Consider the following 57671-nt stretch of genomic DNA (forward strand, 5'->3'; position numbering starts at 1 on the left):
GGATGCAATGGAGATAGCGATCCAGCAAGGATGGCCGCTTAAGCAAGCACAAAACGTCGCTGAGCTCTATGAGCAGGCGTTTGGGATGAAGTTCGCACGGGCAATCCCCAATCAGGCAGCGCGCGTGGAGGTGTTGTCCCAGTGTTTTGTCCCAGACTTTTCGTTTGCCGCTATGCAAAACGGCAAGGTGGTGGGGTTAGCTGGGTTTCAAACCCAAACCGGCGCACTGACACAGGGCATGGGCGCGAAACAGTTGATCGATAGTTTGGGGACCATCGAAGGCATTTGGGCCTGCGCGATATTGGCGCTGTTTGAGCGTAAAGCGGCACACAATGAATTGGTGATGGATGGCATTGCTGTTGATAGCGCGATACGAGGTCAGGGGATTGGTTCCCAATTACTGGATGCCATTCTCGATTATGCCCAAGCGCATGGCTTTGAAAGCGTTCGATTAGATGTCATTGATAGCAACCCCAGAGCCCGCAAGCTTTATCAAGCCAAAGGATTTGTCGCTACCAAAGAAGAGCGCTTTCCGCACCTAAAATGGTTAGTCGGCTTTTCAGGCGCCACCACCATGGTCAAGGCGCTGAACTAAAACAACAAGAGAGACAAGGATGTTTATGATTGAAACACGTCGACTTGTGCTGCGTGACATGCAGCCGAGCGATGAAGAGGCGTTTGTTCACTTCACGCAACACCAGAAGTACCAGCGTTTTTATAGCGAAACGGACTGCCAGCCAGAGACATACCGAGACTTACACGCGCGCTTTATCGAACAAGCCAACACAAATCCACGCGTGGCTTATCAGTTAGCGGTTATCTGCAAGCAATCAGAAAAATGTATAGGCACCGTCGGTTTAAGGCTTGAGGACAACCATCAAGCTTCTATCGGGTGCGGCCTAGCTGTAGAGGTGCAAGGCGCGGGGCTAATGAGAGAGGCGGCTGTCGCGCTGGCCAACTTCGGTTTTGAATGTCTGGGTGTGCATCGGTTATACGCTGAGACCATTTACGATAATCTTGCTGCAACCAAGCTTTGTCGTTCACTTGGCATGCGACAAGAGGCCCATTTTCATCAGCATCGTTTCTTTAAAGAACGGTGGTGGGATACGGTGGTTTACGCCATATTACGACACGAATGGGAGCAAGGATGATAAGAAAAGCACTACTTGGCGCACTGATGGTGACACTGCAAGCGTGTACGAGTGCGCCCGTTGATAATGAAACGACCGACGCCGCAGAATGTGTCGGTAGCACGGCGTTGCCAAGCGCATGGGCAGATAAGTTTGTAGCCGTGGACGATCCAGCGTTACTGGCGTCGTCGTTGGGTCAGCCATTGGAAGGGAAGCTTTGCCAAGGCAAGGTATATCAGGCGACTGAAGGGGTGACAGTATATCGCGCGTGGAATAGCACCAACCCGCATAGTCAGTTTGGTCACTGGTGGGCGTTATCACAACCGTCTGGCTTGGTGGCAGATTATCGCCAAGATTATGAGATTTGTTATCAATGGTCGCCGCTCGATAAATTGGTACAGTGCACCTTGCAACCGGGCGCAAAGGTTGTGGTGGGTAACGGTCAAAGTGCGAAATGTTCCGAGTATTTAACCTATCCAACCTCAAGTGCCCAACAAGTTTATCTGCAAGAGGCGGAGCAAGCGGTTCAACATTGTCAAACGTTTGATGCGGTGTTGCGTTGGCAGTGATGCGCGGCAATCAACAACTCAATCACATCTAGGTGGCGAGCGCTAAGGCGGTGGGATGACAGGCGGTCAATAAGTGTTTATTTCTCAATATCAATGAGATAGCCTAGTTCTATGATAGGAATTGGAACAAGCACATGGAATTAGTCGTCCCCACACTCAATCACCAAGCAGCCTTTACGCGCTTTTATGATGATTTTGCTCAGTTTGATCCCGAGAATGCCGATTACTATCGGCCGGGAAAAGATGATTTCGCCACTTACGTGACTCGGTTAACGGATGAGTCATTGGGTAAAAACCTTCGTAAAGGTTATGTGCCGTGTAGTCATTTTTGGCTGCTTGATGCTGAGCAACAAATCATTGGCGCGATTCGGATCCGCCATCACATCAATACGCCATTTCTATCTCAAGAAGCCGGACACATTGGTTACGATATTGCGCCGTCATATCGTGGACGTGGATATGGCAAGCAAATGTTAGCCTTAGCGGTGCCCAAGGCGAGCGAGCTAGGGATCACTCGCGCCCTAATTACCGCGAATGAAGACAATATGGCATCGCGCAAAGTAATTGAAGCTAATGGCGGCACGTTGGAAAACATCATTAATGGCGAAGTGTTCAATGAATCATTGGCGCGGTACTGGGTGGACATTAATGGATGATTCCCCGCGCGTGGACCAACTGGACAGTGACCGTCTGTTGCTGGTGGCGCCTAATATGGCCCATCAGCCTTTCATTTTAGAAGCCGTGTTGGAAAGCCAGCACACCCTTGCTCCTTTTATGGATTGGCTGCCGCACGCGCTGACCGAATCGAGCTCGATTGAAAACACCCAACAAGCGATTGATAACTTTGATATGTTTATTAATGAGCTACGCTACTCGATTTTTGAAAAATCGACGGGGCAACTGGTGGGTGTGATCAGCTTAATGATCCGTAATATCGCGATTCCTTACTTTGAAATAGGCTATTGGCTGCGGAGCTCTAAAGAAGGCCTTGGCTATATGAGCGAAGCGGTGAGGACGCTAGAGCGGTATGCGTTTAATGACCTTAATGCCAAGCGTGTCGAAATCAAAACCGCCTACGAAAATACCCGCAGCCGCGCGGTAGCCGAGCGTTGTGGGTATCATCAAGAAGCGATGCTTACCAACGACCGTATCCTACCTAGCGGCACGATTTCTAGTACTGTGGTATACGCCAAAGTGGCGGAATGCAATAAGACTGAGTGAGTCAGTTAATCTCGCCTTTTTTTTCATCGTCACGTAAAGTAGCGCTTTTATTGGCTAGCGAGGCTAGTCGTGTACGTTGTGCGCCCAACCAAAACGTGAGAACGAGTATGCAAGAACAACCGAATAACCCACTTCACGGACTTAGCTTACAAACCATTTTAACGCGACTGGTAGAACACTATAGCTGGTCCGGTCTTTATCAGCGTATTCGTGTGAATTGCTTTCATAATGACCCATCTATTAAATCATCGCTTAAATTTTTGCGCAAAACGCAGTGGGCGCGAGATAAGGTCGAAGGCTTGTATATTGATACCTTTTGCTAAGGGTAAAATACACGGGTTTTGTAATTTATTGATTTTAAATAACTGTCGCTAAGGTGTCGGGGCGCTGTCGTGGTAATGTCGCCCCCATTTTGCATAGTGTCGATAGGGAAGAGCACAAAGGAGCAAGGATGAACGTGAAAGCACTCAGAGTTCAAAAAGGGTGGTCGCAAGACCAATTAGCACAATTCAGTGGGCTCAGTGTTCGAACGATTCAACGTATCGAGCGCGGCCACAAACCCGGATTGGAGTCGCTGAAATCGTTGGCTGCTGTGTTTGATATCGACATTACTGATTTGCAAAAGGAGACAGACATGCAGGCAGATACTTCAATGAGTCCAGAAGAAAAAGCAATCACCAATCGCGTGCGCGCCCTGGGTGGGTTCTATTCTCACCTGACTCGCTATGTGGTCGTGATGGCGATTTTGTTTATTATCAACTGGCAAGTCAGCCCTGGCTATTACTGGGCTTGGTGGGCCGCAATGGGATGGGGGATTGCAGTGGTCAGCCACGGTGTGAATGCACTGGGCATTGTCGATCTCTTTGGTGACAAGTGGGAAAAGCGTCAAATAGAGAAACGCATGAACGCGCGGTCAAAGCGCTAACCCTTCCCTGATAACGCCGAGCGAATGTGCCTCGGCGTTTTTGTTTTTCACCAGATAACAACCATGTTTTACTGAGAGGCCGCTTGTCGCTGCTGGAAGCGCGTTGCGTGCTCGACTAGGCCCTTAAACAGCGTACGCTGACAGCCAAGGTAAAGCAAAAATTCTGGATGCCACTGTACGCCCAGTGTATAAGGGCGGTTGGGCGACTCTATCGCTTGTACAATACCATCTAAATCACGTGCGCTTACCGTTAAATCCTCGCCTAACTCGTTAATCGCTTGGTTGTGTAGGCTGTTTATTTTGCGCCTACCTTGCCCCAACCGTTGCTGTATATGGCCGTTAACATCACGCAATATACACAAGGTTTTCATCGGGAATATTGTCCAGCGATGAGAGGTTTTCTTGCGCTGTTCGCGTAAGCTTTGGTGCAAGGTGCCGCCTAAGCAAATGTTGAGAAGTTGCGCACCACGGCAAATGCCCAACAGCGGCTTTTGACTGGCTAACGCGCTTTTGATTACTGCGCTCTCTAGTTCATCACGTTCGGGATCGTAGTTTGGTTTCACTTCGGGCTCAGCAGCATACAGCACAGGTTCAACATCGTGGCCGCCTGTGATCACCACACCGTGATAATCATCAGGCTTAAATATTGAACCTGGCCGCAACTGCAGGGGCTGCCCGCCATAAAGACGCACCGCGGTGGCAACGAAAAAACGCGGTAAGAAGGCACCTTTGTCGGGGCCGGTTATTGCGATAACGGGTCTACCCATAGCGTATTCACTTTCTCCGCCCAGTTATTGGTAATGCGTGATAATGGATCGTTTAAGTGAGCAAGATAAGCATCACAGCAAGCTGTCAGTCGTTCTGGATCTGCGGCAAGTTTCTCTACTTCTACCCAATCATTCCATGCCTCATGGATCCCCCATTGTGGACGACTTACTTTGCTATCCGGTAAACGATAGTGAAACGTGGGGCGCGCTTTTGTCAGGCCATCATTGAGCGCCTGATTCACTTGTTTCTCATCGAGGTGAGTGAAGAGTGGCAGCATATCTAGCGCACGATTACGCGTCGGATTATCAGCAAGGTAATCGGCAATCAAGGTGTCGCGATCGGGCCAATAATCGTGCGCGAGAACACGCGTGATATACGCTTTGGGAAACGGATCGACATAGCTTGTGAGACGACGGGATAAATCAATATCGGCACGTTTAATTAGCCAATCATACAAGCATAAAAATGCTTTCAGATGCGCATTAATGGTGTGAGCGGATAAGTCGGGCAGTTCGGGATTAAGCTGCATCCCAAATGCATAGACAGGGCTGTCCTCTGTGCCTTCTGCACCTTGTTGTCGCAGAAACTCAATCAGTCTATCGACGTCTTGAAGTCGATCCAGCGGAAGCGGTGGGCTAACTATTTCGACCGGTACGACCATTTTAGCTGCCCATGCTAAAACTTCTTCCGCGGATTGGTCAATTTGATTGGCGAGAGTCTTCTCACTTCGATCGTTCCGTCCAAGGCGTTTTAGCTTGGCGTAATCAAGCTCTATGATCCAATCACCCGCATTGTCACCGGTTAGTTTTCGGTCGTAACGGCCGCCATGCTCAACCGTCAGGGATAAATGTTTTGCAACGAGCTGTGCAATGGTGTCTAGCTCCATACCACTCAATTCAAGTTCAACACCGACGCAGCGCGTTTCTCCCTCTGCATTGGTGGTATGAGGGGGTGTTTTTAACGGTGAAGGGGACGCATTCATCAATGGAGCCTCACTTATCGGATAAACATATGAAATACATGGGGGTCACGATACGCTGATTAAAGGGAAATCGCCTCGATTTGTTCGGGAATTAGCCTAAACAAATCGCAAATATAATGCTCTTTGGCTTTCATCAGCTAATACGATCTGCCGCCCAGCTTGTTAAAGCCATTCGTTTTACATCGGCAATGGCTTCATCTGGCAGTGAGCTTTTTATCCCAACTTGAATGGTGTCGTCATGATAAAGATAAAGCCGAGAGAGAAACTGCTCAAAAGGTAGCGACGCTTCGCCGTATTGTTCGCCTTTTCCTTGGGTGGAAACAATCACTTCGTTCCCCCAATCTTGGCCACTGTCGTTATTCGGGTTATAAAAATAGACCCGCATCACGTTGTCTTGATCGAATGCGACACGAATCAAAGTGACAGCGTGCCATCCAATGAATCGCCCCTGACTGCTTGTCACTGCAATTCCAACGGGTTGAGGATGAATGACAGGAATGTTGCCATTGTATAAAGGATGATAGCTACGATAAAAACGCTCGATAAAGCAATCGAAATCTTTGAGTAGGCCTGTTTTAACGTCAACCGCAATCATAAATTCGCGCCCGACATACCAGCCGTGAAATTCGGGGTTTATCCATTTGTGGGGATCTTGCTCTCGACTGACGCAGCAACGGCCCATTTCAATATAAAGCTTGTCGAGATGAGGGACGAGGACCACGGACACGGGATCGGTGTCAAACGGCAATGCTGTGCTTAGGCCTTGTAGCAACGTGTGTGAGTCCAATGTTTTACCTTCAAAGTGCATGCGTAAGCTTGTATTACAGGCGACTTGAACGATGCAGTTGAGTAGATAATCGGGATCATTATAGGCCCACATTGAGATGGCTCGAGCAGATTGGCAAGTTGGATTGTTTCCTTGTGCCACACCAAGCGGTTGACCAAGCACTGACATCACGCCTGCAAGAAGATGTACCCGCGCCGGCAGTTGATCGCCAAACGCGAGGGTTAGGCTGGCGGCAACATCCGGATGTAAATTTAAATAAATTTGCCGCCATAGACTCGGTGCGACGGGCGCGTCAAACAATACCCCACGCTCAAGCAGCATCGCCAGCCCATAGACTGCTTGTGCGGTCTGCGGATAGACAGCTTCTTGAATCAATGTGTGGACCAATTGACGATAGGTCACGAGACAATCTACCCCTGTATTACTGAGCCCTAGCGCGGTGGGGAGTATGTCACTGCCTTGGTTGTCGAGTAGCCAGCGTAAGAAGGTGGCGTGATAGTCAGACGCCAAGCCGACATCGTGCATCGCGCGTGCAAAGCCCATCGCCTCCTGTTGGAGGGAGTTGTTATCCATGGCGTTTAGTCGTTGGCAATAGGCATCGAGCCCCGGATCGTCATAGCAACCTTGAGTCGGGCCATATAGCGCGCTTACCAGACGGTCAATCCCGAGTTTTGCTTCACCAAGGTTGACTTGCTCTTGAGAAACAAGAATGGATATCTGGGTGATCATCGCTTTTATCGGATTGACCTGAATAGGGCGTTGGGCGAGAACACGCCAGACTTCATCAACTAACTCGCTAAGAATGGTTTCGTAGCCTAAATGCGTGAGAAGAAACCGGTATAGTGAACTGATAGCGGGTGCCATCTCACCAAGGCGGATACGACTAGTTTCGTCGGTGATCCCCATGATGAGTGACAAATTAAGACTGAGTACTTTGGCAAGAAACTGATGAGCCTCTTGGGCTGAGAAAGTCGAAGGGGGGCTCTTACCCTCAACAATAGCTAGCATTCTTAATTGGCTGAGGCAATCTAGTAGAACGGTGGCTTTGTCCGCATGTGCGAGTGTTGCCGGCACTAAATTGGGTAATAGGTATTCTGGGTGATCCCAGTCTGTACCTTCAAAGAGACCAGCTGCATTGAGCGTATGGATACGCGTATATAGAGCGCTAATGCCGTCCTCTTGCGTCAGGACTTGCTCACAGATATCAATCACGTGAAACTGGCAGCTTGGTTTATCAATTGAACTTGCCTGATCAAGCTGCACCACAGCATGATCAAGGTTTTTTAGTAAGCTCGACATATCAATGATGTTCTTTCCTGCGCTGTATCAGTGGCGCTTGCCAGCCCATGGATAGGCATGTGTTAACTACCTTCACCTGGGTTGGTCGTCAGCCTACAACGTCCTTTTGTGCCTGATTATAGTCAAACTACTATTACACACTTCAGAGAAAATAGTAACCATAAGCCCCCTTGACCACTATCGCTACTGGCGCAAAGCTTGTAACTTAAGGGTGAAAATTCAACAGTTTTAACAACAAAACAAAAAATAACATCATTCAGGGAGTGAAGTATGACGAAGCAGGTCGTGGTGTTAGGGGCCGGAATGGTCGGTGTATCCGTGGCTTGGCATTTACTTAAACGAGGGTATGCCGTCACCTTGATCGATCGCGTGCCTCCAGGGCAAGAAACATCGTTTGGCAATGCAGGCATTATTCAACGTGAAGCCGTTCGGCCCTATGCCTTTCCGCGTGATCTCACCACTTTGCTGCGGGTGTTGCCGAACCGTGCGGTGGATATTCGCTATCGTCCTAGCAGTGTGATTCGAGCGGCTCGCGCGTTATTGCAATATTGGCATTACTCCAGTGATAAGCATTATCGAAAGCTTGTCCCTGAATACGCAGCCTTGATAATGCAATCACTCGATACGCATGATGAGATGATACGGTCTGCGGGGGCGGAAGCGTTAATTCGCAAAGCCGGTTACCTTAAACTGTTCCGTACCCAAAAAGCGCTTGATGAAGAACTGACAAAAACAGCGTCTGACAGCACGCTATTCGGTGTTGAGTTTGATGTGTTAAACCGTCAACAGCTTGCACAGCGAGAGCCGAGTTTGTCTCCGCCTATTGTGGGGGCGATTCATTGGAAGCAGCCTTGGACCGTCACAGATCCCGGCGCCCTGGTCGAAGCTTACGCCGCGGATGTAAAATGCAAAGGAGGAACCATTAAACATGCTTCGTTAACAGGCTTAACACGGCAAGGCTCGGGATGGCTCATTCAAACCACCAAAGAAAGCCTACACGCTGACCAGGTGGTGATGGCGATGGGGCCTTGGTCATCGTATTGGTTGGATCAACTGGGAATTCAGGTGCCTTTGTTTGCTAAACGTGGCTACCACATGCACTATGCATGTAATAAAAAAGCACCACTGAACCATTGGCTTATGGATGCGGAAATCGGGTACCTCTTGGCGCCGATGCGTGCTGGTGTTCGCCTGACGACAGGCGCGGAACTGACAACAGTGGATGCGCCAGTTAACGAGAGCCAACTTAATGCCGCTGAACAGGTTGCGCGTTCGCTTTATCCGCTTGGTCAGCGTCTTGATGCATGCCCTTGGAAAGGTGGGCGTCCTTGCCTACCCGATATGAAGCCCATGATCGGCCCGGCGCCAGACCAAAAGGGATTGTGGTTGGCATGCGGTCATGGTCATCAAGGTTTTACCTTGGGCCCCGTGACCGGAAAATTGTTGGGACAAATGATAGATGAGGAACACACGGATATTGATATGCATCCGTATCGTGTCGATCGCTTTTAGTGGTCGGCTGCTGAGTTTGTCATCATTCCCACGCTATGAGGGATCGAAAACGCTTAAGTCGACGTAAACCCGTTTGCTTTACAGGCTAATACTGTAAGACAATGAATAGCTTGGCGAATCCTTTTTTTAATGACAATGACGATAAATAGGGTTCAGCCATTGATGTGACGTGAACGTTTAGATAGGACCACTGATGCACCAGGCGTTTTTCTCCAAAACTAAGCCCGCCATTGTCGTGCGCGGCCCAGAAGATCAGTCATTTATCGCGCTACTCGAAGCTCGGCTGCGAGATCACGGCTGCGATGTGACTGTGATTGGCCCTGATGATCCAATGCCCGATTGGGATGCTGTGCAATTGATTAGCTGGGTGCCTGAGGGAGAGACGCAAATGACAACCTTGCGCTGGTTGAGCGAGCAGTGCCCGTTTATTGCTTTAATGGCAAGTCAAGCGGCGGCTGATCGCGTGGCCGCGCTGAATGCCGGGGCGGAAGATGTGCTATCTGCCCCTATTGATATTGATGAGTGTATGCTGCGCACCGCGATTGCGATGCATCGCCGCCATGCGATGGTGGTGATCAAAGAGTCATCAGGCCAGCTGCAAGTTGATAATCTCTGGATGCACCAAGACACACACCAAGTCAGAGTGGATGACCAAGCGGTCAAATTAACACCCATACAATTCGAACTCTTGTGGCTTCTTGCGCAGCATAAAGATACTACGTTGAGTAAGTCACTCCTTTATCGTCAGGTGCTTAAAAAAACGTTTACGCCTGATGATCGCAGTCTCGATATGCATTTAAGCCGTGTTCGGAAAAAACTCGCTGACGCTGGACTGCCGCCTGAGCGCTTGCAAACCGACCACGGCAAAGGCTATTGCTTTATTTAATGGCGTTTAAGCTGAGCGTGACAGCGCAAGTCGCCAGCGACCAGGATGGGGTAAGCGAGGCAACAGCAAGCCGGCAACAACAATCGCAATCCCTAAAACTTGGATTTGGCTGACCGCTTGTCCCATCAAGAACGCGGTGAGTACTGCAAACACCGGTACAAAGTTAAAGAATAGGGCAGCATTGGCTGAGCCAAGGTGGCGTACACCGTTAAGCCAGAGCAAATAGCCCGCGACGGTGCCTAGCACACCGATATAAAGTAACTCTGAAACCGTGATTGGGCTGGCGGTTATCACCTCACCAAAGGGATGTACATTAGGTGTCATCGCACACATCACGCCGATGACCGTGGCGCCACTGAGCATACCCAAAAAGGTATAGGGGATGACAGGCATCCAACGACCAATCCCTTGGCTGAAAAAGGTATAGGCACTCCACGCGAACATGCCGGTGAAAATCATCTGATCGCCTTGATTAAAGTTGAGGTTGCGTAAAACATCCCACTGTCCGTCGGTGATCACCAATAATACCCCCGATAAACTGACCACCAAACTGAAAACTTGCCCTTTGCGCGGAAGTGCGCGTATTGCTACGCAGGCAATGAAAGAGGTGACTAACGGGCTGAGCGCCATAATTAATGAGCCGTTGGTGGCTTGGGTATATTCAAGCCCGGTAAACAAGCAAAGATTTAACCCTCCAATGCCTACAGCACTGACGGTAGTTGCCCATAGCCATTGTTTGCCACTGAGATGGGGGATCTTGGCTCGGGTTGCTTTGAGATACAGAGCCAGACAAATGGCCGCGATCCCAAATCGCCAAAAAACAAGCGTGAGTGCACTGACCTCATTCAAAGCATCCTTACCGATGGGAAAGGTGCTGCCCCAAAAAAACGCACATAAAATGAGTAGGGCGATGGCTTTCCAAATCGACGTTGTATTCATATCAATACCTGACTTATTAAACGATGTGCGCTAGTGTATAAGTTTCAAAATTTGAATAAACCGGCAATATCAGAACGGTAAATGCCAATAATGAAACTTAACTATTCGCTAGACGATTTACGTTACTTTTGTACTGTTGCCCAGTTAGGCAGCTTTAAAGCCGCAGCGCAACAGCTGTCGATGCCTCAATCGACCTTAAGCCGGCGAATTCGTCAACTTGAGCAGGATCTGGCCTTGCGGTTACTCAACCGTGATGCCCATCGTATCTCGCTCACGCAAACGGGTCATCGCTATTTCGAACGCGCTGCGAGTCTTTTTGATGAACTGAACGCGGTCAGTGATGAACTCTTGAGCGAAAAGCAGCATCCTAAAGGTAAGATCCGTGTTAGCGCCCCTATTAATGCCGGTAAACAGTTTTTACGCGCTGTTTTGTTTGATTTTATGCGCGCCTACCCAGAGATTCAGCTTGATCTGAGTTTTTCTAACACACTGGTTGATATTGAAGGCGAAGGAATGGATGTGGTGTTTCGGGTCGGTAATCCGGTCGTGGAAGATTGGATCGCACGGCCATTAACCGATATTCACTTTATTGTCTGCGCGAGTCCAGGTAGTGATTATGGTCAGCTTCAATCACCAAAAGAGCTGGTGGGCAAACCTGTCGTGCTGTGTCACCCAATGACCGTTTGGCAGCTAGAGCACGACACAACCGGTGACGCTTATGACTATCAAGCCACGACGGGTATTCGGGCTGAAGTTGACGAAATTCAAATGCTGACCCATGCCGTGCAGGCAGGCTTTGGGATGGGCTACATTCCTGACTACTCCGCATTACCGTTGATTGAACAAGGAGCGCTACAACGGGTGTTGCCATCATGGCGGAGCCAAGCACGAACGCTGTTTTTGTTGTATCGCGATCGGGAGCACGTGCCGCTGCGGGTGCGGTTGCTGGTGGAGTTCGTGCTCGCGCGGTTTGTTGGATAATGAAATCAGGCCACAGTGTTTTGCGCTGTGGCCTGATGTGGGAAGGTTAGGCGTCGTGGTTTGTTTCCGTTGATACCATATGTTCAGTTGGCGTCGGCGTAATCGCTTTGGCTAAGAACAAGTACATCGCGGGTACCACGAACAGGGTGAACAAGGTGCCCAGTGTCATCCCACTGGCAATCACTAACCCCATGGCAAAACGCGCGCCTGCACCGGCTCCTGAGGCAATCAAGAGCGGGATCATGGCGAGAACCGTCGCGGCCGTTGTCATCAAGATAGGGCGTAAACGGATCGCTGTCGCTTCTTCAATCGCCTCGCGCTTCGTGCGCCCATCTTGCTGTAACTGATTGGCGAACTCGACGATTAAGATACCATGTTTTGCAATTAGCCCCACCAAGGTGAGCAAACCGACCTGGGTATAGATATTCAGCGTGGTAAAACCAAGGCTGATAAATATCAATGCCCCACACACACTCATGGGGACCGTGACCAAAATAATGATCGCGTTTTTAAACGACTCAAACTGCGCCGCCAAGATTAAGAAAATCACCACCAGGGCAAAGAAGAAGGTGACGACCAGTTGTTGGCCTTCGCTCATAAATTGCCGCGATTGCCCTGCATAATCGACACTGAACCCAGCTGGTAATTCGGTTGCGGCGATCTCTTGTAATACACCTAGCGCTTCGCCTAAGGGGACACCTGGACGTGGGACGCCCGAGATTTTAACCGCATTGAGTTGTTGAAAGCCTCGCAGCGCTTGTGGCTGAACGCTTTCTTCTAAGGTCACTAAGGTCGAAAGTTGGATCAGTTCACCTTCTTGGTTGCGGGTATAAAACTGACGCAGTTTATCTGGCGTAAGACGTTCACTACGCGCGACTTGTGGGATCACACGGTATGAGCGATTATCCAGTGAAAACCGTCCAGCGTCGGCACCGGATAACAGTGAGCCCATGTCGGCCGCGAGCTGTTGCATGCTCACACCCATCAAAGCGGCCTTTTCACGGTCGATGTTGACCGTTTGCTTTGGACGGTCGATACTTAGATCGGTATCCACAAAGATAAAGCGTCCACTTTGCATCGCTTTGCCAACGATATTATTAGCGACTTCATTGATGGCTTCATAAGGTTGGGTCGAGCCAATAATAAACTCAACCGGTGTCCCACCGCCTGGAGACGGTAATGAAGGTGGCACCAATGCAAAACTACTTAAGCCTGGCTGGCTCTCCATAAAGGGCTGAATTTCGTTTTCTAAAATGGCTTGGGTACTGCGTTCACGTTCATCCCAAGGGGCAAGCACAATACCAGCAATGGCATTATTGGTGCCGCCTGAGCCATTAATAATAAAGACATTATCAATTTCTGGCACATCATCAATAAGCCGGTTTAATTCGTCTGTGCTGGCAGATAGCGCATCCAGTGTGGTTTGGCTATCGGCCTCCAAAATAGAGAAGACGAACCCTTGATCCTCTGCCGGTTCTAATTCAGAGGGGCTGGTGATAAACAAAAAGTAGCAGGATACCAACACAATTGCGCCAAAAGTAAGCACAACGCCGTTAGTATTTAGCAAACTATGTAGGGTACGTTTATAGCGACGGTATAAACGATCAAATTGTTTATCTAACCAATGTTCAAGAGAATTCTCTTTCGCCGCTTTATCGGCTTGATAAGGTTTGAGTACATAGGCACACATCATCGGTGAAAGTGTTAGTGCGACCACTCCCGACAAAATCACCGAGGCGGCGAGGGTAAACGCAAATTCGACAAACAAGACACCGGTTAACCCCCCGACAAAGCCAATGGGCAAGAATACCGCGACGAGCGTCGTCGACATGGTAATAATCGGCCAAGCTAGCTCACGCGCCCCCTCAATGGCGGCCTCTGTTCGACTCTTTCCTTCTTCAATATGGCGGTGGACATTCTCCAGCATGATAATCGCATCATCGACCACCACGCCAATCGCGAGAACCATTGCCAACAAGGTGAGCAGGTTGATGGAAAAGCCTAATAGAAACATCAAGAAGAAGGTGCCGATTAATGACACCGGAATGGCGACCGCCGGAATAATCACCGAGCGCAATGATCCTAAAAAGCCATAAATAACGAAGACCACAATCGCTAGGGCGAGAATAATCGATATCACCACCTCATCAATGGCATTATCAATATACTCGGTGGAATCATAAGCGATATAGGCTGATAAGCCTTGCGGTAGTTGGGGGATAATATCCGCGTCCCAAACCTCATTGACTGATTCAATAACATCAAGGGCATTGGCATCCGGGGACACTTCAATGCCGATAAAGGTGGCATCTAATCCGTTAAAGTTAACGGACGTTTGATAACTTTCTGCACCTAATTCAACCGTCGCGACATCCTCTAAACGTACTACCGATTGGCCATCGCTGCTGATCACCAGATCTTCAAATTGTCTGACGTCATGAATGTCTGTGGCAGCGTTTAAATCTATCGCGACATCTTGGCCTTTGGTGCGTCCAAGCGTTGCCAGAACATTATTATTGCGCAGTGCAGCAACGACATCCGTGCCGGTAAGATCGTATGCAGCGAGCTTGACCGAATCGAGCCAAACCCGCATCGCAAAGCTGCTAGCACCGAGTACATTGGCGCGTTGTACGCCGGGAATTGTAGAAAGTTGCGGCTCAACCACACGCACCAAGTAGTCGGTAATTTGGTTATCACTGAGTACCTCAGAGTAAAAGGCGAGATACATCGCCGCCACGGTTTCACCGACTTGCAAGGTGACCACGGGTTCACGCGCATCTTCAGGCAGCTCAGACCGTACCTTGTTGACCTGTGCGGCAATTTGCGTGAGTGCTTCATTAGGGTCGTAATCAAGACGCAAATAGGCCTCGATAGTGCTGACGCCTGCCGTCGACGTCGAAACCAAGTAATCAATCCCTTCTGATGCGGCAATTTCACGCTCCAGCGGTGTGGTAATAAATCCTTGAATCAAATCGGCATCTGCACCGATATAGGTGGTCGACACGCTGATAACCGCATTCTTAATTTCCGGGAACTGGCGCACATTCATGTCGGTGATGGCGCGTAAACCTAGCAAGATAATGAACAGGCTAACGACGGACGCTAATACGGGTTTCTTGATAAATACGTCGGTAAATCGCATCGAATAGCTCCTATTGATTCACAACGTTGGGATCAAGATCTTCGCTGGGCTGAACACGCGGATTATCACTGATCTTCACGTTACTGCCGTTGCGCAGCTTGAGCAATCCGGAAGTCACGATGCGATCGCCGCTTTCCAGGCCATCCTCTATCACAATCATGTCACCGCGGCGTGCGCCGGTTTGAACAAAACGCTGTTGCACCGTCAGTGCATCATCTTGTTCTTGAATCACGAAAACGGCGTTGCCATAGGGGTTAAATTGAATCGCGGTTTGTGGCGCCAGTAAGACATTTTGCGTTTCTTCACCTTGATCAAGACTCACGCGTGCAAACATGCCCGAGCGTAAAATGGCGTCTGGATTGTCAAAGGTGGCCTGAATGTCAACACTGCGGCTCGATTGGGTAACGACAGGAGAAATAGCGGTGACTGTGCCACTAAACGTTTGTTCAGGTCGCGCCGTGATAGTGGCTGAGACTGTTTGGCCATCTTGCAGGGTACTAAGCTGTTGCTCGGGCAGGGTAAAATTAAGATGAATCGGATTCACTGAGGTCAGGGTTGCGACCACTGAACCTGGAGCAATTAATTGACCAAGACTGACTTTACGGATGCCAATAATGCCATCGAAAGGGGCGGTTAGCGACTTTTGTGCAATGCGCGCTTGTTGGCTATCAACTGCTGCATTTGCTTGTTTAGCCTCACTTTCTTTACGTTTGAGTTCCGACTCTGATACGTTTTTGTCTCTGTAAAGGCGTTGGTAACGTCGCATCTCTAATTGTGCTAGTTCAGCCACAGATTCGAGTCGGCGCAACTCTGCTTGATCAACACTGGCATCGAGTGTCAGCAGCCGTTGCCCTTTTTTTACTGGGGTCGCATTATCAAAGAAAATATCATCGACAATGCCGTTTGCTTCGGTGGTCAACTGGGTTTCATTAATCGCGGCAAAACTACCAATGGTAGTTTGTTGTTCACGCCATGGGTGCGTCGACACTGTGGTGGCTGTGACAGTCGCCGTCGGGGCAGGCATATTGTCAAAAAATTGATTCATAAAATGATCACCCACCATTTTGTAGGCAAAAATCCCACCAAATACGAGCGCACACGCGACTAACATCAGAATTAAACGCTTTGTCATAAAAAGTCCCTGAAAAAAATCCATCACCGACCGTGGTCAGCGCATAAAACGCAAACGCAAAAAGGTAGGCTTACCTTACAACGGTACGTCGAATTGACTAATACAAACCATATCACTGTTTGGTTCATTGGTTGGGAGTAAATTGATGATTTTGTGGAGCTGTTCAGGCTAGAGTCATAAACCTTGGCCTATAAGAAGGAATCGTTACAACTCAACATCAAACCCACCTGTTTTCATCCGTTTTGATGCCTTCGCTGACTAAAATAAAAGCAAACAGTTCCCTGAACTTGAAAGTAAATAGAAATGAGACTAGTTATCGTTTATGTTCCGGTGTGTTCAAATAATCGTTAGCTACAGGAAGTCTCATGTTGAAGAAACAGCCCCTTGCCGTTTTTGTGGCTGTCGCTCTGTCACCCCTAGCCAGTACAGCAGCGACCAATACCACGGAACAGGTTGATGAAATTTACGTTATTGAAGGCCAGCAGGCCCGTTTTAAAGCCAATAGCAATGAAACTGCAATGCGTATGGATGTCAGTCAACTCGAAACAGCCGGTCAAGTGGCGGTCATGGATCAAACCTTGATTCAAGAGCAAAACGCCACGACGTTAGGGGATGTGTTGGTGAATGACGCCAGCATTGGTGTGGGCGGTACGGACCGTAATCGTGAGATTTTCATGCTTCGCGGTTTTGAACTTGATACCGGAACAGGCTACCTGCGTAACGGTCAGCAGCAGTGGTCTTATTACCGCCATCCTGTAGAGCTGATGGAGCGCGTTGAGGTACTAAAAGGCCCAGCCGGTTTACTCTACGGTAAGTCCGCACCGGGCGGTCTGGTGAATATGGTCACCAAACGTCCGACCGCGGCGTTTCAAGCCTCGATAAGCCAAAAACTTGGCAGCGATGATTATCAACACACAGTGGCAGACGCTTCTGGCTCCTTAAACGAAAGCGGCACCTTGCGCGGGCGTGTGGTGCTGTCGAAACAAAGCGAGGGCTCATCACGTCGCTATGTAGATGGCAGTGAACCTGAGCTCGATCGCCAAGTCGCAGGCTTGATGCTTGACTATGACATCACCCCCGATACCCAACTTTCTCTTCATTATGATCGCGTGGTTGATGACAGTAACAGCGATAACGGCGCCAACATTATTAATGGTAAACCGCAACTGGGTAGCCAATTTATCTGGGAAGCGCCTTGGTCGTTCATGGACATTGATGTCGAGAACTATGGTCTTGATCTCGTTAGCCAATTAACGCCGGATTGGAAAGTCAAAGCAGGCTACAATCGCCAAGACTACAAACGTCATTACCATGAAGGATTCGGACAGCGTGAAACCTATGACGCCAATACCCAATCGTTCAAATACTTTGCCATGGACCGTCACGACAATTGGGTACTAGATACGGCTTATATTGATGTCACCGGTGCATTTCAGTTCGGGAATATCGATCACCAAGTGCTGATTGGCTCCAATGCGCTGCGTAATGACTATGTCGGTCAGCGTGTGATGGAGAAAAACCAAACCGCCGTGATTGGTGGTACGTATCCAGAGCCGGACATCCAGTATGGCACAGCAACTCCGCGTGATCCTGAACCTACTGATTCAATTGGCTTTTATGCGCAAGACTTAATGACATTGAATCCGCAGTGGCAGCTGCTTGCAGGGCTTCGCTACGATCGCGAAGAAAACGAAACCGATACTTACTATAACTTGCTACCGAAAGCGGCGGTGATGTATCACCCAGCCCCCGAACAAACCCTGTACGTCACTTATTCCGAGAGCTTTGAGCCGAAAAACCCGGTTGATAGTGATACCGATATTAATAACGGCATGGCGCTGGATCCGGTAAAAGGTAAGTTGTACGAGCTCGGTTACAAGCAAACGTTGCTAAACGACCAAGCTTTGTTTAGCGCGGCCGTGTTCCAAATTGAGCAAGAAAATAAGGTGGTTAAAGAAGCGATCACCGGATCAGACGATTATAACGCACGCACCACACAATTAGGTAAACAAACCCATAAAGGGGTAGAGCTAAACTTGGGCGGCCAGGTGACCGATAGCTGGTCACTGCATAGCTCTGCAACCTACTTGCATGCACGGACCGAAGATCCGTTTGACCCTAAGCATGACGGTAAACAGCCTGCTGATACACCCGAGTGGGGCGCCAGTATTTGGTCTCGCTATGATGTCGATAACCAAACCTATGTGAACGTGGGTGCGCGTTACGTCGGTGATCGTTATGGCGATACTAAAAATACCTATCATAAGCCAGGTTACACCACAGTGAATGCAGGTGTCGGCCACACGGTACAAACCAGTGAACGATCTGATCTAAAACTCACGGTGAATGTTAAAAACCTCTTCAACGAAAGCTATCTCGCCGGTGGTGTCCAAAATAAAACCACGCTGGGCGAAGAGCGCAAAGTCGTCCTCGGCGCGTCACTGCACTTTTAACTTAAACGGAACATTAATCACCAAGGCTCAGCATCGCTGGGCCTTTTTGTGTTGTCGCCGCCATATCGACTTAAGTTGAATAGCGCATGCTCGATGACATGCTAACGTGATCTAGTTATCTAGACACAGTCAGCAAGGAGTGCGTTATGTCATCTAATAATATCTACGATCTTGGCTTGGACAAAAGTCCAGCCAATTATCAAACACTGAGCCCGCTTTCTTTCCTTGAGCGGGCCGCCAGCGTCTATCCAGATTATCCGGCCAGCGTTCATGGCCATTTATGTTGGAGTTGGCAGCAAGTCGATCAGCGTTGTCGTCAATTTGCGTCGGCATTGACTCAAGCCGGCATTGGGCTGGGTGATACGGTATCGGTGATGGCTCCCAACCTGCCTGAAGTCTTTGAGTTGCATTTTAGTGTGCCGATGACAGGCGCCATACTCAATACCATTAATACCCGGTTAGAAGCGGAAACCGTCGCCTTTATCCTCGAACACGCGGAAAGCAAAGTGTTTATCGTCGACAAGGAAATGACGGAAGTGGCTAAGCGGGCGTTGAAGATGATTAAACACCGTCCGTTAGTGATTGCGATTGATGATCCCTTGTATCCGCATGGCGAATGCATCAGTGAAACTACCTACGAGACGTTTTTAGCAAAAGGGGATGGTGATTATCAGTACGCATTGCCAGACGATGAATGGCAGGCCATTTCACTTAATTACACCTCAGGCACAACCGGCAACCCCAAAGGGGTGGTGTATCATCACCGTGGCGCCCATCTGAATGCGGTAAGTAATGTGTTGTCATGGAACATGGATTCCCATCCCGTGTATCTTTGGACGCTACCCATGTTCCACTGTAATGGTTGGTGTTTCCCATGGACGGTGGCCGCAACGGCGGGGGTGAGTGTCAGCCTACGGCATGTGCGGGCCGAGCCTATCTTTGATGCGATAAAAACCCATAAAGTCACTCATTTCTGCGGTGCGCCCATTGTTCTTAATATGATCAACAGTGCTGATCCGGCGTTAAAATCTGGCATTAAGCATACCATCAAGGTCATGACCGCAGGTGCCGCGCCACCTGCCTCTGTGATTGAGGGCATGGAAGCGATGGGCATTGCTGTGACCCATGTTTATGGGCTCACCGAAACCTACGGTCCTTGCGTGGTGTGTGATTGGCAGCATCATTGGGATCACCTCTCCCAACAAGAAAAAGCGCGGATGAAAGCGCGCCAAGGCGTACGCGCGCCGATGCAAGGGGATCTGATGGTCGCCGATCCGGTGACGTTTAAACCGGTTGCAAAAGATGGTGGCACACTCGGCGAGATTTTTGTCCGCGGTAACATCGTAATGAAAGGCTACTTAAAGAACCCCAGCGCGACGGAAGATGCCATGAGTAACGGCTGGTTTCGCACTGGCGATTTAGCGGTGTGGCATGCCGATAATTACATCGAAATCAAAGATAGACTGAAAGATATCATTATTAGTGGTGGAGAGAATATTTCCAGCATTGAAATTGAAGATGTCTTGTATCGTCACCCCGAGATTGATGAAGTCGCGGTGATAGCGATGCCCGATGAAAAATGGGGTGAGGTTCCCTGTGCGTTTGTCAAAACGACCGAAGCATCAGCCGTGACCGAAGCAGACATTATTGCTTTCTGTCGTGACCAAATGGCGCACTTTAAAGCGCCTAAAAAAGTGATCTTTACAACACTCCCAAAAACGTCGACAGGGAAAGTGCAAAAATATGTACTGCGTCGTAACGTGAGTGAAAAGTCAGTGTAATAAAAAAGCGGTGGCGTCATCCCGTCACCGCTTATTAAGTCACGTTCAGGCCGTCAGTTGGGCGAGTTATCGCCTAACATCTGGCAAACCTATAGCTGCTTGAGTACGGCTTCAGCACTGGAAACGTCAAAGCTTTTCGGCGGCTCAACATTAAGCTGGGTGACGGTGCCATTTTCAATGATCATGGCATAGCGCTGTGAGCGAACACCGCCAAACTTACCTGAATCCATCTCTAGCCCAAGCGCCTTGGTAAAGCTCGCATCACCGTCGGCCAGCATATGAATCTGATTAGCATTTTGTGTCTCGCCCCAAGCCTGCATCACAAAGGCATCGTTAACCGATACGCAGGCAATCATATCGACGCCTTTTGCTTTAATCTCATCCGCTTTCACCACAAAACCCGGTAAGTGCGACTCTGAACAGGTTGGGGTAAAGGCCCCCGGCACCGCGAACAGCACAACCTTCTTGTTGGCGAAAAGGGCAGGGATGTCGTGGGTTTGCATGCCCTCAGCGGTGAGTTCACTGAGGGTAGCGCTCGGTAGAGATTGTCCTTGCTGAATCATGATGACTCCTTTAATCGTTGTATTATATTTCAATCACAGCATAACACGCGTAAACGTTAGCAAACACATCAGTGCCTATTCGAATTACCTTACAGACTGAGCCTGTTTATCACCGGATGCTTGGAGTAAACTATTCTCAATTCCATTGTATTCAATCAAATGATGCTTATGTCTTCTAATCACTCTTTTGCCAATGTTCACCAGGCTTACCATGCCCATGTCTACTACGAAGCCGACACCGAAGCGCAGGCGGATGTTATCTATCAATCGGCCGCTGCATCGTTACTGCCTATCGACCTTGGCCGTTTTCATCGCAAATGCGTCGGTCCACACCCAAAGTGGAGTTTTCAGATCGCCTTTGACAACGCCGCGTTCGATGAGGTGATGGCATGGCTTGAAGCGCATCGGGGCGATTTAACCGTCTTTTTGCATGGCGTGACGGGCGATGATTACATTGATCATACCGATCATGTGGGTTGGTTAGGGAAGTCAGTGGCACTCAAACTTGATATATTTAAGCCCAAGTCATGACCACGTATATCAACTATCCTGCGCTACTGATTTGGCAAGGGGATGACGAACTATCATACGCGCCAGACTCGGCGTCGCTCGGTCGACTGAGTGAAAACCTGATCACGGAAGACGATCGGTTGGTTGATAGCCAAGGCGTTTGCTGGTTGAGTCAAGACGGTGGTCAGCACTGGCAGCCAAGCGGGCAGACCATGCCGCTTGTTCAGCTCGTGACACATATCCAAGCGCATTATGCGCAGCTGGGTCAATGCTGTGTGAGAAAAATGCAATTTAAAGATAGGGCCACCGCCATGGCCAGTTTGGCGGTGCACTAGATTCGTGCCATCCGGCAAGGAGTGAGTGATGAGATTAAGATTAGGATTCGTGTTTCTGTTATCGACGATATTAACCGGCTGCCTTGGTATGCCTAAAGATGTGACGCCGGTAACCAATTTTGACCTCAACCGTTATTTGGGAACATGGCACGAAGTGGCAAGACTTGATCACTCGTTTGAGCGTGGCTTATCCGATGTGACGGCAACTTACTCGTTGCGTGAAGACGGTGGCGTCAAAGTAATCAACCGAGGCTTTAGCCGCGAAGAGGGCAAATGGCAAGAAGCAGAGGGTAAAGCGTACTTCGTTGAAAATGATAAGACGGCGTATCTGAAGGTTTCGTTCTTTGGGCCTTTCTATGGTTCTTATGTAGTGTTTGAGTTAGATGATGACTACCAGTATGCCTTTATTTCAGGCCCTGATCATGACTATCTTTGGCTGCTCTCTCGCACGCCGACCGTACCTGAGTCTGTCAAAGAACGTTTTATCTCTGAAGCCAAACAGCGAGGCTTTGCCACGGAAGAACTGATTTTTGTTGACCACGCCCGTACTGATCCTAAGCAGCCAGTTTCGAGTGATTAAACTGGGTAATCCGATGGCGACAAACAATCTTCTGAAGACCAAAAAGAGATAATAATGCGAAAAACCGATAAAAAATACGACAATGCTATCCGCGAAGCACTGACTGAGGTGTGTGAGCAGACCATGAAACAGGTCGATGGTTTTGAATGGCTAACGCATGAAGTGAATTATCAACGTTTTCCGCAAAGTGTGATGATCCGTTTGATGTTTACGGATCGGCAAAGGATCGCAGATTTTAAAAACAGTCATGAATACAATGTGGCGTTAATGGCGATCCAATCACGCTTATCAGCGGCAGGGATCTCACTGAAAAATATAGCAAACCATGTGCAACTTAACACCGCGTAGTTACCCAAAGATGTAAGCTAGAATCAACACCACGGAGGAAGTATGGAAGCAAGGATTAGCATCATTACATTGGGAGTTGCCGATTTATCACGTTCGTATGAATTTTATCGCCAACTAGGGTTTCCGACCCATAATCACCCCGAAGAAGGGATAGTGTTTTTTAGTACAGCGGGAACGCGTTTAGCGTTATATGCAATCGACGCTTTAGCCGATGACATAAAGTCCGGAATGCCTGTTAGTGACGCTGGTTTCAGTGGGATCACGCTTGCGCATAACACGCGTTCAAAAGAAGAAGTCGATGAGGTGCTTGCGCTGGCTAAAGAATGCGGCGCTCGAATTGTCAAACCTGCTCAAGATGTTTTTTGGGGCGGCTATAGTGGTTACTTTGCTGATCCTGACAACTATTTGTGGGAAGTTGCCTATGGAGAGGCTTGGCAGTTTGATGACAATGGCAGCTTAGTGTTGGACTAAACATACTCTTAGTGTTGGACAAAACATACATTGTGATGCAAACGTTTGAACGAACACTGGCTCAGTTGATTGCAGCATCTGTGTGAGCGAAACTCAAAAAGAAAAAGGCGCTTTATGGCGCCTTTTTACGTTGTGAGAAGCGAGCGAGTCATTTATGCCGTTGCTAGCGTCTGCGCTTGACGGTTGGCATGCCAGACTAAACCAAAGCCGATAATCACCACCGCGCAGGTTGATAGCATCACGGTCGTGACCGCGAACAATCCTGAGGCGGCAAACGCAGAGACCAAGGCGCTCGCGACAAAGCAGATAATCATCTGTAAGAAGTTGAGCAGGCCCGCCGCCGTCGCGCTGCATGATTTAAAATCTTCTAAGGCTCGGTTTACCACGAGTGGRTAAATGGCACCATTGGCCGCCGCCAGAAAGCAGAATGGCCCTAAGATTGCCCAAATATTAGTGACATCAGTGCGCCAGCTAATTAAAAAGATCACCACCACACTGGCGACAAACAGTTTCAGTAACCAAGGAAGGATGCTGTGATCTTTGAGTTTATTCAGTGCATAACGACAGGCATATCCGCCGACAACAAACGCGATTGTTTGTGGAATATAGCTCAGGCCAATATCGGATTCTGTGTAGCCCATCGCTGACATGATAAACGGCGATCCAGTCAAATAGGCAAAGAAAGCGGCCGAGCAACCAGCAAAGATAAGCATATTTCCGATGAACTTTTTTGATTTAAAAACTTGCTGATAATCAGTCTTAAGTTTATCAATAATTTTAGTATCTTGTGCTGGCTTAGTTAAGCTTTCTTTCTCTCGTAGAGTCAGTGCAATAAAAACGAACCCTAGGGCAAATAAAACCACAAAAATACTGCGCCAATCAAAATGCTGAAGTAAATAGGCGCCCAGTAGAGGCGCTAATGCCGGCGATAGCGCAACGAGCGGCATAATGGTCGCGAACATTTTTTGCCCCAACTTGCCTTCGTAGCGATCAATCACCACCGCTTGCCAAATCACAATCGCGCTGCATGCGCCCAACGCTTGAACAAGGCGCGCACCGAGTAACAGATAAATATTATCTGCAAACAGACATACCACGGTCGCAACGCTATAGAGACTTAAGCCAATTAACAGTGCAGGCTTACGGCCAATGCGGTCGGAGAGGGGGCCATAAACGAGTTGACCACAGGCCATACCAAGCAAAAAGATACTTAAGGTTAAACCGATATTCGCCGACGATGTCGCAAAATCGATTTGCATGGCCTCAAAAGCGGGCAAATACATGTCGGTGGCTAAGAAACCCAGCATACTGAGCCCTGCAAGCCAAAACAGCGTGATAAATGGCACTTGTTTGTTCATTTTTTATCTCTTGATACAAAGATTAATGTAACGAGCAGTTTATGACTAACAATCCATGCTGTGAAACGGTATGATTTGAACATACCTTTCAAAAAATTTGATGTGAATGTTTTCTTACCAAGATTTTCAGGTGATTGAGGTGGTCGCGCGCCGAGGCAGCTTTTCAGGCGCGGCCGCAGAGCTCCATAAAGTACCCAGTGCGGTGAGCTATACAGTGCGGCAAATAGAGGACAAATTGGCGGTGGTACTGTTCGAACGTCTTCATCGCCAAGTAAAGCTGACGCCTGCTGGGGAATACTTTGTTGAACAATCACGCGAAATGCTGAAAGCGATGGCTAATATTCGTCAACAAACACAACGGGTTGCGAATGGATGGGCGCAAAGTGTCTCACTTGCACTCGACAATGTGGTGCGTGAAGACAGTGTCAACACACTCGTGCGCGACTTCTATGATGCGTTTCCTGATGTGGAACTGTTACTGACCATGGAAGTGTTCAATGGCGTATGGGATGCACTTGCCGATGATCGAGCAGATATCGCGATTGGTGCGACCGCCGCCGTCCCCGTCAGTGGTGCGTTTCGTTATCGAGAAATGGGCACCTTGCGTTGGCGGTTTGTTGTCAGTCCATCGCACCCACTCATGCAGTGCGAACAACCGCTAGACAACGATCAGCTCGCGGCGTATCCCGCCATTTGTTTAGAGGATACCTCGCGCCGCTTGCCGCGCCGTACCACTTGGCTATTGGACAACCAGCGTCGTCTAACGGTGCCGAATTGGCACAGTGCCATGCAATGTTTTAAGGCCGGTTTGGGCATTGGTGTGATGCCTTCTCACATGGCCGAAGAGGCTATCGCTCGAGGTGAGCTGGTGGAGCTAACGCTTGCGGATCCGCTTTTAAGCAGCCCATGTTGTATTGCTTGGCGTTCAGATAAAGAATCGCCACCGATAAGCTGGCTGCTCGATTATTTGGGTGATAAAGAGCAATTACAGCAGCAGTGGCTATAACGTGAGCGCGCATGAGATAGTGTTGCTAGCGTCCTTCAATGTCACGTAGCGTATGGTATCCAGCCCAGACGCGACTGGAAGCGGTGACCAAGCACGCGATGCCAAATACCCAAGCAATCCACGCCATGTAAGACGGGAAAAGACACATCAAGACAAAGCTGGCAATGGTCTCGGTGCCTTCGGTGATCCCCCCGATGTAATACAAGGATTTGTTTGCATACACGGGGTTGTCGATTTGATGCTTGCTCGCCATTGTCGCAAAAGCTAAAAAGCTGGCCCCGGTGCCCATAAAACAAAAAAGTAAAAAGCTTGCCGCTATCGCATTATTGGCTGGGTCCGCGAGCGCAAAGCCAAACGGAATGGATGCGTAGAAAATAAAATCAAGCGTGATGTCCAAAAAGCCTCCCGCATCACTGAGGCCCTGCTCGCGCGCGATCGCACCGTCAAGGCCATCGAAAAGCCGATTAATCACAATAAAGCTAAGCGCAAGCCCATAGGCTTGAAGCGCCAGAGCAGGCAGCGCCAGTAAGCCAATGAAAAACCCGCTCAAGGTCACCGTGTCAGGTTTGGCTCCCCACCGACTGAGTTGGACCGCCGCTTGTTTCAATGGCCAGCGGATCACGGCAATCGCATAACGATCAAGCATTTGCTGGGTACTCCTGTGGTGTGAGGGGCGTTTCTGGGATTGGCCAGTCTAGGCGATGATCAGGATGCGCAATATCTTCGCTATCGTGGGTCACAATCACCGCCGGGATTTGCCTTTGTTCAATTTGTCCAAACACAAAAGCGCGAAAATCACGGCGTAGCGGCTTATCAAGCTTACTGAACGGTTCATCCAACAAAATCGCATCGGGCTTAGCGAGTAACGCGCGTAGTACACTGATGCGCGCACGTTGTCCTCCCGATAGTTGCGACGGTGCATAGTTAGCCAGTGCAGCGAGGTGGATTGCGTCGAGTGCTGCCAGGGTATGGTTGTATTTTTCTTTTTTATTCATCGATGAGGGCAGTGCAAAGGCCAAGTTCTGCCAGACGTTGAGATGCGGGAAGAGTAAATCATCTTGAAATAAAATTCCGATACGGCGCTGCTCCGGCGGTAAGTGATCAAAAGGCTCACCATTTAAGGTCAGTTGGCCGCTGTAATGTATTGGCGGTTGGATGTGTCCCGCCAATACGCTCAATAGACTGGATTTTCCGCAGCCACTCGGCCCCATCACGGTGAGGATCTCGCCAGGCGATACGCTGAAAGAGACATCGTGTAATAAACACTGATCAGGCGCGTTTATGCTGAGTTGATTGACACACAGCGTCATGATTATTTGCTCCTGGTTGCGTCGCAACCGATTGATGAGGTGTCAGTCGCCGTTGCATGACACGACTGAGAAACGTTGCCAGGACGAAAACCAGTAAGGGGATCAGCGCTTGCATCAGGCCGTATAGGCCGCTAATCCGTCGATCCAACCCACTGGATAAGCTCACTGCCTCGGTTGTTAGGGTATTGATCCGACCCGCCCCCAATAATTGCGTAGGAAGATATTGGGCTAAGCTCACACTGGCGCCCACTGCCCAGGCGAGAATAATCGCCGGTAACAGTAAGGGAAGTTTGATACGCAGCCAGGCTGCCATCGCACTGACGCCTAAACTGCGAGCCGTTTGGATAAGCCGTTGATCAAACTGTTGCCACGGGCCATCTAATGCTAAATAAACATAAGGAAAAGCAAAAAAGATATGCGCCCAAATAGTCGCGGGTACATGCCATTGTCCCGGTAGACTATACACAGCCACTTGGATCCCAAACAAAATAGACAGTTGAGGTACCAAAAGAGGAATGGCAATCACGGCTTTAGGCAGTGCTCCTTGACGAGGAGAAACCGCGCGCTCAAGGCAGCCCATGGCAAATATGACGGCGACTGTCGCACTGATCAACGCCAGTAAAACACTATTTCCAATTAACGCCCCAACGTAAGCAAGCTCTTGATTCCAAAAGCGCAGCCCATAACGGCTGGGGAGCCAATCGGGAAATGACCAGCGTAAGGCGAACGACCAAATGAACAAAGCCGGGATTACCAACAAGGGAACAATCACGACGGGCCACCAGAGGTGTCTCCCTGGTAACCAAGCACGACGTGTTCCTGTGAATTTCCAACGATTAAAGCGCTCACAAATCAACCATTCGAAAAATCGATAACCAATGAGTACCAAGGCACACAGTAAAAACAGGACCAAAGCCCCTGCCGACGCTCGGGGGAGTAATGAAAGATCAGGGTCGTTAAACCACTGCCAAACTAACACAGCAAAGGTTGGTGGCGTGTTTGGACCTAAAATCATCGCTACGTCGACGACCGAGAGGCTATAGGCCACCACGGCAAAAATAGGAAAACGCATTTTGGCGAACCAAAGTGGAAAAATCACCTTGATCCAGGTACTGGTGCGATCATAGCCGAGGCTGGCAGAGACCATCGTTAAGCGATGCACATCAATTTGGCTTAGCACAGAAAGGCTCATTAAAAGCAAAAACGGCGTTTCTTTCAGGGTGAGGGCTAGGGTTAAGCCCAGCACATACGGATCCTGTATTAGTGACCAAGTCGGTGGCATGTCTCCGGTCAATGGGCTAGACAGGCGAAATAGCCACCCTGAAGGGGACAAAAACAACACCAGTCCAATAGCAAATGCAACATGGGGCAGGGCCAGTAAACCGGGTAAGCTACGCGCGATGCGTTGCCAAAAGGGCGTCTGCCACGTGGCTTGCAAAATAGCGAAGCTCAACATCACTGCCAATAAGCTACTTGCTAGTCCAGAGAGCAGTGTGAGCCAGAGTGAGTGAGATAAGCCTGGCCAGGCAATGAGTTCACGCCAACCCGAGAGACTGGCTTCAGCCAGCCCCAAAGCAGGTAAAAACGCAAATGCACTGGTTAACAGGCCTCCCAGCCCAGGAAGTAAGGGCAGGCAGCACACCGCCAGCGTGATGGCAAACAACAAACGTGCCATGACGGTCTCTTTTATTGTCCGTAACGTTTAAGCCAAGCGCTTTCGAGAGCGGTTTGCCAACTGGGATGCGGCTCTGGCTGGGACTGAAAACGGCGCGTTTTAGCGGTGTCAGGCAGTTTAACCACCGGTGGGTCGCCCCAAATATCAGTCTGAGCTTTGCGCAATTGCGCCTTCTCACCCATCAAAAAGTTGATCGCTATCTTGGCGCCGGCTTTTGCATTGGCATTGTAGGGGATCGCCAGAAAATGGATATTAGATAAAGCCCCCTGCTCAAAAGCAAAGGCGCGTGCCGTTGGCGCTAACGTCCCTGAGGCGATGGCGGATTTTGCCGCATTGGGATTAAAAGCGATCCCGATTAAAAGCGCACCGTCATCGACAAGCTGCATGGTGTGTGCGCTGCCTGAGGGAAATTGCTCCCCATTACGCCAAGCGACTGGGTGCAGCGCATCAAGATAGTCCCATAGCGGTGCAGTTATGGTCTCAAAGTCTGCATCGTCGACAGGCTGATACAACGCCTGTTGATTGTTTGTCAGCTCAAGCAATGCCGCTTTTAAAAAGCTGGTGCCATGAAATTCGGGCGGTTTCGGATAACTGATCCGACCGGGATTAGCTTTTGCGAGCTGTAACAATTCAGCAAAAGAGCTTGGAGGATTGGCGAGTGTTTTTTTATCGTGAATAAACACCAGTTGCCCGACCCCCCATGGTGCTTCCAAGCCTTTGGTGGGTTCAGTAAAGTCCTCTGTCACGGGCAAGGTTTTATCAACGATTTGCCAGTTAGGCAGCGCCTCGACAAAGGGGCCTTCAAGTAACCCGTTTTCCTTCATCGATTTAAAGTTCTCGCCATTAATCCAGACCATATCGACACTGCCGCCGGTATCTTTTCCCGCCGTTTTTTCAGCCAATAAACGATTCACTGTTTCTGCAATATCAGCCACTTTAACGTGTTTGAGGGTCACACCGTATTCACGTTTGAGTTCACGCCCAGCCCAACGAAGATAAGCATTGATTTGCTGATTGCCGCCCCAGGCATTGAAATATACGGTTTGCCCGTTCGCGTCTTGTTCGACTTGTGCCCAATCCTGCTCAGCGGGAGTGGCCAAGGCATAGCCACTGGTGATTGCGAGCGTTAGGGCCGCTATCCATTGTTTCATTGTTCTTCCTTATTGATTAGTGACGCATCCAGCGTTGATATTTTTCGACCCACTGTAGGAGTTTCTCCGGTGCATGCGCCTGTTTCCACATACCCGCCGTATATTTAACCGCTTCACTCATGGTGGGATAAGGATGAACAGTGCCGAGTATTTTGTTCAGCCCCAAGCCATGGCGCATCGCTAAGGTGAACTCGGCCAATAAATCGCCGGCATGTTCTCCCACTATGGTCACTCCCAGTATGGTATCTTTTCCCTTTGGTGTCAGCACTTTAATAAAGCCATGGTCATTGCCATCGGCGATGGCGCGATCCAGGTCATCAATGCCGTAATAGGTCACTTCGACGTCTTGTTGGTTGGCTTTGGCTTCTTTTTCATTAAGCCCAACACGTGCAACTTCCGGGGACGTGTATGTTGCCGCTGGCATCACCGAGTAATCCGCTTTAAAACGCTTAAATTGGCCAAATAACGCATTGACCGCGGCATACCACGCTTGATGGGCACTGGCATGGGTCAACTGAAAGGGCCCTGCCACATCACCCACTGCATAGATATTGGGGTAATTAGTTTGTAAATAGTCATTGACCTGAATGGTGCCACGCTCGGTCACTGGAATATCGAGCTTTTCGAGACCAAAGCCTTTGGTGTTGGCGCTGCGTCCTAACGCGACCAGCACCGCATCAAATGTGACGGTTTTCTCACCGTCAGGGCCGTCGAGTAAGGCGATTTGCTCATTGCCACGTTGTTCAAATGCTTTGACCTTGTGCTGTGTTAAAACCGTGACACCGTCACGTTCTAGTGCGCTTTCAACCAGTTGAGCAGCGTCTTTATCTTCACGGCTTAACAATTGATCCGCCATTTCAGCCAGCGTCACTTGGCTGCCTAAACACGCAAAACTTTGTGCCAATTCTGCGCCAATGGGACCCCCGCCCAAAACCAATAACCGTGGTGGCAGTTCAGGCAGGGACCAAATCGTATCCGAGGTGTAATGTGTTACCTCAGCCAAACCGGGAATGGGAGGGAGCATGGGGCGTGCGCCTGTGGCTATCACGATGTTGCGGGTAGTGAGGCGTTCGCCATTCACCTCGACTTCCCATGGCGAGACGATGTGTGCTTCGCCTTGCACGCACTCCACGCCGAGCTTGGTGTAACGCTCGACTGAATCATGGGGCTCAATGTGGGTAATCACCTGTTTTACCCGCGCCATCACCGCTGGAAAATCAACGACTGGCGCCTGGGTATGAATACCAAACGCCTTGGCCTTGCCGATTTCTCGCATGGTTTTCGCTGCGCGTATCAGCGCTTTAGAGGGAACACACCCGGTGTTTAGGCAATCACCTCCCATCGAACCTTTTTCAACTAGCGTGACTTTTGCTTTCACCACTGCCGCGATATAACTCGATACCAGTCCGCCTGCGCCGGCACCAATTACCACCATATTGCGATCAAACTGATGGGGTTTGCGCCAACCTTGATAGCGTTTACGACGCGTGACCCACGCCATGATCCATTTTGCTAGCAGCGGGAACAGGCCGAGTAATGCGAGCGATCCAAGCACCGAAGGCGACACCACATCGCCAAGTGCGTCGATTTGGGCGAGTTGAGTCCCTGCATTCACGTACACTGCTGTCCCCGGTAGCATGCCTAGCTGACTGACCCAGTAGAAGGTGCGCGTTTTTAAGGGCGTTAACCCCATCACTAGATTAATTAAGAAAAAGGGAAAAATGGGAATGAGGCGTAGCGTGAGCAGATAAAAGCGGCCATCTTTTTCAATGCCACGGTTAATGGCATCTAATTTTTGACCGAAGCGATTTTGTACCCAGTCTTGGAGCAAAAAACGACTGACTAAAAAGGCGAGTGTGGCACCAATAGAGCTGGCGAAAGAGATCAGAACCAGCCCCCACCAAAACCCAAATAATGCGGCGCCCAATAAGCTCGCCACTGCCGCTCCCGGTAAGGACAGGGCGGTCATCACCACATAGCCGACAAAAAACACCAGGCTTGCGGTGGTCGCGTTTTCGATAATGTAATCGTTCAATGCCGCTTGTTGTGCTTTGGCGTTTTCAAGCGTGAGCCATTGGCCGAGGTCGAAACTAAACCAGAGCACGACGATGGCGGCAATCACGAGGCCAACAAGAAGTTTTTTTACTGACATATTAGGTCTCGTCGCTAAATTAAAGAGGGCCAGCTATTACTTTAGAGTACTTTTGTGGACGGTTGGCAACTAACTGGCTGATTTATCGGTTGCATCAGCGAACTGTGCGGTCGCTCTTACCTCTGACAAGACCGTATCGATCGCTAAAAACTTTCAGTTAAACGAAAAATCGCCAATTAAATCAAAAAAACGCCGATTAATCTCCACGAACTAGAGTCGACGGAAAGAAAAGCGCACTCGATAAGATGATGACGCAAAAGGAAGGGCATAGAGACATGTCAATGAGTTAATAGAATAAAGCGACACCGCCAGAAGGCGGTGTTGAACGCAAACATTGCTCACAGGAAAATTAGTAAGTCATACAGAGGTGACTGTGAGAGGTTATTTTTCTAAGTGTTGTAATAATTCTTGACGGCGTTGGGGTGGCACTACCGACCAGTGTTTACCGGTAATCGCCCCTTCTAACGACCACAAAAGCTCGAGACTTAATTGTGTTTCATGAGCAGATCTCAGTGCTTTATAAGCGCCGACGGCACCGTGCTTTTGCAATGTTTCTGGCGAGTCTATGCCTGCCTTTTTAAGCATTCGTTCGGTGGCCAATCGTAGATTCGGGAGATCTTTGAGCCTTGACGGTGTCGCTGCCGATTTCACAGAACGATCCTGGATAGCAACGTCGAGGGCATTTTTCGCTTCGGCCAATAATCGTTCTGGATCGTCCCACCAGGCGTTAGGAATAGCAAAATATTTGGTGACGACCGGGAATCCACGTTTTTTGTACACATACGGCGTTAAGCCTTGTTGTTTGAGTAAGGCCTCGTTTTCTATACCGGCACGAAGGTGGAGGGTGTTATTGACCACGAGGGCGAACATGGTGTCTTCACAAAAAAGTCCAAATCCGCCGAACATGGATCGGGATTTGATATTGCCAAACTCGGCAAATAAACGCATCGCGTCTTTTAAAGCAGGTTTATCCATTTAATAACAATCTCGATGAATGTGAATGCCTAAAAATAAAGTCGCAGTCTAACAAGGCAAACAGACAAGATTGTCAACGAAGCATCAAATATTCGATTTGATCCGTTCGTTTGCTGACACTTGATTCAGCAATAAAAACAACAGCGCTGGCAGCCCCGCTACCATTGAATCCCTGACAGTGACGCCAGATTCATTAGGCCGGAGGCTTTGCGTCCCATGCTTTCGCGATGGTTTGCCTTGTTCAAACGTTGTCCAGGATATAATAATTGGACACAGATGTCGCCCTCTCTACGCATACAAAATGTGATATTGGTTCAATAAGTATGTAACTGATAATTTAAAGTAAAAGCTCTTACCCATAGGAAATCAAAAAAGCCACGACCGTCATAGAGGCGTGGCTTTACATAAAAAAACGCGATAAACCATTAGGTTAGGTTTTTTACAGAGTCTCGACTGATTAATGATAAATCCATTTCAAACACTTGCTGCTGCGTATCGTTATCATTGATCCGGCTGAGTAAAAGTTTAACCGCAGTCTTGCCCAGTTGTCGTTTAGGTTGATGGACAGTCGTCAACGGTGGTGAGTAATATTCAGTCAGATCAATATTGTCATAACCGATGACAGAGATATCATCTGGCACCTGAATACCCGCCTGGTTGAAGGTGCTGATCGCCGCTAACGCCATGATATCATTAAAACAAAAGACTCCCGTAGGACGGTTTTCCATGGCAATAAACTGCTGAGCGGCGACTTTTGCTTGATTCGCTTCAAAGTCCGCTTCAATGATCCAGTCTTGATTTACGGAGATATCAGCTTCTTTCAGGGCCCGATAAAAGCCTGCAAGCCGTTGCTTACAGGTGTTCTTATCCATTTGCCCAGAGATACAACCAATTTGGGTATGCCCGTTGTCAATAAAATGTTTGGTTGCCAGATAGCCGCCTAGTTCCGCGTTATCTTCAATCCGATCGGTATCAATATGGTGACTGCCCCAATCCATGACGACCATGGGCAGGTCACGCTTTTTCTCTAGCAGTAGCATGAGATCTTCATTGAGATCCGAGCACACCACAATTAAACCGTCGACACGCTTTTCTGACAGCATACGCAAATAGTCGCGCTGCTTTTCAAGGTTGCCTTCGGTATTACACAAAACCAGCGTGTAGCCTTGCTCGTAGCAATAGTCTTCCACACCGTGCACGAGCTCGGCAAAAAATGGGTTGGTCGATTTAGTGACCAGCATTCCGAGCGTACGTGTCGTATTACATTTTAAACTACGAGCCACAGCACTCGGTGCATAGTTCAGGTCTTCAACGGCTTGCCAAACCTTTTCTGTTGTCTTTTCGGCGACAAAGCGGGTCTTATTGATAACGTGTGAGACCGTGGTGGTTGAAACACCCGCGAGACGCGCGACATCTTTAATCGTTGCCATCTTAATTCTTCTATATTGTGAAGCCTTGGGATCGTTACTCGCGACCTTACAGAAAAACGCCGCTGATACGCAGCGGCGCTGTCTTTCACAATCCCGGCCCATCAGACGGTTGCGAAGGTAACGAATCCGATTTCATCCATTCTCATAGCTAATCGGTTGCGGTCTCAGTTTACTTAGGTTACCGCCCAGTCGCAATTGGTCTGATGAGCGAACGATCATCAACAGACGGTTTTGTGACCCAGCTAGGCGGTTATCAATGCAAAAGTCTCATGGCGACGCTGGCAAGATCCCACCTTGATAGCAATAACTCAGGCACTAGGTCACGATCAATGGGCAGGCATGCTCTGGGTGCTCAATAACTTTAAGCGGATACTGATAAATCTTTGCGACCTGTTCACTCTCAAAACATTGCCATGGGGTACCCGTTAATACCATCTCTCCTTGTTTGAGAAAATACAGGCGATCCGCGTAGCGACTGGCAAGATTGAGGTCATGCAGCACCAAGACCACTGTCATCCCTTGATCGGCAAGCGATCGACAGCGTTGTAGCGTGTAATGCTGATGGGTAATATCGAGCGCCGATGTAGGCTCATCGAGTAGCATGATGGCCCGCGTTGGATCGGTTTGGATTAACTGCAAAGCAATGCGTGCCATATGGACTCGCTGTTTTTCACCGCCTGACAATATAGGATAAGGCCGGTTAGCAAGGTGGGTGATATCCCACTGCTGTAACTGCTCATCGGCGAGGGCGGCAATTTGCGCCTGATTCGCTTGTAACGGTGTCGCCCCCATTTGAACCACTTCTTTGACCGTAAACGCAAAGGTTAAGCCACTACTTTGGGGAAGAAAGGCGACCTGTTTAGCAAAGCGCTCACCATGCCATGCGGCTTTAGGCATGGCCCAAAAATCAACCTGGCCTGATGGATGACTGTCACTCATCACTTGTTTGAGTAAGGTGCTTTTCCCCGCGCCATTTGGCCCGAGCAACACATGTAATTGGCCTGCAGCAAAGGAAACATTGATGCGATTAAGTAGTTGGCGTCCGTTAAGCGAGTAACTTAAATCACGAACATTGAGGGCAATATCAGACATTAATGCACCACTGCTTGTCGTTGTTGGATCAAAAGCCATAAAAAGAAGGGTGCCCCCATAAGTGCGGTGATGATCCCCACTGGCAGCTCTGCCGGCGCAACAATGATTCGTGCGATAATATCAGCAAGCGTCAATAAAAGGGCGCCCAATATCGCCGATAAAGGGATCAGGGTGCGATGATCTGGCCCAGCCAATAGGCGGCCAATATGCGGAACAACCAAGCCGATAAAGCCAATTAATCCTGCGGCGCTGACCGACACCCCCATTCCAGCGGCTGTCGCAATGATCAATAAGCGCTTTAGGCGATGAACATTGATGCCAAGATACGCAGCTTCGTTCTCGCCAAGTAATAAGGCGTTGATATGCGGAGCGCAGCGATAGGCAAAAAGCGTGAGGGTAACGGCTGCAACGCCCGTTAACGCGATGAGTCCCCACGATGCGCCAGTGAGCGATCCCATTGATCACAAGGCGATATCACGCAATGTTTGGTTATCAGCAACGTAATTGATTAACCCGAGCGCCGCACCCGACAAGGCACTAATGGCAATACCGGCTAACAACATCACGGTAACCGATGTTCCCATCGATGTTGTGCCAATACGATAAACAAACAAGGTGGCGACCAGCGCACCCAAAAAGGCAAACAGCGACACCGAGAGGGTAAAACCGACGTTAAGGCTGCCCCAGGATAACAGCAACAATCCCAACGCGCCGCCTAAAGACGCCCCTCCAGAGACTCCAATGATCCCCGGATCCGCAAGCGGATTGCGAAATAGCCCTTGCATTAATGCGCCAGATACTGCCAGAAGTGCGCCAACGAACAAACACAATAAGGTGCGTGGTAAGCGGACTTGTTGCACGATGGTCAAGATATGCGGTGCGACATCACTTTGCCAAGGGCTCAAGCTTTGTAAACTGACGAGCCACCCAAGTTGCCACTGTCCCACGGCTATCGACATTACAGTGACGATGAACAAAACAGTGATCAACACAGGGAAGAGCCGCTGATGCGTTTCACGAAAGTAAGCGTGCATTACTATTGGTTTCCGGTTAAATGGGTTTGAATGCGCAGGGCCTCATCAAGAGTATTCAGACTTAATCCACCCACTAATACACGGCCATCCACAGCGATGATGCGATTGTTTTTATACGCTCTTGTGCTTGATAGCAACGGGACCGCCTCTGCCAATCCTTGCAGGCCGCCAAGCTGATCGAGTGAGCGTTGCATGACCAAAATAAAGTCAGGATTAAAGCCAAGCAGCGCCTCGGGTGAAAGTGGCTTATAGCTGGTGACGGATTCAGCCGCAGGGTTCGTGGCACCGAGCAATTCAATCAAGGTATTTGGAGTGGTATCAGCGCCGGCGACACTGGCAGGTCGTCCCTGGTGAACCAAGAGAAAAAGACCGTTGAGCGTGGATGTGTTTGATACTGACGCAGACGCTCGGGTTTCTAGCTTGGCTAATTGGTCATCCATAGCGTTGATCAATGGTTCGGCATTCGCTTGTGTCGCCGTTAACTCCGCCAAGGTATGAATACGTTGCTTGAGGGCAGCGACCGTCGGGGTACTCGATAACGTCACCACCTTGACCCCGGCATCACTGAGTGTTGATAACACCGGTGCTGGGCCCATTTCTTCTGAACCAATTAAAAGATCGGGGGATAGCGAAAGTACACCTTCCGCCGCGAGCTGGCGATGATAGCCCACGCTCGGCATGTCTTTCTCTTGGAATTGGCTGGTGGCATCAATACCAACAATTTGTGATTGCGCGCCAAGCTCAACGAGCAAGTCAGTCACACTGGCGCCCGCACTGACGATGCGTGGCGAGGCATGAATCGATAGAGATATGAGGGTACTGAACAGAGCTATCACTCTTACTGCGGCGGTGGCCATGTTAAATCCTTATTTTCGCTTTATCAGTGGCTTATTGGTCAAAAGTAATGCGGTGTCATTGACAGTGATTTATCGTCCACTGCACATTTGTAATTATTAGTTACATAACTAATTAAGATCAATTATCGTTTACATTGCTGTTCTCGATCAATACAATCTTGCAAAAATAATGATGATTCTCATTTGTAGTTGAACCAGAGAGCACTGAAATGACATTGAAAAAGGATATTTTGATACCACGTCCGAGCCACCTAAACCTCGCTATCGGACTTGCGCTTGGCACATTAAGCCTCACTTCACCTGTCATGGCCGCCGATGGCGGGCAACAAAATGGCAACCAAACAGAAACGGTGTCTGTGTATGCCAGTCGTATGGACGCGCAAAAAGCGAATCGCGCTGTTGCCGTCAGCACGGTGTCACAGGAAGAAATAGAGAAAAGACAAGGAAGTAACGTCACGGATTTAATTCGGCACCTACCCAATGTCTCTGTGCTTGGTGGCGGGCGCGATGCCGCTCAGTCTGTGACTATTCGTGGATTAAGCAGCGAAAACGGCCGCGTGGTGCAGCTTGTCGATGGTGCACGTCAGAATTTTTCTGTTGGTCACCGCTCCAGTCTATTTATTGATCCTGAGTTACTCCGCTCGGTAGAGGTGGTCCGTGGCCCATCGAGCACTCTGTGGGGCTCCGGTGCTTTGGGAGGCGTGTTTGCCCAAAACACCAAATCAGCCAGCGATTTTCTTTCCGGTGATCAGGCCGTAGGTGGTTACCTTAAACAAGGATTCCACAGCAACAATAATGCCTCACGCACAAGCGGCGCGGTGTTTGGACGCACAGAGACGGTTGATTGGCTGGTACAAAGCTACTATCACGATAGTGATGATAACCAACTAGGCAACGGCAAAACCTTGTCTTATTCAGCGGATAGAGAAAAAGGTGGTTTTGCTAAAGTCCGTTACACACCATCTTTAGATCACCAATGGACGTTCACTGCTCGTCAAGGCGAACTTGATGATATGTCTCCATCAAATCCCTCAGTCAAAGAGCCGTCAGGTTCTTATCCGTTAGTATACCGGGAAACAAGGGACCAGAGCCTTTCCGTTGCCTACGATTATAGTCCCGCCAGTCATTGGGTCGATATTAACTCTCAGTTGTATTTCAATAATACTGAGATGAAAGAGCACCGTGTTGCACCGCAAGAACGTGACAATAATGAGACTCAAACCATAGGTTTCTCTATCACGAATACGTCCAACATAAAAAATATCGATTTAATTACAGGTCTGGATTTATATCGCGATAGTTATGAAACGAAACGTGATGACAGCAGTGCACCTGGAGAGCGTCCGGCAGGACAAGATGCAAATGCAGAAAGTATAGGGGCGTTTGGTCAAATAAATATTCCTGTATTCGACCAGATTCGTTGGCAAGCGGGTGTTCGATTTGACTCTTACAAAGGTGAAGATAATCGACCGACATCACTGGATAGTGAGAGCCGCGATCATGCGTGGTCCCCATCGACGGCATTGACATGGAACGCAACCGAACAGCTAGCATTGACTGCCAGCTATCGCGAAGCATTTCGTGCACCGAGCTTAGAAGAAATGTATGCCAGTGGTACTCACTTTGTGGTTCCTATGGGGCCTACAAAGTTGATCAATCGATTTATACCGAACCCGGACTTGAAACCAGAGCACAGTGCCAACAAAGAATTAGCCATCACCTACCAATTTACTCCGACGAGTTATTTCGATAATGCCTATGTTGATGCGCGCCTGTTCCGCAACGATGTTGACGATTTTATTGATATGAACGTTGACTTCATGGGCGGCACTACAACGCGTGAAAACGTTAAAGATGCCAAACTGGAAGGCATAGAACTAAGCCTTCATCACCAACTCGGTGGCTTTACCAATAATCTAAGCTACAGCCAAACCGAAGGCAAGAATAAGAATGATGGTAGCTATCTCGATAACATCCCAGCTCACAAGTTTGTCGCAGAAACCGACTATGCGCTGGCGACGTTACCAGTGAGTGTCGGCGGTCGAGTTTCTTATTATGCCGACCAAAACGACACTAACGATGCCAACACTTACGACGGCTACACCCTGTGGGATGTGTATGCAAGCTACAGTCCCAATGGCGCTTGGGATGGCGTGAAGTTTGATTTAGCGATCGATAACTTAACCGACGAGCAATATACCCAAGCTTGGGCGCAAGTGGCTTCACCAGGGCGCGATATCAAATTTAATGTTCGTTACCAATTTTAGCTCGTTACCAAGTTTAGCGACTCGTACAAAGGGCAGGTGAACGCCTGCCCACACTGATAGAACCTATCACAATAAAAATAGGCTGGGAGTGATCAATGACAACCACTACGTTAACGGAGCAAGTCAGTGCGCTACTGACCGAGAATGCCTCGATGCTGCCTGCCGATATGGCAGCAACGCTAGGTGTGAGTGAGGGGGAAGTGGTACGCGCCATGCCCGCAAATTATCAAACTTGGGTCGATGGCCAACATGCTGAAACCGTGCTCATGCAGGTGGCCGGATGGGACGGGCCTGTGACGGCGATTGTGCATTCCGGCGGCTCGATCTTTGAAGTAAAAGCGCCGTTCCCCAAAGGAAAAATCGCTTACGGCTATTACAACTTAATGGGTAAGCCCGGCGAAATGCATGGCCACTTAAAATTAGAACGCATGGCGGGCATTGCTTTTGTCAGCAAACCCTTTCGCGGCAAGACAACCCATTACATCGGCTTTTTTACCGAACAAGGCGATTCGATTTTTAAGATCTATCTCGGGCGTGATGAAAAACGTCAGCTTCTCGACAATCAGATTGATGCCTTTAACCAACTAAAAACGCAGTTAGCGACCTCACAACAAACAGAATCGGAGCAATAACTATGGATCAAGCGACTAAACAACAACGGCTACAAAACCGCCTTGGCCCTGAAATTAAAGAATTTCGTGCAAACTGCCGGACATTACAGCTTGCAACATTGGATACAAAAGGCAAACCCAATGTCAGTTATGCCCCCTTTGCTCAGCGTGAAGATGGCTTTTATATCCTGATCAGTGAAATTGCCCGTCACGCACGCAACCTGCAAGAAAACCCAAACTTGTCATTGATGATGATCGAAGATGAAGGGAGCGCGAAACAGATTTTTGCTCGTCAACGTCTTAGTTTTGATGCACGAGCTGAAATGGTGGAACGTAACACCGCGACTTGGCAAGTTGGCATTGATGCATTGAAAGCGCGGTTTGGCGATATTATCGATAATTTGAGTGGGTTAGAAGACTTTCGCCTCTTCCGTCTGGCGCCAGAAAACGGCCTGTATGTGAAAGGATTTGGCCAAGCGTTTCAGGTTGGCAGTGACGACTTTGTTGATATGGTGCACCTTGATCAAGGCCACCGTAAAATCGGCGAAGACAATGACATTAAAACTACCGATGAGCTCGTCATTAACGGCTAATCGAGTTGATGAAGGGTGAGACGGCAATGTGTTTCGCATTGCCGTTTTCTCTTTATTATCGGTATTGGGCTTGGTAACAACCTCGCTGCAATTATGGTAAAGTGAACGCCATTACCAAGCCGATAACCACGAGCAGCATGAATTACATCCCATTATCTGACTACAAAAGAAAGTGGATTTTCACCCATCAATCTCTCCCTATCCCAGAGCAAGATCTTGCTGAGATTAAACCCATGACAGAGACGCGTGCGGCGCAGTTGTGGCAAGAATTTATCAGTAAAGATAGCCCGACACCGGATCATTTTGGTAAGCAAGATTGGCCCACCCATCAAAACGTTTGGACTCAACGGCTGGTCTGGCAACATGCGTGGGACAACGATGATGATCTGCCTGAAGACTTTGTGTCCAATTTTCCTTGGGAAGACAATATTACGGTCTACTTTTGTTACGACAAACATAATATCGTCGAAACTCGCTGGGGCGTGTTCAAGCAATATTGGAAAAACTTTCTATTCTATGATGACAAACCCATCTTGATTGGTCGTCGTCGCAAAGAGGTTGCGATGTTTGAGCAATCAGGTGAAGTAGTGATCGGTCAACGTGACTGACGTTCAAGTCATCAACGACGTGGCCGTTAATAGAAAGATAAACCGCATGTCCAATCCATAGCGTCATCGTATAGGGATCAGAGATGATAAAAATAATCGCTGCCGTGTGTTTGTCGGTCTTACTGGTTGGGTGCTCGTTACCTAATATGTCGGATCTGTGGCGCAATTACAGTACCATTGGCTTAAACGAAGCATTACGGGGAGCCGAGCAAGATCTGATTCATTGTCGCTATGATAAAACGCTGGATACCGCGCAGCGATACACAGTGATTGGAACCGCGCGAGAAAAAGCGCGTGCGTTCGAATTAATGGGGATCGCGTATAGCGAGCAAGAAAACACTGCTGAATTTGATCATACCTTGCAACGCTTTTTATTTTCAGAGCCAGGGCGCGCAATGACAGCGCCACAGGTGCAAATACAATGGCAACAAGCCCAGCTGGACATTGAGCATCAGCGTGAGACGGCGCTAAGCCAGACGCACTGTTTGCAATCAACCAATATCCCCAAAACAGGACCGCTCAAATAATTAGGCAGCCACTGAATGTGACTGCCTGCGCACGCCGCAATGTTTGGCTAACTCTTTAGAATACTGTCTGCCAAGGTGATCAGTCGCGGATAAGCGAACTCACTTTCTTGCGCAATCGCAGCTTGTTCAACTAACACCTCGTGCAGAATCTCTTGTGTGGTAAGCGGGTTCGCAAGTACCACCCTAAACACTGTGGTCGTCCGCCGCTGCCACTGCTCTGGCGTGAGACGCGTCCGTGAGACGAACGTTTGACCTGATTCACGCTGGCGTTTTTGCACAAATTTAGTCAGATCATTGAGCAAGTTATGAATCAAATCGACTTGCTCTTCATTAGCCACCGCAAGGGCCGCTTGCACACGAGCGGGAACAAACCGATAGGTCAATAAACAAAGCTCTGGCTCTGAGATCAGCTCAAAATCCGGGTGTTGGCTAATCATCTTGGCAAACGCAGCTGCTTTATCGATACTTTGATCAATCAACAGCTCATAGCCACGGCGAGAAATAATATTCATACAGGCAAATACCAACATCGCCATACCGCTGCGAGAGCCTTCAAGCGTATGACTTCCGAGGTCTTTTGCCCCTTTACGGAGAATATACTCGGCGTGGTGCTCGATGGATGCGACCACGGAAGGATCTTTAAACAGCACCATACCGGCGCCCATAGGGACATACAGCTGTTTATGGGCATCAATGGTCACCGAATCAGCACGCTCAATACCGGCCAGCTTATGGCGCTGGTTATTCGACATTAACGTGGCACCACCCCAGGCGGCATCCACGTGAAAATGAATGCCTTCTCGCTCAGCAATATCAGCTAACGCATTGAGTGGATCGATACTACCGGTTTCTGTCGTGCCAGCGACACCCACGATGGCCACCGGTTTGATATTATCGCGATTCAGTTGCGTAATAGTGTCTTCGAGTGCATCTATGCAAATGCGATTTTGGTTATCTGCGGGCACGGAGATCAATTGGTCGCGGCCAATCCCTAGCACATCGGCGGCTTTTCCTAATGAATAGTGGCCCCGTTCAGACACTAAAATGGCCAAATCGCGATAACCATAGTGACGCATTGCACCAAACAAGCCTGCTTTGTTAATGCCAGGAAATTCACCATCAGGCTTAAGGACGTTATTTCTCGCCACCCATAGCGCGGTAATGTTGGCGACTGTTCCCCCCGAGCAGAATGCGCCCAGCGAGTGGTTGGCGCTGTGCATCCAGCTTTGATAAAAGGCATCATCTTGCTGATAAATCAGATTATGCAGCATGCCAAGCACTTGGCGCTCGAGCGGAGTAAACGCTTTCGAGGTTTCGATCTTGACCGTATTCTGGTTAAGGCCAATCATAATTTTTGATAACGGCATTAAAAAATACGGCAGGGCAGAGGTCATGTGGCCAATAAATCGCGGCGAGGCGGTGTGAACGGACTGGGCCACCAATTTATCGAGTAAAAACTGCGTGTGATCCGACACGAAAGCAGGATCTTCAGGAATTGTGGGATTACTAAAATCACTTTCGATATCTGCCAGCGAACGCTCGGTAGCCGTAATGTGATTTTGTAAAAATCGATTAAGATTCTGCGAGATTTCTTGCTCAATTTGACTGAGCGTTGAGTCTGGCGCTTCGGGGACAGTGAAAATCCGGTGTAAGGTTTCGGGCGTCGCGTCCGCGGCTTTATTATGTATGGCCATGACGTTCTTCTTTTATCTGCTTAGCTGTCCAAACGGTGAAAACCCTGATCAAACAAAGGCTATGCACACGATCACTTGCTGAAAAATGGCCACAACATAGCAAAAAAATGCGCGGCAATCAGGCTTTTTTATCGTTTGATGACAGCAAAAGCCGCATAAGCAACGAATATGATGACGGTCAGAGCCGACAACTGCCGGCTCATTGTTGATTGATGCAGACTTACTGACATTGACGATCGTTAATGCTTACCATCTGATCGTTATATTGGTTCAATGGTTTGTCGATTTCTTTAGGGTGGCTGAGAAGGTCGGCGAGGGCACTACGTAACGCATAGTTACCTTCCATTGACTCTCCTTGACGAAAAGCAAACACGTCTTTCGCCAGTGACGACGGCGGCAGTGAGCTTTGCGACAGGGTTTTAACATCTTCTTGCGAGAGCATTAGCCATGATTCAACCGGCGCATCGAGATTGAGCTTGGCGCTGTCATTATTTAAATAATAGTCAAAAGCTTGTGCGTTCAGATTAAAGTGGTTGGTGCGGCCGCGTAAAAACCAGTCGGCTACCTCATCCAAAGAGGCGTCTTTTTCAACGGTCATCTCCACTAATGCTTGATACCAGTTAATTGATGCATCAACGTAGTCATGATATTTGGCTGAATAACAGTCTGCGTTTTCTACCGGTGCCGCGTGTGACATCATCGGCAACAAGGCTGCGACCAGTGCAAGGGCATAGCGTTTCATAGCATTTTCCTAATCGTTATCGTGTTTGCGCTTAATAATTATACGCACTAACCATGCGAGGTGCGCAAACAGTGAGGTTTGGGCATCATTATCATGATAAAACGCCCACATTGTAGAACGACCTACCGACAAAGTTAAATAACACATTGATATAAAAAGCCCTGTAGCAGAAAAGCTGTGAAGCTGCCCTCAGTTAGTCGTTACCCTCAGTGACGAAAGTAAAAAAAATCGGCTTAGCGCACTAATGATAACCAGCAGGATGCAAATTCAGCGAAGCCCAGCCCACCTGGTGCCTCTGTGATCCAGGTGGGTGGGGTATCGAGTGCAGCAAGGTGGGGGGCAATATTGGCGACCCCAACACTGAGCGGAAAGTAGGCAAACATGTCGTTATCGTTGCGTGAGTCACCAATAAAGGCAACCTGTTGAGGGGCGACCTTTTCTGTGACACCGTAACGTAAAAGCCAATCCAGCGTCGCTTGTTGTTTATTATGGGTACCCAACCATGCGTTAATATGAATAGAGCTAGCCGTTGCTTTGGCACCATATGCGTGGAGTGCCTCAAGCAATGCATCGACTTCGGATTGTGGCGCACGTTGGGTATGCTGACCAATATCAATGGCCACTTCACAGTGGCGGTAGGCTTGATCGGCGCTGAGGGTACGATTTGGATACTGCTCGAGTAAGTGATCAATCCAATCGCGCAGCCCGGGTTGTGCTTGCTTGGCGGTGTAGCTGATTTTTGTCTGTCGTCGGCCATTTTCATGCCACATCACCACGCCACCATTTTCACCGATGACCACATCGACAGGCCAAGCGTTAATGATGTGATCACACCAACCTGCACAGGCCCCTGTCACGGGTACTACTCGGATCCCCGCGTCACGCAACTCGGTTAATGCCTTCAGTGTTTGCCACGGAAGTGCCCCTTGCCACGTCAAGGTGTCATCAACATCGGTAAACAGCCACTGAACATCGCGCCAGCGTTCGGCGTGTTGATGTATCGATGACAAAGGCAAACACTGAATTGGCATGACGCTATGCTCCTAAAGTATGCTCCTAAAGATTAAATCGCCACAACCCGCTCATCGCTAAGCGCTTTCACATCAAGCGTCAGCCGTTTACCGCTTTCAGCCGCAAAGACATGCAAATTGTGCGGGTCAATCGCTAACGGTAGTTGATCGCCCTCTATCACTTTACTATGGCCTTCTAAGCGCAAGGTGATCAGACTATCCGTGTCCGCGATGTGACCATAGACCAACAAATCGGCCCCTAACGCCTCCGTTAAGGTCACCGATAGCGTAAATTGCGCCTGGTCGTTAGGGACGATTTTTAAATGTTCAGGCCGTAGCCCAACACATACCGATGATGCGGTTGTGCCCTCGCAATAAGCCAGTGCGTGATGACCGATGGATAGGGCGTGATTGTGGATTTGTCCGTCGACGATGTTCATCGCCGGAGAGCCAATAAAGGTGGCAACAAAGAGGCTGGCAGGCGCATCATAGACTTCCAGCGGTGTACCAATTTGCTCGACGTTGCCGCCATTTAACACCACTAACCGGTCGGCAAGCGTCATCGCCTCAACCTGATCGTGGGTGACATAAATCGCTGTCGTCTTGAGTTTTCGTTGCAGGCTTTTTATTTCTAAACGCATCTGAACACGTAGCTTAGCATCCAGGTTGGATAAGGGTTCATCAAACAAGAACACCTTGGGACGACGAACAATTGCACGGCCCATTGCCACGCGCTGACGTTGGCCACCAGACAGTTGATTGGGGCGTCTATCTAGCAAGTGATCAAGCTCCAACATGGTCGCGACTTCGTTGACCAATGTTTCAATCTCCGCTTTTGGGGTGCCGCGGTTTCTCAATCCGTAAGCCATGTTATTAAACACACTCATGTGCGGGTAAAGCGCATAATTTTGAAACACCATCGCGATATCACGCTCACCCGGCTCCAGATCATTCACTCGCTTGTTGTCGATAATTAAGTCGCCATCCGAGATGGCCTCCAGGCCCGCAATCATGCGCAGTAATGTGGATTTACCACAACCACTTGGGCCGACCAAGACAATCATCTCGCCATCTTGTACGGCCAAGTCGACACCATGAATAGCTTTGAACCCATTCGGATAGGTTTTTTGAAGTTGATCGAGGGTTACCGTTGCCATTTACTTCTCCGTCTCCACTAAGCCTTTAACAAATAGTTTTTGCATGCCCAAAACCACCAATACAGGCGGTAGCATTGCCATTAATGTGGTTGCCATGACGCGGTTCCATTCCACTTCACCGTCGCCAACAGACAACATGCGCTGAATACTCATCACGATGGTGTAATACTCGTCATCCGTGGTGATCAGAATGGGCCATAAATACTGGTTCCACCCATAGATAAAGGTGATCACAAACAGCGCGGCAATATTGGTGCGCGATAAGGGTAATAAAATATCTTTAAAAAATTTAAACGGACCTGCACCGTCCATGCGGGCGGCTTCCAGCATTTCCCCCGGCACGGTCATAAAGAACTGCCGGAATAAAAAGGTCGCGGTGGCGCTGGCGATCAGTGGAATCGTTAGGCCCGACATGGAATTCAACATATTGAGGTCGGCAATGACCTGGAATGTCGGCATAATTCGTACTTCAACAGGAAGCATTAAGGTCATAAAAATGATCCAAAATGCCAGCATGCGGCCAGGAAAACGGAAATAGACCACCGCATAGGCCGACAAAATTGAAATAGTCAGTTTGCCGATGGATATGCCCATCGCCATTAAAAATGAATTCCATAACATGCCTGCTACGGTGATATTTAACTCACGCGATGTCCCTTCGGTGAGTATCTCTGTAAACACAGATAAGCCTTTGTCACCAAACCATAATGGGGTGACACCACTCACAAACGCGCTGCTATCATGAGTGGCGGCGGTGAGCGCAAGCCACACGGGCAACGCAACAGAGGCCACACCCAGAATCAACACCAGATGCGAGAACACAGTAAGCCAAGGGCGACGTTCAACCATTAGTAGGCCACCTTCTTTTCAACATATTTAAACTGAATCACGGTTAATGCACCGACCAAGATCATCAGCACCACCGACTGGGCCGCGGATGAGCCCATATCGAGCCCAACAAAGCCATCGGCGTAAACTTTATAAACCAGCGTGGTTGTCGATTGACCTGGCCCGCCTTGGGTCATAGCGTGAATAACGCCGAACGTCTCGAAGAAGGCGTATACCAAGTTAACAACCAAGAGAAAGAATGACGTGGGTGACAGCAGCGGAAAAATAATGGTCACAAACCGTTTCCCCGGTCCAGCCCCGTCAATCGCGGCCGCTTCAATCAATGATCGTGGGATCGACTGTAATCCTGCAAGAAAGAACAAAAAGTTATAGCTGATCTGCTTCCAGGTGGCGGCAATAATGACCATGGTCATGGCATCCCCAGAATGAATAAAGGGATTCCAATCGAGCCCAATGGCTTCAAGCGCATGGGCCAGTACACCCACGGTGGGGTTGAACATAAATAGCCAGAGCACCCCAGCGACAGCGGGAGCAACCGCATAAGGCCAAACCAATAAGGTTTTATAGCCCGTCGCGCCTTTGATCACACGATCGGCCATCACCGCGAGCACTAATGCCGAGAGAAGAGCAATAGCGGCGACTGAAAAACTAAAAAACAGCGTAGTGAAAAAGCTACTGTAATAGCTTGTATCACCAATGAGTGCGATAAAATTGTCAGCACCGACGAACTCGGTACTGAGCCCAAAAGGATCTTCAAGTAGCATCGACTGCCAGACCGCTTGTGCTGCTGGCCAAATAAAGAAAACAAACGTAATGAGCAGTTGCGGTGCGAGTAATAAAATGGGAAACGCACTGTGGTTAAATGTGGGTTTATTGGACATAGACTTTCTCAATAAAAAGAGCGGGCTCAGCGCACCGCTCCATAATACAAGGCGTAATTATTTGTTCGCTTTAGCAAACTTAGCGAGCAATCCGTTCGCACGTTCAACGGCCTCATCCAACGCTTCTTGCGCTGACTTATCACCCGACCAGACAGTTTCAAGCTCTTCGTTGATCACATCGCGAATTTGCACGAAGTTACCCAAACGAATACCTTTCGATGCAGGGGTGGGCTCCACTTCTGTCATCTGATTAATCGCGACATCTGTCCCCGGGTTCTTAGCGTAAAAGCCTTGCTTTTTACTTAGCTCATACGCACCGTGAGTGATCGGCAGATAGCCAGTAAATTGGTGCCAATCAGCTTGGATCTCTGGTTTTGACAAGAACGAGAAGAACTGAGCAACGCCCTTGTACTCTTCTGATTCATGACCTTGCAGAACCCAAAGCGTGGCGCCGCCAATAATCGTATTTCTTGGCTGCTCAACGGCTTTATCCCAGTAAGGCAGCTTGGCAACACCAAACTCAAAGTCTTTCACGCTCTCACGCACGCCCGCATAGGACGCTGAAGAGTTCATATACATGGCACACTCGCCACTATAAAAAAGTGGTGCACTGTCAGAGCGACGGCCGCCATACTCAAAGATCCCAGCTTGTTGCCAGTCTGCCATTTTGGCGATGTGATCAACGAAAGGTGATTGGTTAATCAGCATTTCGTTATCCACACTGCTAAAGCCGTTATCATTGGTGGCAATCGGGGTATTATGACGTGCGCCGAGGTTTTCGATTTGTACCCAAGACTGCCAGCCAGTGGTGAAGCCACACTGGGTGCCATTGGCGAGAAGCTTTTCTGATACTTGCTCGACCTCTTCCCAAGTCTTAGGTGGTGTCACCCCCGCTTTGGCGAACAAATCTTTGTTGTAATAAAGCACCGGTGTTGAGCTGTTAAACGGCATAGACAACATGTTGCCATTTTCGTCTGAGTAGTAGCCGGTCACAGAAGAGAGATAATCAGACTGATCGAACGGTACTTTGGCGTCTTGCATTAACTCATACACTGGGTAAATGGCGCCTTTTGCAGACATCATGGTCGCCGTGCCTACCTCAAACACTTGCACGATATGAGGTTGTTTGTTGGCGCGGAAGGCAGAGACCGCCCCCGTCATGGTTTCGGTATAGTTGCCCTTATAAACGGGCTTCACTGTGTAGTCGTCCTGACTGGCATTGAACTTCTCGGCCATTTCATTCACTTTTTCACCGAGATTTCCGCCCATTGCGTGCCACCATTCAATTTCGGTTGCAGCGTTGGCGGAAAACGAGGCCAACAACAAGGCCGAAGAAAGCGCGGTTAAGCGTTGGGTTTTCATGCGTCACTCCTTTTGAGGATGGGGTAATGTTCATCTGGCAACTTAATGAACAAAAATGAACATAATATGAACCTCACCGAAAAGGGAGATGACAACTGTATGACTTTTGACCGCGATCTCGTTGTCTGTGAAAAAAAATGTTAATTAAATCGTGTTGTGTCAATGAAAATCATGAAATAAAAGGTAATAGTAGTGTAACAAATCTGTCACCTTTAACGGGGAGAAATGAAGTCCTGGTTGGCTTACAATAGATTTATTTAAGATAAAGAGATGTTCATATGAAAACCGAGCCCGAAAAGTCAGTTTTATCATCCACTCCGGTATCACCTCATAAATTATGTGGTCACCGGGGCGTCGCCGCTCAAGCGCCTGAAAATACTTTAGCGTCGATCACCCGCGTGCGTGAACTCGGCTTAAGTTGGGTGGAAGTAGATGTGCAATTAACTCAAGACGGCATTCCTGTAGTCTTTCATGATCAAACGTTATCCCGGTGCACGAACGGGAAAGGGGCGTTGAAAGACACCGACTTAGTCGATTTACAGCAATTGGATGCGGGAAGCCACTTTTCAGCTAATTTTGCTCAACAACGAGTGCCGACATTAGCGGCCGTATTGGCACAAGTTCATCACGATGAGCTGCACCTTAACCTTGAGATAAAAACCTATGCCGATACCGATATTGCTGCATTATGCGACGCGGTATTTGATTGTTTATCGACAAGCCCTGTGAATGAGCGGCAGGTCTTAATCTCGTCTTTCTCTTTAGATGCGTTGCGGTATTGTCGCGATCAAAAACCGAGCCTTGCCCGGGCGATCTTATGGGAAACCATCCCTGATAATTGGCATGAGTTTCGCGATTTAGCCACACTTAGCATTCACTGCAACTATCGCCACCTCACCCAAGAGAAAGCAAAATCCGTTAAAGATTCAGGTTTAGCATTGAAGTGTTACACCCCTAATGATCCGCACACCGTGGCACCTTTATGGGAGTGGGGAGTGGACATGATGATCACCGACGCCCCTGAGCGTTATTTATCGATAAGTTGATATCGACAAATTGAAAAATAAGGAGGGAGTGTTGGTGACTAACGATTTGGGATTAAACTGGCGACAGCGAGATATTCTCAGCCAATTAGCCGATGTCGAACATTTAGAAACTGACTACTTGGCCGCGCATTTTTCCGTGACTACGCAGACTATCCGTCGCGATATTAATCAGCTTTGTGCGTTGGGGCTCGCCCGTCGTCATCATGGTGGGATCAATATGCCCTCCGCACAGGCAAACAGTGACTATCAGCGCCGGCTTGAACGCCATCGTGGGATTAAAACTGCGATTGCGCAGGCTGTCGCCGAGCGTATTCCTGACGGGGCCACCGTGATGTTGGGGATTGGCACTACTGTCTCGGCGATTGCCGAACAGCTACTCACCCGACGTGATCTTCGGGTGATAACCAACAACGTACAAATCGCCCACATTCTCGGCGCTAATTCTGACCTAGAAATTTGGCTGGCCGGCGGAAAGTTACGGGCCAACGATCAAGATATGGTGGGCCATTCGGTGATTCAGTTTTTATCCCGCTTTCAAGCCGATATTGCCATTATTGGTTGTGCGGCGGTGAGTGAAGAAGGGTGGGCCTGCGAGTTTTCCCCGGATGAAGCCGATGTCAGTGGCACCATGTTGGAAGCCGCCACCGCGCGTTGGCTGGTGGCTGATGGTTCAAAATGGCAGCGCAGTGCGCCGGTGAAAGTGAAAACGCTCAAGCAATTTGACTATGTGTTCACTGACCACACTGAGCTTGCCAGTGACATTGCCTTTGTTCCTTGTGCGTTTTAATCATGGCGAGTTAGACCGCAAGGTGTGATCATGCTTGCGCCGATAAGATCGCCCGATAGAGTGCTTCTGCGGCCTCACGCGGGGTTTGCTTCGGGTCGTAGAAAAACTCGTCAATCACATCAAAAATGGCACTTTGCACATAGCGTGTGGTCGACAGTCCATGTGACATACTCGGGCTTAAGGTGCCGTGTTCTTGCGCATAGAGAAACGCATCGCGCGATGCGTGGGCGCAATGATCATCCTCAGGCAATGGCACATCAAATCGGATCGGCAAAGAGCCTTTATAACGATTAAAATCGCGTTGAAATTGCGGTGTCAATAAATACGACGCTATATCCGCCTGGCTTTGCCGCTCGTTTTCATTGTTGGGTTTAAAAAACACAAAGCTGTCGACGTTATAGCTAAACGCGTGTTCAGTGCCAGGAACGGCAACACAGGTAAACGCCTTGCCTTCTTGCTGATTAGCTGCGAAAAATTCACCTTTCGCCCAATCTCCCATTACTTGCATGCCTGCCTGATTATTAATCAGCAGCTGCGTGGTATCGCTCCAGTTTCGGCCTTGACCCTTGTCATCGACATATTTGCGCATTTTGGTGAGTAAACGGAACGCTTCAATGACGCCGTCACTCAGTAATGCGTTGCGTTCGAAATTAAGAAACGCCCGCTGATAAAGTTGTGGTCCCATGACGGACAGGGCCAAGCTGTCAAACAGCGTCGCCACTTGCCAGGGCTCTCCGCCCAGGGCAAGGGGAATATAGCCTGCCTGCTTAAGTTTATCTGCCGCAGTAAAAAAGCTATCAAAGTCGGTCGGGATATCAGCATCCGCGGCCTCAAACGCACGTAAGTTAATCCATAGCCAATTTACTCGGTGGATATTAATGGGCGCGGCGACGTAATTGCCTTGATACTGCATCACATCTCTAAGTGGCGCAGGGATCTTGGCTTCCCACTGCTCGGCATCAGCAATATTATTAAGATTACGCAAAAAACCGAGTCTCGCCCACTCCGTGATCTCTGGGCCTTTGATTTGTGCGGCCAAAGGTGGATTGCCACTAATCGCACGAATTCTCAGTGTATTCATCGCACTGATCCCAGCGCGACCTCCTACCGCAAAATCTTGCCATTGATAGCCTTGTCGCTCCATGCCCTGACGTAATACCGAGGCGGCTTTGGCCTCTCCGGCTGAGGTCCACCAGTGAAGCACTTCAACCTTGCTTGCAGCGGCGCTAACGCTGTAGGCTAACAAACTGTACGCAAGCAGCGCACCCGATAAAAATCGTGTTGTTCGACGCATTATTCTTCTACCCGCGGGAAACTGATATCAACTTGTAATCCACCCTCACGATGATTACTGAGCACCATATCACCACCATGGGCATGAATGATATCTCTGGCGATCCCAAGGCCTAAGCCCGAGCCGTCACTGTCATCATGCAAGCGCACATAGGGATCGAACACTGACGTGAGCGCTTCTTCTGGAATACCAGGGCCTTCATCGATCAAGGTGATATCTAAGGTGTGCGCCGCGTCCATCACATAAATGGTTACTTTGTCGCCATACTTAACCCCGTTATCAATTAAATTGGATAGGCACCGTTTAAACGCGAGCGGTTTACAGGTAAATGGCGGCACGGCATCGCTTTCAATCTGCACCCGCATTCTGGTTTGGTTGTGGGGTTCAACAATCATCGCTAAAAAGTCGATCACATCAATCGCGGCCATATTCTCGTGAATATCGGTATCACGCACGGTTTGAACCGCGCCTTTCACCATCATTTCAAGATCGTCCAAGTCTTTATTTAATTTTGCCGTTTGTACCTCATCGTCGATCAGTTCCGCGCGCAGGCGTAACCGCGTGATAGGGGTTTTTAAATCATGCGACATCGAGCGAAAAAGGGTTTCCCGCTCGCGTAGATGGCGTTGTAAGCGTCGTTGCATCCGGTTGAAAGCTCGGGTCACAATCGCAATTTCAGCCGCACCTTCTTCTTTAAGCGGGGGTTGCTCAATGTCAGTACTGAATAAATTAGCGGCCTTTGCTAATCGCTTTAGCGGCCGAGCTTGTTGACGAATTAAGATGTAGGTAAAAAATAGCAGCAAAGCGGTAATGACCACGATAAAGACCACTTGATCGGCGGTGATCAGCGTATCATCGAGGGTCACATAGGGCGCAGGAAGTAGGGCAGCGATATAAACCCATTCACCGGTTTTAAGCTCCATTTGCACCACCAGAATAGGTGGATTGAGTGGCTCTAAGCTTAAGGTGTGATGTGCCCAAGACTTGGGCAAATCTTGCAATAAAATATCGTTATTCAGCACCCGCAATGTTTCAGGGCGAGAAAAATCAACCTCGATGGTGTTTAACGCCGGCAGTTGTTGATGAAGAATGCCTGATACGGTATCGATAGCAACCTGTTTGGCTTGCGTGTCTTCGATCGGCGTGATGTGAATTTTCTCTTTATTGAATGAAACAAAAAACCGCGTGCCACCCATATTACGCAACTGATTCAATGCGACATGACGATACGCCACGGGTAAAGACTGAAAAAAGGTGGTGGTTGATGCAAACATGTTGGCTAAACTCGCCGATGCGGATTCTAATCCCTCTAGCTGGGTTCGCTTCGACTGAGTATACCAGATTGATGTCGCAATCCCTTGTGCCAAGACCACCGATAGTAGCGTTAACAGCAGTGTTCTGGAAAGCAGAGAGCGTGGGATCAGTTTTTCGAGCCATTCATGATTCATACTGGATCTCGGCAACAAACATATAACCTGCACCACGTACCGTTTTAATTAGGTTCGCTTTACTGGTATCGCGTAAGCGTTGACGCAGACGGCTGACTTGAACATCAATACCACGTTCTTGCGCTTGGGCGTCTCGCCCGCGTGTTGCCTGACTAATGGCGTTACGATCCAGTAGCTGGTGCGGGTGGTCGATAAAGAGCATGAGCAGTGCGTAGTCAGAGGCAGACAGCTCGATTTCCATCCCAGTGACAACATGATGCAGCTGCTGCGTAGCTGGCTCAAGACGCCACTGGCCAAAACGGATCGCTTTTGGGCGTGACAAGGTTGTTTCTTGTAACTGTTGAGTACGGCGCAGTAACGCGCGAATACGTGCAATCAGTTGGCGAGGGCTAAAGGGTTTTGCAATGTAATCATCCGCGCCCAATTCAAGCCCGACAATTTGATCCGTCTCGTCCGACACCGCCGTGAGCATAATGATGGGGACACCCGAGTCTTTGCGGATACGTTTACATAAGGTAAAGCCGTCATCACCCGGAAGCATGACGTCTAAAAGAATTAAGTCGGGATACTGCACGGCCAGCTTAGATTGCATCTCATGACCATTTTGCGCGGTGACTACGTCATAACCGGCTTTCGCCAGATAAGCCTGAAGAAGTTCACGAATCTCAACATCGTCATCCACCACCAAGATGCGTTTGGCTGAAGCCATAGTGCTTTTGTCCTCGTTGCTATTTTGATCGGTCCATTATCGGTGCTTTGTGGCTAAGATGCTAGAAACAACCCCGCAGTTTGTGTAATTAATCAGCGACTAACAAAAAGCCCCCAAGCGATATCGAGCTTGAGGGCTGTTAGGCGTGTTTGTATTGTTAAAACAGCGCCTACTTGCAGCAGGCGCTTCACATATTTTATTCACTATTACTTTGCATCGCTTTACGAATACACAGAGCGGCACCGCCCCATGTTACCGCTAAACCGATAAGCATCATTACGATTGCACCTGTTGTCATGCGTCTGTCTCCATATCACGAGCGGGTGTGGTTGTGCTGTTAACAATAATGCCAACAACCAGCATGGCTGCCACCAAGCCCCAACCGAGGGTTAGTAGCTCGAACTGCGCATAGCCACCATAGCCGTCGTTAAAGGTATCAATCAGGTTTTTAACCAAGATCACGGCCAGCATAATCGGGCTGATAAAGCGGATACAAATTTCCATCCACTGTCCCACATTAAATTCAGATACGCGATTCACGTATTGACGGATGTCAGACAGTTTCACTAGCCAGCCTACGACAATTAGCTCAAGCAAGCAGCTGGTTAACAATGCAACGTTGTTGACAAAGTAGTCGACTAAATCAAGCAGCAACAAGCCACCGTTGGTAGCAAACGCCATTGAGACCACAAAGCCCACACCACAAACCGCGATTGCCGCTTTTTGACGTGTGACATTCAACTTATCCATGATCGATGATGTAACCGCCTCGATGATCGAGATATGCGAGCTTAAGCCTGCCACCACCAGCGCTAAGAAGAACAAGGGACCCAAAATATAAGGGATAGGCAACAGATTAATTGCGGCTGGCAAAGTGACAAAGGCCAAGCCGACACCGCCGCTGACGACGTCAGTGATGCCCTTACTCTGTTCGGCGGCCATGTAGCCGAGAATAGAGAAGATCAACACACCCGCGACAATCGAAAAGCCGCAGTTAATCAACACCGTCATTAAGGCGTTATTATTCACATCCGATTTCTCAGGTAAATAGCTTGAGTAAGCGAGCATGATGGCAAAGCCGACAGAGAGAGTGAAGAAAATCTGCCCGTAAGCAGCGGACCAAACACTGGCATCTGTCAGTTTGCTAAAGTCTGGCGAAAACAAGTAGTTAAGCCCATCAAGCGCGCCCGGTAACATCACCACACGGCCAATTAGCAGCAGCACCATGATAAACAACAGTGGCATCATGATTTTGCTCGCCTTTTCGATCCCGCCTTTTACGCCACGGAATACGGCAGCAAACGTGATTGCCCACGCAATGATCATCGGAATCGCAATATGCCATTGCCAATCACCCAAATTAGTGGGCGAGTTTTCACCCAGCTTTAGGTAATCTGAAAAGAAGAAGGCGTTGGTATCTGTGCCCCAATCTTGTCCAAATGAGAAGCCAAAGTACGAAATGGCCCAACCAATGACCGCGACGTAGTAGATCCCAATCGTTGCCGCAATCAAGACTTGGAACCAACCGAGCCACTCAAACTTGGTGTTGAGTTTTGAGAAAACCACGGGCGATGAGCCACGTAATTTTTTTCCTAAACCAAACTCCATGATCATAAATGGAATACCGGCAGTGAGCATGGCGAAAAGGTAAGGGATAAAAAAGGCACCGCCACCGTTCTCATACGCCATATAGGGGAATCGCCAAATATTCCCTAGGCCGACTGCTGACCCAACGGCAGCGAGGATAAACCCAGCCCGTGAGCCCCATTGTTCTCTTTGCATATCTACTTACTCCTTTGCGAATTGCCCTTCTTGCGCTTATCCAAGCCCGCAGTGTTGTGATGCTGCGTTTTTTGGCCGATATGAAAGAAATAGCACATTCCCGCAATATTGATTTTTAACGTCCTGTTGCCCGAATGTTGATTTTTTTATCTAAAGCGGGCAGTCATTGCACATTAAGCACAGCAAGAGACTAAATCAATAGCCTTAAAACCAACAAGTTAGCAAAAAGATGGGGGTTAACCTGCAATAATGATGCTTTGACAGTTGTTGATGATAAAATTTTGTTGTTCTCTAGTGAAAAGAACTGTCTTTTTTGTCAATAGGTGGTGATTCATGGTTATTTGGTGGTGGATGTTAATTGACGAAAAAAACAGCATTAACAAGCGCTTTTATTGTGCCACAGCGTGATGAAACATGATCCTAATAGCAGAATTGCAGCCCATAAAGGCGCACACTTAACCAGGTTTTATACTGTTGGTGAGCTAACCAGCTAACCATCTAACCCTGTAACAAAATTAAAAACGTAAACAGTAAGGAGTCAGGCGATGAACACCACATTGGGCTACGCGTTAATCACCGCAGGTTGTGCGCTAGGCATGATATTTACCTTCGCTGCGGTGGCAGTGATGGGGTAAAAGTGAACAATGTAGATAAGTGTCAGGTTAGATGCTTACTGAAACACGCTCACTCATCCTTAACGGGGTAAGCGCTAGCGCAGCGTTACACGACGCGTTAGACTATGCGGCATCGTTCAATAAAAACAGATGCATAACGTGAGTGTGCTCGTAAGGGGCGAGTGTGGTAGACAGCAAGCAAGCCGTACAACCTAAGATGTTTGCGGCCGATACGCAGGCTATCGGTTTAAATAAGAGCCAGCCTTCGCGACCGCAAAGAATTTCCTTGGTCCTGCAAGGAGGTGGGCAGCGCGGTATTTTTACGGCGGGTGTCAT

55 protein-coding genes, 1 pseudogene and 1 riboswitch (1 of these 57 running past the window's edge) are annotated in these 57671 nt (G+C 49.0%); of the genes and pseudogenes, 26 read left to right on the forward strand and 30 right to left on the reverse strand.

What is annotated here, in order from left to right; all coding sequences use genetic code 11:
* From BZG78_RS08905 to BZG78_RS08935, 7 genes are all read left to right on the forward strand, one after another.
* Positions 1-595: GNAT family N-acetyltransferase (locus tag BZG78_RS08905; RefSeq protein WP_199877179.1), on the forward strand; the 595-nt coding region annotated here is incomplete at its 5' end.
* A gap of 19 nt (positions 596-614) precedes the next feature.
* A complete protein-coding gene (locus BZG78_RS08910; protein ID WP_077660989.1) occupies positions 615-1151 on the forward strand; it encodes a GNAT family protein in 537 nt (178 codons plus the stop codon).
* Positions 1148-1699: a hypothetical protein gene (locus BZG78_RS15595; RefSeq protein WP_108743377.1), complete on the forward strand. Its 552-nt coding sequence runs from the start codon at positions 1148-1150 to the stop codon at positions 1697-1699. Before BZG78_RS08910 ends, BZG78_RS15595 begins: the two co-directional genes overlap by 4 nt.
* Positions 1700-1833: 134 nt before the next feature.
* Complete coding sequence (locus BZG78_RS08920; RefSeq protein ID WP_077660990.1) at positions 1834-2355, forward strand: GNAT family N-acetyltransferase; 522 nt, start codon at positions 1834-1836, stop codon at positions 2353-2355.
* Entirely contained in the window at positions 2348-2920 is a 573-nt protein-coding gene (locus BZG78_RS08925) for a GNAT family protein (protein ID WP_021023694.1), read from the forward strand. Before BZG78_RS08920 ends, BZG78_RS08925 begins: the two co-directional genes overlap by 8 nt.
* 107 nt (positions 2921-3027) lie before the next feature.
* On the forward strand, positions 3028-3243 hold the full coding sequence (locus BZG78_RS08930) for a VF530 family protein (RefSeq protein WP_077461114.1): 216 nt from the start codon (positions 3028-3030) through the stop codon (positions 3241-3243).
* A gap of 128 nt (positions 3244-3371) precedes the next feature.
* On the forward strand, positions 3372-3845 hold the full coding sequence (locus BZG78_RS08935) for a 2TM domain-containing protein (protein WP_077576060.1): 474 nt from the start codon (positions 3372-3374) through the stop codon (positions 3843-3845).
* A 68-nt stretch (positions 3846-3913) separates the two neighbouring features.
* Here BZG78_RS08935 and BZG78_RS08940 read toward each other — a convergent pair whose 3' ends face one another.
* The 3 genes from BZG78_RS08940 to BZG78_RS08950 form a co-directional block, all read right to left on the reverse strand.
* Positions 3914-4612: a gamma-glutamyl-gamma-aminobutyrate hydrolase family protein gene (locus BZG78_RS08940; RefSeq protein ID WP_077660991.1), complete on the reverse strand. Its 699-nt coding sequence runs from the start codon at positions 4610-4612 to the stop codon at positions 3914-3916.
* Entirely contained in the window at positions 4588-5595 is a 1008-nt protein-coding gene (locus tag BZG78_RS08945) for an amidoligase family protein (RefSeq protein ID WP_077457094.1), read from the reverse strand. Before BZG78_RS08945 ends, BZG78_RS08940 begins: the two co-directional genes overlap by 25 nt.
* Positions 5596-5728: 133 nt before the next feature.
* Entirely contained in the window at positions 5729-7681 is a 1953-nt protein-coding gene (locus BZG78_RS08950; RefSeq protein ID WP_077660992.1) for a hypothetical protein, read from the reverse strand.
* A 270-nt stretch (positions 7682-7951) separates the two neighbouring features.
* Here BZG78_RS08950 and BZG78_RS08955 point away from each other — a divergent pair, with 270 nt between their 5' ends.
* Both BZG78_RS08955 and BZG78_RS08960 read left to right on the forward strand, forming a co-directional pair.
* Positions 7952-9193: an FAD-dependent oxidoreductase gene (locus BZG78_RS08955; RefSeq protein ID WP_077660993.1), complete on the forward strand. Its 1242-nt coding sequence runs from the start codon at positions 7952-7954 to the stop codon at positions 9191-9193.
* Positions 9194-9386: 193 nt separating this feature from the next.
* Positions 9387-10079 carry a response regulator transcription factor gene (locus BZG78_RS08960; protein ID WP_077660994.1) on the forward strand — a complete coding sequence of 231 codons (693 nt, stop codon included), beginning with the start codon at positions 9387-9389 and terminating at the stop codon, positions 10077-10079.
* Positions 10080-10085: 6 nt separating this feature from the next.
* Here the strand turns inward: BZG78_RS08960 and BZG78_RS08965 are convergent, their stop codons facing one another.
* Positions 10086-11018 carry a DMT family transporter gene (locus BZG78_RS08965; RefSeq protein WP_077576055.1) on the reverse strand — a complete coding sequence of 311 codons (933 nt, stop codon included), beginning with the start codon at positions 11016-11018 and terminating at the stop codon, positions 10086-10088.
* Positions 11019-11108: 90 nt separating this feature from the next.
* On the opposite strand from BZG78_RS08965, the gene BZG78_RS08970 reads away from it, so the two are divergent.
* Positions 11109-11999: a LysR family transcriptional regulator gene (locus BZG78_RS08970; RefSeq protein ID WP_077461120.1), complete on the forward strand. Its 891-nt coding sequence runs from the start codon at positions 11109-11111 to the stop codon at positions 11997-11999.
* Between the two features lie 46 nt (positions 12000-12045).
* Here BZG78_RS08970 and BZG78_RS08975 read toward each other — a convergent pair whose 3' ends face one another.
* Together BZG78_RS08975 and BZG78_RS08980 are read right to left on the reverse strand one after the other, a co-directional pair.
* Complete coding sequence (locus tag BZG78_RS08975; RefSeq protein ID WP_077660995.1) at positions 12046-15141, reverse strand: efflux RND transporter permease subunit; 3096 nt, start codon at positions 15139-15141, stop codon at positions 12046-12048.
* Between the two features lie 10 nt (positions 15142-15151).
* Positions 15152-16273 carry an efflux RND transporter periplasmic adaptor subunit gene (locus tag BZG78_RS08980; RefSeq protein ID WP_077660996.1) on the reverse strand — a complete coding sequence of 374 codons (1122 nt, stop codon included), beginning with the start codon at positions 16271-16273 and terminating at the stop codon, positions 15152-15154.
* A gap of 365 nt (positions 16274-16638) precedes the next feature.
* Between BZG78_RS08980 and BZG78_RS08985 the strand changes: the two genes are divergently transcribed.
* On the forward strand, positions 16639-18726 hold the full coding sequence (locus tag BZG78_RS08985) for a TonB-dependent siderophore receptor (RefSeq protein WP_077660997.1): 2088 nt from the start codon (positions 16639-16641) through the stop codon (positions 18724-18726).
* 146 nt (positions 18727-18872) lie between these two features.
* On the forward strand, positions 18873-20507 hold the full coding sequence (locus tag BZG78_RS08990; protein ID WP_077660998.1) for an acyl-CoA synthetase: 1635 nt from the start codon (positions 18873-18875) through the stop codon (positions 20505-20507).
* An 89-nt stretch (positions 20508-20596) separates the two neighbouring features.
* Here the strand turns inward: BZG78_RS08990 and BZG78_RS08995 are convergent, their stop codons facing one another.
* Positions 20597-21070: a peroxiredoxin gene (locus tag BZG78_RS08995; protein ID WP_077660999.1), complete on the reverse strand. Its 474-nt coding sequence runs from the start codon at positions 21068-21070 to the stop codon at positions 20597-20599.
* Positions 21071-21238: 168 nt separating this feature from the next.
* Here BZG78_RS08995 and BZG78_RS09000 point away from each other — a divergent pair, with 168 nt between their 5' ends.
* From BZG78_RS09000 to BZG78_RS09020, 5 genes are read left to right on the forward strand one after another with little or no spacing between them, the layout of a single operon-like run.
* Positions 21239-21601 carry a DOPA 4,5-dioxygenase family protein gene (locus tag BZG78_RS09000; RefSeq protein WP_077661000.1) on the forward strand — a complete coding sequence of 121 codons (363 nt, stop codon included), beginning with the start codon at positions 21239-21241 and terminating at the stop codon, positions 21599-21601.
* Entirely contained in the window at positions 21598-21915 is a 318-nt protein-coding gene (locus BZG78_RS09005; RefSeq protein WP_077661001.1) for a DUF4144 family protein, read from the forward strand. Before BZG78_RS09000 ends, BZG78_RS09005 begins: the two co-directional genes overlap by 4 nt.
* A gap of 28 nt (positions 21916-21943) precedes the next feature.
* Complete coding sequence (locus BZG78_RS09010; protein WP_077661002.1) at positions 21944-22495, forward strand: lipocalin family protein; 552 nt, start codon at positions 21944-21946, stop codon at positions 22493-22495.
* A gap of 54 nt (positions 22496-22549) precedes the next feature.
* Positions 22550-22843: a hypothetical protein gene (locus tag BZG78_RS09015; protein WP_077661003.1), complete on the forward strand. Its 294-nt coding sequence runs from the start codon at positions 22550-22552 to the stop codon at positions 22841-22843.
* 42 nt (positions 22844-22885) lie between these two features.
* The gene (locus BZG78_RS09020) at positions 22886-23314 is read left to right on the forward strand and encodes a VOC family protein (protein ID WP_077661004.1); all 429 of its coding nucleotides are present in this window, start codon (positions 22886-22888) and stop codon (positions 23312-23314) included.
* 152 nt (positions 23315-23466) lie between these two features.
* Here the strand turns inward: BZG78_RS09020 and punC are convergent, their stop codons facing one another.
* A complete protein-coding gene (gene punC, locus BZG78_RS09025) occupies positions 23467-24672 on the reverse strand; it encodes a purine nucleoside transporter PunC (RefSeq protein ID WP_077661005.1) in 1206 nt (401 codons plus the stop codon).
* A gap of 106 nt (positions 24673-24778) precedes the next feature.
* Between punC and punR the strand changes: the two genes are divergently transcribed.
* Positions 24779-25678, forward strand: a complete 900-nt coding sequence (punR, locus tag BZG78_RS09030; protein ID WP_077461131.1) for a DNA-binding transcriptional activator PunR — start codon at positions 24779-24781, stop codon at positions 25676-25678.
* Positions 25679-25703: 25 nt separating this feature from the next.
* On the opposite strand, the gene BZG78_RS09035 is transcribed toward punR, so the two are convergent.
* The 10 genes and pseudogenes from BZG78_RS09035 to BZG78_RS09080 form a co-directional block, all read right to left on the reverse strand.
* Positions 25704-26324 carry a CDP-alcohol phosphatidyltransferase family protein gene (locus BZG78_RS09035; protein ID WP_077461132.1) on the reverse strand — a complete coding sequence of 207 codons (621 nt, stop codon included), beginning with the start codon at positions 26322-26324 and terminating at the stop codon, positions 25704-25706.
* Positions 26317-26988 (reverse strand): ATP-binding cassette domain-containing protein, encoded by a 672-nt coding sequence (locus BZG78_RS09040; RefSeq protein ID WP_077661006.1) that lies wholly within the window; start codon positions 26986-26988, stop codon positions 26317-26319. The genes BZG78_RS09035 and BZG78_RS09040 overlap by 8 nt, the downstream gene beginning before the upstream one ends.
* Positions 26948-28663 (reverse strand): thiamine ABC transporter permease, encoded by a 1716-nt coding sequence (locus tag BZG78_RS09045; protein ID WP_077661007.1) that lies wholly within the window; start codon positions 28661-28663, stop codon positions 26948-26950. The genes BZG78_RS09040 and BZG78_RS09045 overlap by 41 nt, the downstream gene beginning before the upstream one ends.
* A gap of 11 nt (positions 28664-28674) precedes the next feature.
* The gene (locus BZG78_RS09050) at positions 28675-29814 is read right to left on the reverse strand and encodes an ABC transporter substrate-binding protein (protein WP_077461135.1); all 1140 of its coding nucleotides are present in this window, start codon (positions 29812-29814) and stop codon (positions 28675-28677) included.
* 16 nt (positions 29815-29830) lie between these two features.
* Complete coding sequence (gene lpdA / locus BZG78_RS09055; protein WP_077661008.1) at positions 29831-31966, reverse strand: dihydrolipoyl dehydrogenase; 2136 nt, start codon at positions 31964-31966, stop codon at positions 29831-29833.
* 381 nt (positions 31967-32347) lie between these two features.
* On the reverse strand, positions 32348-32941 hold the full coding sequence (locus BZG78_RS09060; RefSeq protein WP_077646727.1) for a TfoX/Sxy family DNA transformation protein: 594 nt from the start codon (positions 32939-32941) through the stop codon (positions 32348-32350).
* Positions 32942-33086: 145 nt separating this feature from the next.
* Positions 33087-33188: riboswitch (cyclic di-GMP riboswitch) on the reverse strand.
* 178 nt (positions 33189-33366) lie between these two features.
* Positions 33367-34371, reverse strand: coding sequence for a substrate-binding domain-containing protein (locus tag BZG78_RS09065; protein ID WP_077661009.1), 1005 nt, complete (start codon positions 34369-34371; stop codon positions 33367-33369).
* Positions 34372-34686: 315 nt separating this feature from the next.
* Positions 34687-35463 carry a heme ABC transporter ATP-binding protein gene (locus BZG78_RS09070; protein WP_158011794.1) on the reverse strand — a complete coding sequence of 259 codons (777 nt, stop codon included), beginning with the start codon at positions 35461-35463 and terminating at the stop codon, positions 34687-34689.
* A pseudogene (locus BZG78_RS09075) lies at positions 35463-36497 on the reverse strand (iron ABC transporter permease). The gene BZG78_RS09070 and the pseudogene BZG78_RS09075 overlap by 1 nt, the downstream one beginning before the upstream one ends.
* 2 nt (positions 36498-36499) lie before the next feature.
* Positions 36500-37354, reverse strand: a complete 855-nt coding sequence (locus tag BZG78_RS09080) for an ABC transporter substrate-binding protein (protein ID WP_077661011.1) — start codon at positions 37352-37354, stop codon at positions 36500-36502.
* Positions 37355-37563: 209 nt separating this feature from the next.
* Here BZG78_RS09080 and BZG78_RS09085 point away from each other — a divergent pair, with 209 nt between their 5' ends.
* The 5 genes from BZG78_RS09085 to BZG78_RS09105 all read left to right on the forward strand — a co-directional run bounded on the left by BZG78_RS09085 (position 37564) and on the right by BZG78_RS09105 (position 41960).
* Positions 37564-39621 (forward strand): TonB-dependent hemoglobin/transferrin/lactoferrin family receptor, encoded by a 2058-nt coding sequence (locus BZG78_RS09085; protein ID WP_077661012.1) that lies wholly within the window; start codon positions 37564-37566, stop codon positions 39619-39621.
* A gap of 95 nt (positions 39622-39716) precedes the next feature.
* Positions 39717-40253, forward strand: a complete 537-nt coding sequence (gene hutX / locus BZG78_RS09090; protein ID WP_077661013.1) for a heme utilization cystosolic carrier protein HutX — start codon at positions 39717-39719, stop codon at positions 40251-40253.
* Between the two features lie 2 nt (positions 40254-40255).
* Positions 40256-40825, forward strand: a complete 570-nt coding sequence (gene hutZ, locus BZG78_RS09095; protein ID WP_077461144.1) for a heme utilization protein HutZ — start codon at positions 40256-40258, stop codon at positions 40823-40825.
* 137 nt (positions 40826-40962) lie between these two features.
* Positions 40963-41433 (forward strand): DUF2947 domain-containing protein, encoded by a 471-nt coding sequence (locus BZG78_RS09100; protein ID WP_077461145.1) that lies wholly within the window; start codon positions 40963-40965, stop codon positions 41431-41433.
* A gap of 83 nt (positions 41434-41516) precedes the next feature.
* Entirely contained in the window at positions 41517-41960 is a 444-nt protein-coding gene (locus BZG78_RS09105; protein ID WP_077661014.1) for a hypothetical protein, read from the forward strand.
* Between the two features lie 47 nt (positions 41961-42007).
* Here the strand turns inward: BZG78_RS09105 and panP are convergent, their stop codons facing one another.
* The 7 genes from panP to ugpB all read right to left on the reverse strand — a co-directional run bounded on the left by panP (position 42008) and on the right by ugpB (position 49655).
* The gene (panP, locus tag BZG78_RS09110; RefSeq protein ID WP_077661015.1) at positions 42008-43654 is read right to left on the reverse strand and encodes a pyridoxal-dependent aspartate 1-decarboxylase PanP; all 1647 of its coding nucleotides are present in this window, start codon (positions 43652-43654) and stop codon (positions 42008-42010) included.
* Positions 43655-43874: 220 nt separating this feature from the next.
* Positions 43875-44396 carry a hypothetical protein gene (locus BZG78_RS09115; RefSeq protein WP_021023736.1) on the reverse strand — a complete coding sequence of 174 codons (522 nt, stop codon included), beginning with the start codon at positions 44394-44396 and terminating at the stop codon, positions 43875-43877.
* Between the two features lie 233 nt (positions 44397-44629).
* Positions 44630-45427: an HAD-IIB family hydrolase gene (locus tag BZG78_RS09120; RefSeq protein WP_077661016.1), complete on the reverse strand. Its 798-nt coding sequence runs from the start codon at positions 45425-45427 to the stop codon at positions 44630-44632.
* Positions 45428-45459: 32 nt separating this feature from the next.
* Positions 45460-46563, reverse strand: coding sequence for a sn-glycerol-3-phosphate import ATP-binding protein UgpC (locus BZG78_RS09125; RefSeq protein ID WP_077661017.1), 1104 nt, complete (start codon positions 46561-46563; stop codon positions 45460-45462).
* Positions 46564-47412: a sn-glycerol-3-phosphate ABC transporter permease UgpE gene (ugpE, locus tag BZG78_RS09130; RefSeq protein WP_077576037.1), complete on the reverse strand. Its 849-nt coding sequence runs from the start codon at positions 47410-47412 to the stop codon at positions 46564-46566. It lies immediately after the preceding gene.
* Positions 47412-48293, reverse strand: coding sequence for a sn-glycerol-3-phosphate ABC transporter permease UgpA (gene ugpA, locus BZG78_RS09135; protein WP_077646739.1), 882 nt, complete (start codon positions 48291-48293; stop codon positions 47412-47414). Before ugpA ends, ugpE begins: the two co-directional genes overlap by 1 nt.
* A 57-nt stretch (positions 48294-48350) precedes the next feature.
* A complete protein-coding gene (gene ugpB, locus BZG78_RS09140; RefSeq protein ID WP_077576035.1) occupies positions 48351-49655 on the reverse strand; it encodes a sn-glycerol-3-phosphate ABC transporter substrate-binding protein UgpB in 1305 nt (434 codons plus the stop codon).
* 278 nt (positions 49656-49933) lie between these two features.
* Between ugpB and BZG78_RS09145 the strand changes: the two genes are divergently transcribed.
* Positions 49934-50701: a glycerophosphodiester phosphodiesterase family protein gene (locus BZG78_RS09145; protein WP_077661018.1), complete on the forward strand. Its 768-nt coding sequence runs from the start codon at positions 49934-49936 to the stop codon at positions 50699-50701.
* Positions 50702-50735: 34 nt separating this feature from the next.
* Complete coding sequence (locus tag BZG78_RS09150) at positions 50736-51488, forward strand: DeoR/GlpR family DNA-binding transcription regulator (protein ID WP_242413008.1); 753 nt, start codon at positions 50736-50738, stop codon at positions 51486-51488.
* A 28-nt stretch (positions 51489-51516) separates the two neighbouring features.
* Here the strand turns inward: BZG78_RS09150 and BZG78_RS09155 are convergent, their stop codons facing one another.
* The 5 genes from BZG78_RS09155 to BZG78_RS09170 form a co-directional block, all read right to left on the reverse strand.
* On the reverse strand, positions 51517-52782 hold the full coding sequence (locus BZG78_RS09155; protein ID WP_077661019.1) for an ABC transporter substrate-binding protein: 1266 nt from the start codon (positions 52780-52782) through the stop codon (positions 51517-51519).
* Entirely contained in the window at positions 52782-54230 is a 1449-nt protein-coding gene (locus BZG78_RS09160; RefSeq protein WP_077661020.1) for an ATP-binding protein, read from the reverse strand. Before BZG78_RS09160 ends, BZG78_RS09155 begins: the two co-directional genes overlap by 1 nt.
* Positions 54220-54939 carry a response regulator transcription factor gene (locus BZG78_RS09165; RefSeq protein WP_021023747.1) on the reverse strand — a complete coding sequence of 240 codons (720 nt, stop codon included), beginning with the start codon at positions 54937-54939 and terminating at the stop codon, positions 54220-54222. The genes BZG78_RS09160 and BZG78_RS09165 overlap by 11 nt, the downstream gene beginning before the upstream one ends.
* A gap of 196 nt (positions 54940-55135) precedes the next feature.
* Complete coding sequence (locus tag BZG78_RS15325) at positions 55136-55237, reverse strand: MetS family NSS transporter small subunit (RefSeq protein WP_021023748.1); 102 nt, start codon at positions 55235-55237, stop codon at positions 55136-55138.
* Positions 55234-56721: a sodium-dependent transporter gene (locus tag BZG78_RS09170; RefSeq protein ID WP_077461155.1), complete on the reverse strand. Its 1488-nt coding sequence runs from the start codon at positions 56719-56721 to the stop codon at positions 55234-55236. Before BZG78_RS09170 ends, BZG78_RS15325 begins: the two co-directional genes overlap by 4 nt.
* Positions 56722-57519: 798 nt before the next feature.
* Here BZG78_RS09170 and BZG78_RS09175 point away from each other — a divergent pair.
* On the forward strand, positions 57520-57671 hold the start of the coding sequence (locus BZG78_RS09175; RefSeq protein ID WP_242413009.1) for a patatin family protein. 1123 nt of this gene lie beyond the right edge of the window; only the first 152 of its 1275 coding nucleotides appear in the window; the start codon lies at positions 57520-57522; the stop codon falls past the right edge of the window.

The sequence above is a fragment of the Salinivibrio sp. MA351 genome, from assembly GCF_001996065.1.
Classification (GTDB): Bacteria; Pseudomonadota; Gammaproteobacteria; order Enterobacterales; family Vibrionaceae; genus Salinivibrio; species Salinivibrio costicola.

Excerpts from the sequence above, each read along its gene's own strand:
- BZG78_RS08970 (WP_077461120.1), top strand. The coding sequence starts at position 11,109 with ATGAAACTTAACTATTCGCTAGACGATTTACGTTACTTTTGTACTGTT.
- BZG78_RS09065 (WP_077661009.1), bottom strand. The coding sequence starts at position 34,371 with ATGGCAACGATTAAAGATGTCGCGCGTCTCGCGGGTGTTTCAACCACC.
- BZG78_RS08935 (WP_077576060.1), top strand. The coding sequence starts at position 3,372 with ATGAACGTGAAAGCACTCAGAGTTCAAAAAGGGTGGTCGCAAGACCAA.
- BZG78_RS09040 (WP_077661006.1), bottom strand. The coding sequence starts at position 26,988 with ATGACGCTGTGTGTCAATCAACTCAGCATAAACGCGCCTGATCAGTGT.
- ugpB (WP_077576035.1), bottom strand. The coding sequence starts at position 49,655 with ATGAAAACCCAACGCTTAACCGCGCTTTCTTCGGCCTTGTTGTTGGCC.
- BZG78_RS08925 (WP_021023694.1), top strand. The coding sequence starts at position 2,348 with ATGGATGATTCCCCGCGCGTGGACCAACTGGACAGTGACCGTCTGTTG.
- BZG78_RS08995 (WP_077660999.1), bottom strand. The coding sequence starts at position 21,070 with ATGATTCAGCAAGGACAATCTCTACCGAGCGCTACCCTCAGTGAACTC.
- BZG78_RS09000 (WP_077661000.1), top strand. The coding sequence starts at position 21,239 with ATGTCTTCTAATCACTCTTTTGCCAATGTTCACCAGGCTTACCATGCC.
- BZG78_RS08950 (WP_077660992.1), bottom strand. The coding sequence starts at position 7,681 with ATGTCGAGCTTACTAAAAAACCTTGATCATGCTGTGGTGCAGCTTGAT.
- BZG78_RS08980 (WP_077660996.1), bottom strand. The coding sequence starts at position 16,273 with ATGACAAAGCGTTTAATTCTGATGTTAGTCGCGTGTGCGCTCGTATTT.
- BZG78_RS08975 (WP_077660995.1), bottom strand. The coding sequence starts at position 15,141 with ATGCGATTTACCGACGTATTTATCAAGAAACCCGTATTAGCGTCCGTC.
- BZG78_RS08940 (WP_077660991.1), bottom strand. The coding sequence starts at position 4,612 with ATGGGTAGACCCGTTATCGCAATAACCGGCCCCGACAAAGGTGCCTTC.
- BZG78_RS08930 (WP_077461114.1), top strand. The coding sequence starts at position 3,028 with ATGCAAGAACAACCGAATAACCCACTTCACGGACTTAGCTTACAAACC.
- BZG78_RS09105 (WP_077661014.1), top strand. The coding sequence starts at position 41,517 with ATGATAAAAATAATCGCTGCCGTGTGTTTGTCGGTCTTACTGGTTGGG.
- BZG78_RS09145 (WP_077661018.1), top strand. The coding sequence starts at position 49,934 with ATGAAAACCGAGCCCGAAAAGTCAGTTTTATCATCCACTCCGGTATCA.
- BZG78_RS09100 (WP_077461145.1), top strand. The coding sequence starts at position 40,963 with ATGAATTACATCCCATTATCTGACTACAAAAGAAAGTGGATTTTCACC.
- BZG78_RS08910 (WP_077660989.1), top strand. The coding sequence starts at position 615 with ATGTTTATGATTGAAACACGTCGACTTGTGCTGCGTGACATGCAGCCG.
- BZG78_RS08965 (WP_077576055.1), bottom strand. The coding sequence starts at position 11,018 with ATGAATACAACGTCGATTTGGAAAGCCATCGCCCTACTCATTTTATGT.
- ugpE (WP_077576037.1), bottom strand. The coding sequence starts at position 47,412 with ATGGTTGAACGTCGCCCTTGGCTTACTGTGTTCTCGCATCTGGTGTTG.
- BZG78_RS09060 (WP_077646727.1), bottom strand. The coding sequence starts at position 32,941 with ATGGATAAACCTGCTTTAAAAGACGCGATGCGTTTATTTGCCGAGTTT.
- BZG78_RS08955 (WP_077660993.1), top strand. The coding sequence starts at position 7,952 with ATGACGAAGCAGGTCGTGGTGTTAGGGGCCGGAATGGTCGGTGTATCC.
- punR (WP_077461131.1), top strand. The coding sequence starts at position 24,779 with ATGTTTTCTTACCAAGATTTTCAGGTGATTGAGGTGGTCGCGCGCCGA.
- panP (WP_077661015.1), bottom strand. The coding sequence starts at position 43,654 with ATGGCCATACATAATAAAGCCGCGGACGCGACGCCCGAAACCTTACAC.
- BZG78_RS09165 (WP_021023747.1), bottom strand. The coding sequence starts at position 54,939 with ATGGCTTCAGCCAAACGCATCTTGGTGGTGGATGACGATGTTGAGATT.
- BZG78_RS08990 (WP_077660998.1), top strand. The coding sequence starts at position 18,873 with ATGTCATCTAATAATATCTACGATCTTGGCTTGGACAAAAGTCCAGCC.
- hutX (WP_077661013.1), top strand. The coding sequence starts at position 39,717 with ATGACAACCACTACGTTAACGGAGCAAGTCAGTGCGCTACTGACCGAG.
- BZG78_RS08960 (WP_077660994.1), top strand. The coding sequence starts at position 9,387 with ATGCACCAGGCGTTTTTCTCCAAAACTAAGCCCGCCATTGTCGTGCGC.
- BZG78_RS09050 (WP_077461135.1), bottom strand. The coding sequence starts at position 29,814 with ATGAAACAATGGATAGCGGCCCTAACGCTCGCAATCACCAGTGGCTAT.
- lpdA (WP_077661008.1), bottom strand. The coding sequence starts at position 31,966 with ATGTCAGTAAAAAAACTTCTTGTTGGCCTCGTGATTGCCGCCATCGTC.
- BZG78_RS09035 (WP_077461132.1), bottom strand. The coding sequence starts at position 26,324 with ATGCTTGATCGTTATGCGATTGCCGTGATCCGCTGGCCATTGAAACAA.
- BZG78_RS09005 (WP_077661001.1), top strand. The coding sequence starts at position 21,598 with ATGACCACGTATATCAACTATCCTGCGCTACTGATTTGGCAAGGGGAT.
- BZG78_RS09170 (WP_077461155.1), bottom strand. The coding sequence starts at position 56,721 with ATGCAAAGAGAACAATGGGGCTCACGGGCTGGGTTTATCCTCGCTGCC.
- BZG78_RS09155 (WP_077661019.1), bottom strand. The coding sequence starts at position 52,782 with ATGCGTCGAACAACACGATTTTTATCGGGTGCGCTGCTTGCGTACAGT.
- ugpA (WP_077646739.1), bottom strand. The coding sequence starts at position 48,293 with ATGTCCAATAAACCCACATTTAACCACAGTGCGTTTCCCATTTTATTA.
- BZG78_RS09120 (WP_077661016.1), bottom strand. The coding sequence starts at position 45,427 with ATGCCAATTCAGTGTTTGCCTTTGTCATCGATACATCAACACGCCGAA.
- BZG78_RS09115 (WP_021023736.1), bottom strand. The coding sequence starts at position 44,396 with ATGAAACGCTATGCCCTTGCACTGGTCGCAGCCTTGTTGCCGATGATG.
- BZG78_RS09125 (WP_077661017.1), bottom strand. The coding sequence starts at position 46,563 with ATGGCAACGGTAACCCTCGATCAACTTCAAAAAACCTATCCGAATGGG.
- BZG78_RS09010 (WP_077661002.1), top strand. The coding sequence starts at position 21,944 with ATGAGATTAAGATTAGGATTCGTGTTTCTGTTATCGACGATATTAACC.
- BZG78_RS09070 (WP_158011794.1), bottom strand. The coding sequence starts at position 35,463 with ATGTCTGATATTGCCCTCAATGTTCGTGATTTAAGTTACTCGCTTAAC.
- hutZ (WP_077461144.1), top strand. The coding sequence starts at position 40,256 with ATGGATCAAGCGACTAAACAACAACGGCTACAAAACCGCCTTGGCCCT.
- BZG78_RS09160 (WP_077661020.1), bottom strand. The coding sequence starts at position 54,230 with ATGAATCATGAATGGCTCGAAAAACTGATCCCACGCTCTCTGCTTTCC.
- BZG78_RS08920 (WP_077660990.1), top strand. The coding sequence starts at position 1,834 with ATGGAATTAGTCGTCCCCACACTCAATCACCAAGCAGCCTTTACGCGC.
- BZG78_RS09080 (WP_077661011.1), bottom strand. The coding sequence starts at position 37,354 with ATGGCCACCGCCGCAGTAAGAGTGATAGCTCTGTTCAGTACCCTCATA.
- BZG78_RS09045 (WP_077661007.1), bottom strand. The coding sequence starts at position 28,663 with ATGGCACGTTTGTTGTTTGCCATCACGCTGGCGGTGTGCTGCCTGCCC.
- BZG78_RS09085 (WP_077661012.1), top strand. The coding sequence starts at position 37,564 with ATGACATTGAAAAAGGATATTTTGATACCACGTCCGAGCCACCTAAAC.
- BZG78_RS15325 (WP_021023748.1), bottom strand. The coding sequence starts at position 55,237 with ATGACAACAGGTGCAATCGTAATGATGCTTATCGGTTTAGCGGTAACA.
- BZG78_RS15595 (WP_108743377.1), top strand. The coding sequence starts at position 1,148 with ATGATAAGAAAAGCACTACTTGGCGCACTGATGGTGACACTGCAAGCG.
- BZG78_RS09015 (WP_077661003.1), top strand. The coding sequence starts at position 22,550 with ATGCGAAAAACCGATAAAAAATACGACAATGCTATCCGCGAAGCACTG.
- BZG78_RS08945 (WP_077457094.1), bottom strand. The coding sequence starts at position 5,595 with ATGAATGCGTCCCCTTCACCGTTAAAAACACCCCCTCATACCACCAAT.
- BZG78_RS09020 (WP_077661004.1), top strand. The coding sequence starts at position 22,886 with ATGGAAGCAAGGATTAGCATCATTACATTGGGAGTTGCCGATTTATCA.
- BZG78_RS08985 (WP_077660997.1), top strand. The coding sequence starts at position 16,639 with ATGTTGAAGAAACAGCCCCTTGCCGTTTTTGTGGCTGTCGCTCTGTCA.